The organism is Microbacterium sp. NPDC055599 (genome assembly GCF_053618975.1).
Map to the genome: position 1 here is coordinate 56,502 of NZ_JBSHIM010000009.1, position 53,793 is coordinate 110,294.

At 71.9% G+C, this 53,793-nt stretch carries 59 protein-coding genes (2 of these 59 running past the window's edge); 23 read left to right on the forward strand and 36 right to left on the reverse strand.

The genetic code is table 11. The annotated features are described in order from the left end of the window. The 9 genes from hemB to hemE all read right to left on the reverse strand — a co-directional run. Positions 1–42: the beginning of a porphobilinogen synthase gene (hemB, locus tag ACWGQ1_RS10395; protein ID WP_136045113.1), read on the reverse strand. Its footprint begins 936 nt before the window's first position; only the first 42 of its 978 coding nucleotides appear in the window; the start codon lies at positions 40–42; the stop codon falls past the left edge of the window. Further along, a complete protein-coding gene (locus ACWGQ1_RS10400; protein WP_136030727.1) occupies positions 39–836 on the reverse strand; it encodes a uroporphyrinogen-III synthase in 798 nt (265 codons plus the stop codon). The genes hemB and ACWGQ1_RS10400 overlap by 4 nt, the downstream gene beginning before the upstream one ends. Beyond that, complete coding sequence (gene hemC, locus ACWGQ1_RS10405; protein WP_452312917.1) at positions 833–1,834, reverse strand: hydroxymethylbilane synthase; 1,002 nt, start codon at positions 1,832–1,834, stop codon at positions 833–835. Before hemC ends, ACWGQ1_RS10400 begins: the two co-directional genes overlap by 4 nt. Positions 1,835–1,841: 7 nt before the next feature. After that, the gene (gene hemQ, locus ACWGQ1_RS10410; protein ID WP_206252488.1) at positions 1,842–2,519 is read right to left on the reverse strand and encodes a hydrogen peroxide-dependent heme synthase; all 678 of its coding nucleotides are present in this window, start codon (positions 2,517–2,519) and stop codon (positions 1,842–1,844) included. 67 nt (positions 2,520–2,586) lie between these two features. Beyond that, positions 2,587–2,859 (reverse strand): hypothetical protein, encoded by a 273-nt coding sequence (locus ACWGQ1_RS10415; protein WP_136036607.1) that lies wholly within the window; start codon positions 2,857–2,859, stop codon positions 2,587–2,589. Next, the gene (locus ACWGQ1_RS10420; RefSeq protein WP_136030735.1) at positions 2,846–3,253 is read right to left on the reverse strand and encodes a phage holin family protein; all 408 of its coding nucleotides are present in this window, start codon (positions 3,251–3,253) and stop codon (positions 2,846–2,848) included. Before ACWGQ1_RS10420 ends, ACWGQ1_RS10415 begins: the two co-directional genes overlap by 14 nt. Before the next feature lies 1 nt (position 3,254). Beyond that, the gene (locus ACWGQ1_RS10425) at positions 3,255–3,665 is read right to left on the reverse strand and encodes a hypothetical protein (RefSeq protein WP_136036608.1); all 411 of its coding nucleotides are present in this window, start codon (positions 3,663–3,665) and stop codon (positions 3,255–3,257) included. Between the two features lie 185 nt (positions 3,666–3,850). Beyond that, positions 3,851–5,419: a protoporphyrinogen/coproporphyrinogen oxidase gene (locus ACWGQ1_RS10430; RefSeq protein ID WP_136045111.1), complete on the reverse strand. Its 1,569-nt coding sequence runs from the start codon at positions 5,417–5,419 to the stop codon at positions 3,851–3,853. A gap of 39 nt (positions 5,420–5,458) precedes the next feature. Further along, positions 5,459–6,481, reverse strand: a complete 1,023-nt coding sequence (gene hemE / locus ACWGQ1_RS10435) for a uroporphyrinogen decarboxylase (protein WP_247637870.1) — start codon at positions 6,479–6,481, stop codon at positions 5,459–5,461. A 73-nt stretch (positions 6,482–6,554) separates the two neighbouring features. On the opposite strand from hemE, the gene ACWGQ1_RS10440 reads away from it, so the two are divergent. Beyond that, positions 6,555–7,850: a glutamyl-tRNA reductase gene (locus ACWGQ1_RS10440; protein ID WP_452312918.1), complete on the forward strand. Its 1,296-nt coding sequence runs from the start codon at positions 6,555–6,557 to the stop codon at positions 7,848–7,850. A gap of 70 nt (positions 7,851–7,920) precedes the next feature. Here the strand turns inward: ACWGQ1_RS10440 and ACWGQ1_RS10445 are convergent, their stop codons facing one another. Further along, positions 7,921–8,304, reverse strand: coding sequence for a PIN domain-containing protein (locus ACWGQ1_RS10445; protein ID WP_452312919.1), 384 nt, complete (start codon positions 8,302–8,304; stop codon positions 7,921–7,923). Further along, complete coding sequence (locus ACWGQ1_RS10450; protein ID WP_205812683.1) at positions 8,301–8,525, reverse strand: FitA-like ribbon-helix-helix domain-containing protein; 225 nt, start codon at positions 8,523–8,525, stop codon at positions 8,301–8,303. The genes ACWGQ1_RS10445 and ACWGQ1_RS10450 overlap by 4 nt, the downstream gene beginning before the upstream one ends. 96 nt (positions 8,526–8,621) lie before the next feature. Here ACWGQ1_RS10450 and ACWGQ1_RS10455 point away from each other — a divergent pair, with 96 nt between their 5' ends. Further along, entirely contained in the window at positions 8,622–9,194 is a 573-nt protein-coding gene (locus tag ACWGQ1_RS10455) for an HhH-GPD-type base excision DNA repair protein (protein WP_452312920.1), read from the forward strand. Continuing rightward, a complete protein-coding gene (locus ACWGQ1_RS10460; protein ID WP_452312921.1) occupies positions 9,191–9,616 on the forward strand; it encodes a DUF1801 domain-containing protein in 426 nt (141 codons plus the stop codon). Before ACWGQ1_RS10455 ends, ACWGQ1_RS10460 begins: the two co-directional genes overlap by 4 nt. Positions 9,617–9,639: 23 nt before the next feature. Here the strand turns inward: ACWGQ1_RS10460 and ACWGQ1_RS10465 are convergent, their stop codons facing one another. Next, positions 9,640–11,355 carry an ATP-binding cassette domain-containing protein gene (locus ACWGQ1_RS10465; RefSeq protein WP_452312922.1) on the reverse strand — a complete coding sequence of 572 codons (1,716 nt, stop codon included), beginning with the start codon at positions 11,353–11,355 and terminating at the stop codon, positions 9,640–9,642. A gap of 254 nt (positions 11,356–11,609) precedes the next feature. After that, on the reverse strand, positions 11,610–12,743 hold the full coding sequence (locus ACWGQ1_RS10470; protein ID WP_452312923.1) for an alpha/beta fold hydrolase: 1,134 nt from the start codon (positions 12,741–12,743) through the stop codon (positions 11,610–11,612). A 67-nt stretch (positions 12,744–12,810) separates the two neighbouring features. On the opposite strand from ACWGQ1_RS10470, the gene ACWGQ1_RS10475 reads away from it, so the two are divergent. Next, the gene (locus ACWGQ1_RS10475) at positions 12,811–13,767 is read left to right on the forward strand and encodes an HTH domain-containing protein (RefSeq protein ID WP_452312924.1); all 957 of its coding nucleotides are present in this window, start codon (positions 12,811–12,813) and stop codon (positions 13,765–13,767) included. 8 nt (positions 13,768–13,775) lie between these two features. Here the strand turns inward: ACWGQ1_RS10475 and ACWGQ1_RS10480 are convergent, their stop codons facing one another. After that, positions 13,776–15,161 (reverse strand): glycine--tRNA ligase, encoded by a 1,386-nt coding sequence (locus ACWGQ1_RS10480; RefSeq protein ID WP_136030756.1) that lies wholly within the window; start codon positions 15,159–15,161, stop codon positions 13,776–13,778. Between the two features lie 115 nt (positions 15,162–15,276). On the opposite strand from ACWGQ1_RS10480, the gene ACWGQ1_RS10485 reads away from it, so the two are divergent. Further along, positions 15,277–16,746 (forward strand): peptide MFS transporter, encoded by a 1,470-nt coding sequence (locus ACWGQ1_RS10485; protein WP_136030758.1) that lies wholly within the window; start codon positions 15,277–15,279, stop codon positions 16,744–16,746. Between the two features lie 25 nt (positions 16,747–16,771). Here ACWGQ1_RS10485 and ACWGQ1_RS10490 read toward each other — a convergent pair whose 3' ends face one another. From ACWGQ1_RS10490 to ACWGQ1_RS10500, 3 genes are read right to left on the reverse strand one after another with little or no spacing between them, the layout of a single operon-like run. After that, positions 16,772–17,461, reverse strand: coding sequence for a GNAT family N-acetyltransferase (locus tag ACWGQ1_RS10490; protein ID WP_136030761.1), 690 nt, complete (start codon positions 17,459–17,461; stop codon positions 16,772–16,774). 49 nt (positions 17,462–17,510) lie between these two features. Continuing rightward, positions 17,511–18,131 (reverse strand): hypothetical protein, encoded by a 621-nt coding sequence (locus ACWGQ1_RS10495; RefSeq protein ID WP_136030764.1) that lies wholly within the window; start codon positions 18,129–18,131, stop codon positions 17,511–17,513. 32 nt (positions 18,132–18,163) lie between these two features. Continuing rightward, positions 18,164–19,489 (reverse strand): alpha-hydroxy-acid oxidizing protein, encoded by a 1,326-nt coding sequence (locus ACWGQ1_RS10500; protein WP_452312925.1) that lies wholly within the window; start codon positions 19,487–19,489, stop codon positions 18,164–18,166. A gap of 61 nt (positions 19,490–19,550) precedes the next feature. Here ACWGQ1_RS10500 and ACWGQ1_RS10505 point away from each other — a divergent pair, with 61 nt between their 5' ends. Further along, positions 19,551–20,990: an MFS transporter gene (locus ACWGQ1_RS10505; protein ID WP_136030769.1), complete on the forward strand. Its 1,440-nt coding sequence runs from the start codon at positions 19,551–19,553 to the stop codon at positions 20,988–20,990. 299 nt (positions 20,991–21,289) lie between these two features. Here ACWGQ1_RS10505 and ACWGQ1_RS10510 read toward each other — a convergent pair whose 3' ends face one another. The 4 genes from ACWGQ1_RS10510 to ACWGQ1_RS10525 all read right to left on the reverse strand — a co-directional run bounded on the left by ACWGQ1_RS10510 (position 21,290) and on the right by ACWGQ1_RS10525 (position 25,935). Then, the gene (locus tag ACWGQ1_RS10510) at positions 21,290–22,048 is read right to left on the reverse strand and encodes a hypothetical protein (RefSeq protein WP_247637878.1); all 759 of its coding nucleotides are present in this window, start codon (positions 22,046–22,048) and stop codon (positions 21,290–21,292) included. Positions 22,049–22,269: 221 nt separating this feature from the next. Then, a complete protein-coding gene (locus ACWGQ1_RS10515; protein WP_136045959.1) occupies positions 22,270–23,235 on the reverse strand; it encodes a serine hydrolase in 966 nt (321 codons plus the stop codon). A gap of 110 nt (positions 23,236–23,345) precedes the next feature. Then, positions 23,346–25,310: a M13 family metallopeptidase gene (locus ACWGQ1_RS10520; RefSeq protein ID WP_136030777.1), complete on the reverse strand. Its 1,965-nt coding sequence runs from the start codon at positions 25,308–25,310 to the stop codon at positions 23,346–23,348. Between the two features lie 61 nt (positions 25,311–25,371). Further along, positions 25,372–25,935, reverse strand: coding sequence for a DnaJ family domain-containing protein (locus ACWGQ1_RS10525; protein WP_452312926.1), 564 nt, complete (start codon positions 25,933–25,935; stop codon positions 25,372–25,374). A gap of 91 nt (positions 25,936–26,026) precedes the next feature. Between ACWGQ1_RS10525 and ACWGQ1_RS10530 the strand changes: the two genes are divergently transcribed. Next, the gene (locus ACWGQ1_RS10530) at positions 26,027–27,349 is read left to right on the forward strand and encodes an MATE family efflux transporter (RefSeq protein WP_136045133.1); all 1,323 of its coding nucleotides are present in this window, start codon (positions 26,027–26,029) and stop codon (positions 27,347–27,349) included. A 33-nt stretch (positions 27,350–27,382) separates the two neighbouring features. Here ACWGQ1_RS10530 and ACWGQ1_RS10535 read toward each other — a convergent pair whose 3' ends face one another. Beyond that, positions 27,383–28,075 (reverse strand): RNA methyltransferase, encoded by a 693-nt coding sequence (locus tag ACWGQ1_RS10535; RefSeq protein WP_136030783.1) that lies wholly within the window; start codon positions 28,073–28,075, stop codon positions 27,383–27,385. A gap of 114 nt (positions 28,076–28,189) precedes the next feature. Between ACWGQ1_RS10535 and ACWGQ1_RS10540 the strand changes: the two genes are divergently transcribed. Together ACWGQ1_RS10540 and ACWGQ1_RS10545 are read left to right on the forward strand one after the other, a co-directional pair. Next, positions 28,190–29,470: an Nramp family divalent metal transporter gene (locus tag ACWGQ1_RS10540; RefSeq protein ID WP_452312927.1), complete on the forward strand. Its 1,281-nt coding sequence runs from the start codon at positions 28,190–28,192 to the stop codon at positions 29,468–29,470. Between the two features lie 20 nt (positions 29,471–29,490). Next, complete coding sequence (locus ACWGQ1_RS10545; RefSeq protein ID WP_136030785.1) at positions 29,491–29,793, forward strand: hypothetical protein; 303 nt, start codon at positions 29,491–29,493, stop codon at positions 29,791–29,793. Between the two features lies 1 nt (position 29,794). Here the strand turns inward: ACWGQ1_RS10545 and ACWGQ1_RS10550 are convergent, their stop codons facing one another. Then, positions 29,795–31,240: a Na+/H+ antiporter NhaC family protein gene (locus ACWGQ1_RS10550; RefSeq protein ID WP_452312928.1), complete on the reverse strand. Its 1,446-nt coding sequence runs from the start codon at positions 31,238–31,240 to the stop codon at positions 29,795–29,797. Between the two features lie 50 nt (positions 31,241–31,290). Next, the gene (locus ACWGQ1_RS10555) at positions 31,291–32,904 is read right to left on the reverse strand and encodes an amidohydrolase family protein (protein ID WP_452312929.1); all 1,614 of its coding nucleotides are present in this window, start codon (positions 32,902–32,904) and stop codon (positions 31,291–31,293) included. A 69-nt stretch (positions 32,905–32,973) separates the two neighbouring features. Between ACWGQ1_RS10555 and ACWGQ1_RS10560 the strand changes: the two genes are divergently transcribed. The 5 genes from ACWGQ1_RS10560 to ACWGQ1_RS10580 are packed head-to-tail and all read left to right on the forward strand — an operon-like array spanning position 32,974 to position 35,865. After that, a complete protein-coding gene (locus ACWGQ1_RS10560; protein WP_136030791.1) occupies positions 32,974–33,645 on the forward strand; it encodes a TetR/AcrR family transcriptional regulator in 672 nt (223 codons plus the stop codon). Between the two features lie 9 nt (positions 33,646–33,654). Next, entirely contained in the window at positions 33,655–34,287 is a 633-nt protein-coding gene (locus tag ACWGQ1_RS10565) for a metal-dependent transcriptional regulator (RefSeq protein ID WP_206252459.1), read from the forward strand. 36 nt (positions 34,288–34,323) lie between these two features. Further along, positions 34,324–35,133, forward strand: a complete 810-nt coding sequence (locus ACWGQ1_RS10570; protein ID WP_136036235.1) for an HAD-IIA family hydrolase — start codon at positions 34,324–34,326, stop codon at positions 35,131–35,133. A 1-nt stretch (position 35,134) separates the two neighbouring features. Then, entirely contained in the window at positions 35,135–35,704 is a 570-nt protein-coding gene (locus ACWGQ1_RS10575) for a YdeI/OmpD-associated family protein (RefSeq protein WP_136044664.1), read from the forward strand. Further along, positions 35,701–35,865 carry a hypothetical protein gene (locus ACWGQ1_RS10580; RefSeq protein WP_168387172.1) on the forward strand — a complete coding sequence of 55 codons (165 nt, stop codon included), beginning with the start codon at positions 35,701–35,703 and terminating at the stop codon, positions 35,863–35,865. Before ACWGQ1_RS10575 ends, ACWGQ1_RS10580 begins: the two co-directional genes overlap by 4 nt. Before the next feature lie 27 nt (positions 35,866–35,892). Here ACWGQ1_RS10580 and ACWGQ1_RS10585 read toward each other — a convergent pair whose 3' ends face one another. From ACWGQ1_RS10585 to ACWGQ1_RS10615, 7 genes are all read right to left on the reverse strand, one after another. Continuing rightward, on the reverse strand, positions 35,893–37,524 hold the full coding sequence (locus ACWGQ1_RS10585) for an ABC transporter ATP-binding protein (protein ID WP_206252455.1): 1,632 nt from the start codon (positions 37,522–37,524) through the stop codon (positions 35,893–35,895). Beyond that, positions 37,521–38,627 (reverse strand): serine hydrolase, encoded by a 1,107-nt coding sequence (locus ACWGQ1_RS10590; protein ID WP_206252453.1) that lies wholly within the window; start codon positions 38,625–38,627, stop codon positions 37,521–37,523. The genes ACWGQ1_RS10585 and ACWGQ1_RS10590 overlap by 4 nt, the downstream gene beginning before the upstream one ends. Beyond that, positions 38,624–39,814 carry an anhydro-N-acetylmuramic acid kinase gene (locus ACWGQ1_RS10595; protein ID WP_206252451.1) on the reverse strand — a complete coding sequence of 397 codons (1,191 nt, stop codon included), beginning with the start codon at positions 39,812–39,814 and terminating at the stop codon, positions 38,624–38,626. Before ACWGQ1_RS10595 ends, ACWGQ1_RS10590 begins: the two co-directional genes overlap by 4 nt. Continuing rightward, positions 39,814–40,719 carry an N-acetylmuramic acid 6-phosphate etherase gene (murQ, locus tag ACWGQ1_RS10600; RefSeq protein WP_247637888.1) on the reverse strand — a complete coding sequence of 302 codons (906 nt, stop codon included), beginning with the start codon at positions 40,717–40,719 and terminating at the stop codon, positions 39,814–39,816. Before murQ ends, ACWGQ1_RS10595 begins: the two co-directional genes overlap by 1 nt. Beyond that, positions 40,716–41,603 carry an ABC transporter permease gene (locus ACWGQ1_RS10605; RefSeq protein WP_136030808.1) on the reverse strand — a complete coding sequence of 296 codons (888 nt, stop codon included), beginning with the start codon at positions 41,601–41,603 and terminating at the stop codon, positions 40,716–40,718. Before ACWGQ1_RS10605 ends, murQ begins: the two co-directional genes overlap by 4 nt. After that, positions 41,600–42,571, reverse strand: a complete 972-nt coding sequence (locus tag ACWGQ1_RS10610; RefSeq protein WP_136030810.1) for an ABC transporter permease — start codon at positions 42,569–42,571, stop codon at positions 41,600–41,602. The genes ACWGQ1_RS10605 and ACWGQ1_RS10610 overlap by 4 nt, the downstream gene beginning before the upstream one ends. A gap of 70 nt (positions 42,572–42,641) precedes the next feature. Then, positions 42,642–44,192: an ABC transporter substrate-binding protein gene (locus tag ACWGQ1_RS10615; RefSeq protein WP_136035409.1), complete on the reverse strand. Its 1,551-nt coding sequence runs from the start codon at positions 44,190–44,192 to the stop codon at positions 42,642–42,644. Between the two features lie 163 nt (positions 44,193–44,355). Here ACWGQ1_RS10615 and ACWGQ1_RS10620 point away from each other — a divergent pair, with 163 nt between their 5' ends. The 4 genes from ACWGQ1_RS10620 (at position 44,356) to ACWGQ1_RS10635 (ending at position 47,098) form a co-directional block, all read left to right on the forward strand. Further along, complete coding sequence (locus tag ACWGQ1_RS10620; protein WP_136030814.1) at positions 44,356–45,258, forward strand: MurR/RpiR family transcriptional regulator; 903 nt, start codon at positions 44,356–44,358, stop codon at positions 45,256–45,258. Next, positions 45,255–46,400: an MFS transporter gene (locus tag ACWGQ1_RS10625; RefSeq protein ID WP_452312930.1), complete on the forward strand. Its 1,146-nt coding sequence runs from the start codon at positions 45,255–45,257 to the stop codon at positions 46,398–46,400. Before ACWGQ1_RS10620 ends, ACWGQ1_RS10625 begins: the two co-directional genes overlap by 4 nt. A 120-nt stretch (positions 46,401–46,520) precedes the next feature. Then, on the forward strand, positions 46,521–46,811 hold the full coding sequence (locus ACWGQ1_RS10630; protein WP_366626482.1) for a hypothetical protein: 291 nt from the start codon (positions 46,521–46,523) through the stop codon (positions 46,809–46,811). A 29-nt stretch (positions 46,812–46,840) separates the two neighbouring features. Next, the gene (locus ACWGQ1_RS10635; protein WP_452312931.1) at positions 46,841–47,098 is read left to right on the forward strand and encodes a hypothetical protein; all 258 of its coding nucleotides are present in this window, start codon (positions 46,841–46,843) and stop codon (positions 47,096–47,098) included. An 18-nt stretch (positions 47,099–47,116) separates the two neighbouring features. Here ACWGQ1_RS10635 and ACWGQ1_RS10640 read toward each other — a convergent pair whose 3' ends face one another. Both ACWGQ1_RS10640 and pyrE read right to left on the reverse strand, forming a co-directional pair. After that, entirely contained in the window at positions 47,117–48,019 is a 903-nt protein-coding gene (locus tag ACWGQ1_RS10640; protein WP_452312932.1) for an ROK family protein, read from the reverse strand. Next, positions 48,016–48,576 carry an orotate phosphoribosyltransferase gene (gene pyrE / locus ACWGQ1_RS10645; RefSeq protein ID WP_136036467.1) on the reverse strand — a complete coding sequence of 187 codons (561 nt, stop codon included), beginning with the start codon at positions 48,574–48,576 and terminating at the stop codon, positions 48,016–48,018. The genes ACWGQ1_RS10640 and pyrE overlap by 4 nt, the downstream gene beginning before the upstream one ends. 37 nt (positions 48,577–48,613) lie before the next feature. Between pyrE and ACWGQ1_RS10650 the strand changes: the two genes are divergently transcribed. Both ACWGQ1_RS10650 and ACWGQ1_RS10655 read left to right on the forward strand, forming a co-directional pair. After that, a complete protein-coding gene (locus ACWGQ1_RS10650; RefSeq protein ID WP_136036466.1) occupies positions 48,614–49,459 on the forward strand; it encodes an exodeoxyribonuclease III in 846 nt (281 codons plus the stop codon). Between the two features lie 14 nt (positions 49,460–49,473). Beyond that, positions 49,474–50,277: a Cof-type HAD-IIB family hydrolase gene (locus ACWGQ1_RS10655; RefSeq protein WP_452312933.1), complete on the forward strand. Its 804-nt coding sequence runs from the start codon at positions 49,474–49,476 to the stop codon at positions 50,275–50,277. A 6-nt stretch (positions 50,278–50,283) separates the two neighbouring features. On the opposite strand, the gene ACWGQ1_RS10660 is transcribed toward ACWGQ1_RS10655, so the two are convergent. Genes ACWGQ1_RS10660 through ACWGQ1_RS10670 form a run of 3 tightly spaced genes read right to left on the reverse strand, consistent with a single transcriptional unit; the run spans position 50,284 to position 51,636 of the window. Continuing rightward, positions 50,284–50,922 (reverse strand): dihydrofolate reductase family protein, encoded by a 639-nt coding sequence (locus ACWGQ1_RS10660; protein ID WP_136036464.1) that lies wholly within the window; start codon positions 50,920–50,922, stop codon positions 50,284–50,286. 1 nt (position 50,923) lies between these two features. Next, the gene (locus ACWGQ1_RS10665) at positions 50,924–51,235 is read right to left on the reverse strand and encodes a winged helix-turn-helix transcriptional regulator (RefSeq protein ID WP_136036463.1); all 312 of its coding nucleotides are present in this window, start codon (positions 51,233–51,235) and stop codon (positions 50,924–50,926) included. Beyond that, positions 51,232–51,636 carry a VOC family protein gene (locus ACWGQ1_RS10670; protein ID WP_136036462.1) on the reverse strand — a complete coding sequence of 135 codons (405 nt, stop codon included), beginning with the start codon at positions 51,634–51,636 and terminating at the stop codon, positions 51,232–51,234. The genes ACWGQ1_RS10665 and ACWGQ1_RS10670 overlap by 4 nt, the downstream gene beginning before the upstream one ends. 103 nt (positions 51,637–51,739) lie before the next feature. Between ACWGQ1_RS10670 and ACWGQ1_RS10675 the strand changes: the two genes are divergently transcribed. The 3 genes in view from ACWGQ1_RS10675 to ACWGQ1_RS10685 are tightly spaced (at most 38 nt apart) and all read left to right on the forward strand, a layout consistent with a single transcriptional unit that may run on beyond the window. Beyond that, positions 51,740–52,993, forward strand: coding sequence for a histidine kinase (locus ACWGQ1_RS10675; protein ID WP_452312934.1), 1,254 nt, complete (start codon positions 51,740–51,742; stop codon positions 52,991–52,993). Then, the gene (locus ACWGQ1_RS10680) at positions 52,990–53,670 is read left to right on the forward strand and encodes a response regulator (RefSeq protein ID WP_452312935.1); all 681 of its coding nucleotides are present in this window, start codon (positions 52,990–52,992) and stop codon (positions 53,668–53,670) included. The genes ACWGQ1_RS10675 and ACWGQ1_RS10680 overlap by 4 nt, the downstream gene beginning before the upstream one ends. 38 nt (positions 53,671–53,708) lie before the next feature. Then, positions 53,709–53,793 carry the start of a benzoate/H(+) symporter BenE family transporter gene (locus ACWGQ1_RS10685; protein ID WP_452312936.1) on the forward strand. The gene runs 1,088 nt beyond the window's last position, so the window shows 85 of its 1,173 coding nt (coding positions 1–85); it begins with the start codon at positions 53,709–53,711; the stop codon falls past the right edge of the window.

Consider the following 53,793-nt stretch of genomic DNA (forward strand, 5'->3'; position numbering starts at 1 on the left):
GGACTGGCGCAGCCGACGGAGGCGGATGTCGGGGAAGCTCACGGCGCGAACTCGTCTGCCGCGTGCGGAAGCGTGAACTGGGACACGGCATCGATCAACGCGTCGATGGTCTGCCGATCGGCCACCACCGACACCGGCAGACCGGCACGCTCGGCATCCTTCGCCGTGCGCGGGCCGATCGCGGCGAGCAGGGTCTCGTCCGGGATGTCGGGGAACTGCTCGCGCACCTGCTCCGCCACCGAACCGCTCGTGATGAGGATGGCGTTGATGCGGCCGTTCTCCACATCGCGACGGATGCGCTCCGTGACCGGCACGCCCACCGTGCGGTAGGCGACCACACCGTGCACGTCGTGTCCGGCCTCGGACAGCATGATGCTCAGCACCGGCTTCGCGATCTCGCTGCGCAGCGCCAGGATGCGCCGGGGCTCCTGCTCGAGCGCGATCAGCTGCTGAGCCATGCCCTGCGCCGAGTTGTCCTGCTCGGGGACCAGCGCCACCTCGTAGCCCACGGCCTGGAGCGCTGCGGCCGTGGTCTCGCCCACCGCCGCGATCTTCGTGGACTTGGGCACGACCGCGCGATGCGCGAACAGCACGTCGACCGTGGTCGCACTCGTCACCGTCAGCCAGTCGAACTCACCGGCGGCCAGCTGCTCCAGCGCGCGGTCGAGCGTGTCCTGATCGGTCGTGGGGGCGAAGTTGATGAGCGGGGCGACGACCGGCACGGCGCCCAGGGCACGCAGGCTCGCGGCGACACTGTCGCCCCAGGGCCCGCCACGGGGCACGAGGATGCGCCAGCCGTCCAGCGGTCGGTCCTGCTTGGTTTCGGATGTGGTCATGAGAAATCGGGGTGCTCTCGGGGGACGAGGTCGGCCGCCCCTTGATCGAGCAGCCGACGGGCAACAGCGAGCCCGAGCTCGCGCGCTGCGTGCATCGGGCCTGCACCATCGGCAGCATCCGCTCCATTGCCACTGCCGTTCCGATGAATATACTCCCCGTTCAGGGCTTCCGTGACGTCGAGCCCGATCCGCCGACCCCCGTCCGGGGCGTACACGACCGTCCTGATGCGGATCTCGGCGCCCTCGACGCGTGCGTGCGCCGCCATGGGGGCTTGACACCCGGCATCGAGTCCCTCCAGAATGGCGCGCTCGACCGTGACGGCCAGTCGGGTGTCGTGATCGTCGAGGGCGGAGAGCGCCTCCCGCAGCTCCTCCGGGGCGTCCGCCCTGGTCTCCACCGCGAGCGACCCCTGTCCCGGCGCGGTCGGCCACTCCGCGAGCCCGAGCTCTTCGCGCTTCAGCGGCGAGTCGGTCCCCAGACGCGACAGGCCGGCGGCCGCGAGGATCACGGCGTCGAGCTCGCCCGAGGCCACCCGCGCGAGCCGGGAGTCGACGTTGCCGCGGATGTCCACGACGTCCGCCTGCGGTGCCCGGCGCCGGACCTGGGCGATGCGTCGCGGCGAGCCCGTGCCGACGGTGCTGCCCGAGCCGAGCTCGTGCAGGGGCGCGCCGTGACGCGTGAGCACCACGTCCCTGGCATCCTCGCGCGGCGGAGTCGCAGCGATCACGAGTCCCTCGGGGACGGCCGTCGGGAGGTCTTTGAGGGAGTGCACGAGGAAGTCGCAACGGCCGGCGAGCAGAGCCTCGCGCAGCCGGGTCGCGAAGACGCCCAGACCGCCGATCTCCGACAGCGACGCCCGATTGGTGTCGCCCTCGCTGGTGATCGGGACGAGCTCGACGGCACGCCCCGTGACCTTCTCGAGGGCGGCGGCGACATGGCCCGACTGCGCCTGCGCGAGCGCGCTGCGTCGGGTGCCGAGACGGATGGGGGTGCTCATGGTGCGGTTACTGCAGCACGTCGGCGATCTCGTCGAAGCGCAGACGGCGCCCCGTGTAGAAGGGCACCTCCTCCTTCACGAACATCCGCGCCTCGGTGTAACGGAGGTCGCGCATCATGTCGACCAGGTCGGTCACGTCGTCGGCCTCCATCGGCAGCAGCCACTCGTAGTCACCCAGCGCGAACGCGGCGACGGTGTTCGCGATGACGCCCGTGAACGCAGCGCCCTTGCGCCCGTGGTCGGCGAGCATCGCGCGGCGGTCAGCCTCCGGCGCCAGGTACCACTCCGGGGTGCGGACGAACGGGTACAGGCAGAGCCAGTCCTTCGGTGCGACGCCGCGGAGGAACCCCGGCACGTGCGAGCGGTTGAACTCCGCGTCGCGGTGCACGCCCATCACGTTCCACACCGGCAGCAGCGAGCGCAGCAGCTCCGTGCGACGGAGGCGGCGCAGCGCCTTCTGCAGCTCTTCGGCGGTGTCACCGTGCAGCCACACCATCAGATCGGCGTCAGCCTTCAGCCCGGAGACGTCGTAGAAGCCACGGACGGTGACGCCGGAGTCCTCGATGTGCGAGACGATCGACTCGAGCTCCGTGGCGTCGTTCTCGGTGACGGGAGCATCGGGATTGCGTCGCCACACGGCCCAGAGGGTGAAGCCGGACGGGTTCTCTTCGCGCACTTCGGACATGATCCCAGTCTGCCCCTTTCACGGAGAAGCCCCTAATCAGGGGAATACCGCGAGGAACGGCCGACCGTCAGCGTGCGATGGCCCGAGCGATCGCCCACACGGCGCCGCCGACGACGGCGGCGATCCCGACGGCCGCGGCGACCGCGCCCACCGGGTTCCGATCGGCGAACGCGCGTGCCTTGACCGCGGCACGCGCCGACGCCTTCTCCACCCGGCGCGGGATGTTGCCCTTGATCTCGATCGCGGCGAGCGCCGCCTTCAGCTCGGCGCGAGCCGACGTCACGGGATCGACGATGCCCGCGGGGACGGCGGTGCGCGGCAGCGACTCAGGGGTGCTCATCGCCGGCCTCCTTCACGATTCGGATGTCCTCGGCCACGGCCTGCGCCGGGTTCTGGCGCTTGAGCACCTTGCGGAACTTGAGGATGCCGAGCAGCGCGAACAGCAGCACGGCGAGGATCAGGATGCCGAACACGGCGATCGCCGACAGCCACACGGGCCACCACGACGACAGGCCGGCGATCGCGAACACGAGGATCACCGGCACGGCCCAGAACAGGAAGAACAGGGCGACGAGGAACCAGACCGAGCCGATCCCCGCATCCTTCGCCGTGCGCGAGACCCACGCCTTGGCGGCGTCGATCTCCGCCTTCACGAGGTTGGTGACCAGCTCGGGCAGATCCCCGAGCAGGGTCAGCAGACTGTCGTCGGCGCGATCCCGGTATCCGCGGGGCATGTCAGTCGCCGGACTTCTGCGCTGCCGGCTTCGTCGCGGGCTTCTTCGCAGCGGGCTTGTCAGCCGCAGCGGCACGCTCCTTGACCTCGTCGACCGCGTCCTCCGCCGCCTCCGAGACCTCCTCGGCGGCCTCCTTGCCCGACGCGATCACGGCGTCGAGCTTCTGGCCGGGCGTGCCGTTGCCCGTGACCGACTTCACGATCTTCACCGCGCCCGTCCACACGGCACCCGGGACGGCCGCGGCCTTGTCGCCGACGAAGTCCTTGACCTTCTCCACCTGGTCCTGGACGGGATCCGTGTTCCAGACCTTGAGCCACTGCGTCCGGATCTGCTCGTAACGCTCGCGTCCGGCACGGGTGCCCAGCACATAGCCGACGCCGAGTCCGACGACGAGTCCGATCTTCCCCTTCATGGGGTCTCCTCACGTTGTTCCGGCGGTGGTCGTCCGGTTCGGACGCCGATCGCCGACGTCTCCGCCGCGATCAGGTACCCAGCGTAACCCCGTATGCCGATTTCGGCATCAATCCCGGAGAGGGTTGACAGCGGGTCCTTCGTCACTCACGCTTGTGCGCTTCGTGGTGCGCGGAGGTCGCCCGATCAGTCCCACAGGAGCGCGCGACGCAGGCGATCGGACGCCTCCGTGGCATCCGGGACCACCTGTGCGAGGCCGGTCCCGGCCACCCAGGCACCGACCACCGCCAGGCCGGGGATCGCCTGGATCGCATCGCGCGCGGCCTGGCGCCGCGCCCCCGATCCGAGGAGCGACGCGGGCTGCGACTGCACGAACCGTCCGCGGTGCCCTGCGATCACCTGGGTCGGCTCCAGCGGTACGCCGAGCAGCGCGGCCGCCTCCCGCCGCGCGAGGTCGATCGCCGCCGCGTCGTCGAGGGCGGCGGTGGCCGCGGGCTCCCCCTGCGCGCCGAACGACACCCGCACGACCTCCCTGTCGCCCGCGGCCTCCCGCACCCACTCCCACTTCGCCGTCGAGTGGGTGAGCGCCTTGGCCGTGTGGCTCCCGGGCACCGTGAGCACGCCGGTTCCACGCGGCACGCTGCGCAGAGCCGGCGCATCCAGCAGCAGTGTGACGATCTCGATCTCCGGGGACGCAGCCGCTTCGGCCAGAGCGAGCGCCGGCACCGCGTCGGCGAGCAGCTCCCGCGCCACGGACTCCGCGGTCGCGACGATCACGGCGTCCGCACGGAGAAGCTCCTCCACCGGCTCGTCTGTCACCGCGACGACGTCGGCCAGAGGCTCCGACTCGGCAACCCACGGCTCCGGCGTCTGCGTCGGGGTGTCGAGCTGCGTCGCGGCCGTGACCCGCCAACCGCCGTCCTCCGACACGACCGAGAGCACCCGCACTCCCGTGCGCACGGTCGCCCCGAGCTGGGCGAGGTCGTCGGCGATCGCGTCCACAAGCACGGTCATGCCGCCACGGAGGCCTTCCACCGCGGCACCCGGAGCCTTCGCCCCACCGGAGCCGCCGTTCCCGCGCAGCGCCAGCACCGCGCCGGACAGCGAGCCGACGCGGGTCAGGGCGGCGTTCAGCCCCGGGGCGGCCACGTCGATGTCCACGTCGTCGGGCGACGCGGAGTACACGCCCGTCGTGACCGGGGCGACCAGGCGGTCGCGCACCTTCGGGCCCATGCGGGAGGCGACGAGCCGCCCGAGGCTCAGCTCGTGGCCGATGGTCAGCGGCGGCCGTACGCGGTCGAGGTAGGCGCGCCATGCGCCCGACCATCCGATGATGCGCCGCACGTCGTCCTGGAACGGGTTGCCGGGAATGCCGAGGACCCCGCCCACCGGGAGCGGAGCCGCACCCGTGCCGGGGATGCCGGAGAGCCAGGCGCCGCCCGCGCGAGGGGGCACGACCCGATCCGCGAGTCCGAGCTCGTCGACGAGGGCGCGGACGAGGCCGCCCCTGGTCGCGTAGCTCTCGGCGCCCGCATCGAGCGTCACACCGTCGAGCTCCACGCGACGCAGGGCACCGCCCAGCGCCTCGGCAGCCTCCAGCACCGTGACCCGCATGCCGACCTTGGCGCACTCGCGGGCGGCGACGAGACCACCCATGCCCCCGCCGATCACGACGACGTGCTTCTCCGCGGCGCGTGCGGCCAGGTCGGCCGGCTCGGCCGCGGACGGGTGTGCACCGGAGGGGTCAGGGCTCATGCCGTCCATCCTTCCACCGCGCCCGGGGGCGACGCGTGCTCAGGCGCCGTGCACCAGCTCGACGATGCGCGTCAGCTGGTCGGGGTCGGTCTCGGGCGGCACCCCGTGACCGAGGTTGACGATGTGCCCGCGGGCCGCACGACCGCGCTCCAGGACGTCGCGCACGTGCGCCTCCAGCACGGGCCACGGCGCCCCGAGCAGCGCGGGGTCGATGTTGCCCTGCACGCTCGTGTCCGGTCCGAGGATCGCCGCGGCCTCGTCGAGCGGAAGACGCCAGTCCACGCCGACCCCGTCGGCGATGCCGCCCAGGCGCATGTCGGCGAGGAACGGGCCGGTGCCGACGCCGAAGTGGATGGTGGGGACACCGATGCCGTCGAGCGCGGCGGTCGAATGCGGCGCCACGAACGTGCGGTAGTCGGCGGGGCTGAGCGAGCCGGCCCAGCTGTCGAAGAGCTGCACGACCGCGGCACCCGCGTCGCGCTGCGTCTCCAGGAATCGTCGGGAGACGCGGGCGAGCCACCCCGCCAGACGGTGCCAGGCGTCGGGGTCCGCGTGCATCATGCCGCGTGCCCGCAGGTGCTCCTTCGACGGGCCGCCCTCGACGAGGTAGGCCGCGAGCGTGAAGGGCGCGCCGGCGAAGCCGATCACCGGGGTGTCGCCGAGCTCCGCCGCGACGATGCCCACCGCCTCCGCGATCGCCGTGCCGTCGAGCGACTCCGGGTCGATCGCGGTGATCCGCTCGACATCGGCCCTCGTGCGCACGGGGTTCGCGAACACCGGCCCGCGCCCCGGCTCGATCTCCACCTCGACGCCGGCGAGGCGCAGCGGGATCACGATGTCGCTGAAGAACACCGCCGCGTCCACACCGTGCCGCCGCACCGGCTGCAGGGTGATCTCCGCCGCGAGGTCGGGCGTGAGGCAGGCGTCGAGCATCCGTGTGCCCACCCGCAGCTCCCGGTACTCGGGCAGCGAGCGGCCGGCCTGCCGCATGAACCAGACGGGCGTCGTGTCGGGGCGGTCGCCCGTGAGGGCGCGCAGCAGCGGAGCGTCGGAAAGGGCCATTCCCCCATCCTCCCATTGCCCGGTTATGGGGCCGCCGAGTCCGCCTGTCCGAACGCTCCGGTACAATCGAGGGGTGCTGCTGTGTGTGACGGCGAGTCACAAGACCGCCTCCTTCGAACTGCTCGAACGCCTGAGCCGCACCCCCGACGATGTCGCCCCCACCCTGGTGGGCATGACGCCGTGCGTGCAGGGTGCCGTGGTGCTGGCGACGTGCAACCGGTTCGAGGCGTACGTCGAGATGGACGAGCCGATGACCGCCGCGGGCGCGATCGGCGTCGAGGCCGTGCTCGAAGCCGTCGAGTCCGCCACGGGCATCCCGGCCGCCGACCTCGACGGCGCCTACACCGTCCACGCCGGGCGCCGGGTGGCCGAGCACCTGTTCTCCGTCGCCTCCGGCCTCGAGTCGGTCGTGTCGGGTGAGGGCGAGATCGCCGGCCAGGTGCGCCGGGCCCTGAAGTCGGCCCGCAAGGACGGCACCACTTCCCCCGAGCTCGAGCGCCTCTTCCAGCGCGCGAGCCAGGCGCAGCGCAAGGTCAAGAACGTCACCGCGCTCGGGCGCGCCGGTCGCTCGCTCGTGCGCCTGGCACTCGAACTGGCCGACAGCCGCATCGCCGACTGGTCCGCCGAGCGCGTGCTCCTGGTGGGCACCGGCGCCTACGCGGCCGTGACCCTCGCGACGCTGCGCGAGCGCGGCGCGGTCGACATCTCCGTGTACTCGCCCTCCGGTCGGGCCGAGGTCTTCGCGGCGAAGCACGGCATCCGCGCGGTCGCAGCCGCGGACTACGCCCGCACAGCCGCACACTCCAGCCTGCTCATCACCTGCACGTCCGCCACCGAACCGGTGCTGGGACCGGAACACCTGCAGCTCCCCGTCGGTCTTGCCGCGGCCGGATGCCCGGTGGGCTCGCACAGTCAGCTGGTCGTCGACCTCGGGATGCCGCGCAACGTCGACCCCGCGGTCGCGACCCTGGAGGGCGTGGCGCTGCTCGACCTCGAAACCATCCGCCTGCACGCGCCGCTCGAGGAGCTGCAGGCGACCGACGCCGCCCGCACCGTCGTGCGTGAGGCCGCGGATACCTTCCACGTCGTGGGTGCCCGCCAGAGCGTGACCCCCTCCGTCGTGGCCCTGCGGTCGCACATCTTCTCGCTGCTCGACACCGAGATCGACCGGGCCCGTGCGCGCGGCGACGAGGACGGCAAGGTCGAGCAGGCGCTGCGGCACCTCGTCGGCGTGCTGCTGCACACCCCGACCGTCCGCGCCCACGAGCTCGCCGCAGAAGGCAGGGCCGACGAGTTCGCCGCCGCGCTGTCCGCCCTGTACGGCCTCAGCCCCGAGGCCCCCGCCGCCGAGGACGCCGCCTCCGCCTGACGGCGCGGTCGCCCGGGATCAGCGCGTAGCCGCTCAGCCGGAGGCGGCGACGCCAGTCATGCGCGAAGAACTACGGCAGCAGTGCGCAATCCGCAGCGGATGAGGCGAGACGAGCATCGAGAGTCAGCAACGAGCACTGCGCCGCGCGCGCGAGCACGACGTACATCGCGTCATACGCGCTGACGTTGTGGCGCAGCGCGTAGACAGCCGGAAGCATCGACATCATCGGCATCTGCTCGATGCCGAGCGCGTCGAACTCACCGAACGCGCGCAGCGCCTGCTCATCTGTGATCTGTTCGCTGAGAGACCATCCCCGGATGACGGAGGCGACCTCGGCCGTGAGGTGCTGCGGCGCCAGTAGCTCATGCCCGTCGATCAACGCGGCTGCCCTTCGGCCTGCCTCCGTGCCGAACAGGATCTCGGCGACCGCGGATGCGTCGATGACGAGTGTCATCGACCGGGCCGCTGCTCGGCGAGCACCTGTGCTGCAGGTTCGAGCGTGGTGACACCACGACTCGCGATCCGTTCCAGCAGTTCAGCCCGACTCGGACGCGTCGCGAGGCGGTCGAGCTCGCGCAGCAGGTAGTCACTCAGCGAGCGGCCCTCGAGTGCAGCCTTCGCCTTGAGCGCACGACTCGTCTCGTCGGACACGTTTCGAACCTGGATCGTCGTCATGCATCAAGCATACGGCACATGCATAATGCATGTGCCGGCACTGCACGGTCCTGCCACCGCCCCCGCGGCATCCGCCCGGGATGGGACACTGGGGGCATGGCCCTTCACATCACCGGAGACACCGCCGCCGACACCCTGCTGACCGAGAACCCGCTCGCGCTGCTCGTGGGAATGCTGCTCGACCAGCAGGTGCCCGTGGAGACCGCTTTCGCCGGTCCGCTCAAGATCGAACAGCGCACCGGTGCGGCCGATGCCGCGGCCATCGCGGGGATGGCACCCGAGGAGTTCCTCGAGGCGTTCCGCCAGACGCCCGCCGTGCACCGGTTCCCCGGGTCGATGGCCGCCCGCGTGCAGACGCTGTGCCAGGCGATCGTCGACGAGTGGGGCGGCGACGCCTCAGCGCTGTGGACCGCGGGCGACCCGGACGGTGCGGAGGTGCTGAAGCGCCTGAAGGCACTGCCCGGCTTCGGTGAGCAGAAGGCCAAGATTTTCCTGGCGCTGCTCGGCAAGCAGTACGGCTTCACGGGCGAGGGCTGGCGCGAGGCATCGGCGCCCTACGGCGAGGACGGCTCGTACCGCAGCGTCGCCGACATCGTCTCCCCCGAGTCGCTCACGAAGGTGCGCGAGTACAAGAAGGCGATGAAGGCCGCTGCCAAGGCGGCGAAGTGAAGCCGACGGGGAACGACGTCGCCGGGCTCATCGCCCGCTCCTCCCCCGCCGCTCGGCGCCGAGACGCGGAGACGCTCACCGCGCTCATGCAGGAGATCACCGGCCGCGAGCCGCAGACCTGGGGCACCATCATCGGCTTCGGCTCCTGCCACTACCGCTACCCGACCGGTACCGAGGGCGACAGCCCGCTCCTCGGCTTCGCGCCGCGCCGAGCCGCCACCACGATCTACCTCTTCGAGGGGACGGATGCGCACGCGGACCACCTGGCACGGCTCGGGCCGCACACCACCGGCGTCGGCTGCCTCTACCTCCCCGACCTGGAGCAGGTGGACCTGACGGTGCTGCGCGGGATCCTGGAGCACTCGCTCGCCTGGGCCGAAGCGGGCGGCGACGAGGGCGCGGCGCTCACCGTCACCGGCTGACGCACGCCCCCACGGCCGCCGGGTCACGACGCCACCACGGCCGCACCCTCCGTCACACGGACCGCGGCGGCACCGTGCTGGCGCGCCCGCCGCAGCCACCGCCGGTCGTGCGAGACCGTGACGACCGCGGCCGGGTGGTCGTCGAGCGCCCGCTCCAGCTGCTCGACCAGCTCCGGGTCGAGGTGGTTGGTCGGCTCGTCGAGCAGCAGCACGTCGAACGTGGAGGCCAGCGCGACCGCGAGGTCGAGCCGCCGCCGCTGCCCGACCGACAGGGCCCGCGCCGGGCGCTCGATCTCGTCCTCGCGGAACAGGCCGTGGGCGAGCAGAGCCGCACGGGCATCGCTCGGGGGCACCGACGCCCGTCGCGCGAACAGCTCCACCGCGGAGCCGCGTGCGGCCGCCCCCACGTCTTGCCGCAGCCGGGCGACACGGAGTCCCGGGCGCCGGTCGATCGAACCCGATGCGGCACTCAGCTCGCCCGCGAGGAGGTCGAGCAGCGTGGTCTTGCCTGCCCCGTTCGGACCGGTCACGAGCCAGCGGTCACCCGGCGCCACGGTCCACGCGGTCACGGTGAGCCGGCGGCACGGCTCCTGGAACACGACATCGTGCAGCGTGACGAGGGCGTCGTCCTCGCCGGACGATTCCGCCTCCGGAGCCGGGCCGTCCGGCAGCACGAACCGCAGCGGCTCGGGTGGGGGTGGCGCCGGATCCTCCCGCAGCCGAGACAGTCGCTCCTTCGCCATGCGGATGCGCCCGACCGCGCCGTGGTCGCGACTGCGGGCGCGGAAGGCGCCGTGACCGAAGCCGTCGAGCTCGAGCTTGCGCGGGATCGCGTCCAGGCGGAACGCGTTCGTCGCGAGCAGCTCCTCGGTGCGGGCGACCTCGGCCTTCCACGCCTCGTGTCGCTCCGCGAGTCGTCGTCGCTCGGTCTCCCGCGCCCGCAGGAACCCCGGGTAGCCGTCGCCGTAGCGGCGGATGCCGCCGTCGCTCACGTGCACGACCGCGGTCGCGAAGCGGTCGAGGAAGTCGCGGTCGTGGGTCACCACGACCAGGGCCCCGCGGTGCGCGGCGATCCGATCCTCGACCCAGGCGAGCGCGTGCTCGTCGAGATCGTTGGTCGGCTCGTCGAGCAGCAGCAGCTCGGCGCGGGAGGACAGTGCCACCGCGAGCGCGAGCCGGGCACGTTCCCCGCCGGACAGCGCGGCCACGGGACGCGCGCGGTCCAGGGTTCCGACGCCGAGCTGGTCAAGCGCGACGTCGATGCGGTGGTCGACGTCATAGCCGGCCCTGGTCTCGAAACGGTCCTGCAGGTCGGATACGGCTGCCAGGCGCTGCGCCTGCTCGGCGGGAAGGGCCGAGGCGAGCTGCTCGTAGGCCCGCGCGAGCTCGCGTTCCAGCGCGCGCAGGTCGCCCAGCAGGTCGTCGATCGCCGCGGAGACCGTCGCCCCCGGCGGGAACTCCGGATTCTGGAGGGCGTGGGCCACACCGCCCGGGAGGTGCAGCCGCGCCTCCCCGGCGGTCGGTGCGAGCGTTCCGGCAAGCAGCTCGAGCAGCGTGGACTTGCCGGCGCCGTTGTCGCCGATGATCGCCAGACGATCCGCGGGACCGACGACGAGATCGATCCCGTCGAGCACCCGGTGCGCGGCGAAGCGCACGCCGGCCGCGCGCAGTTCGCACACGCGGTGCGGACGGATCGCCGGGACGGTGGAGGGAGAAGGGGAAGGGAGTACAGGGAACATGAGGGGTCCTCGCTGCGGTGCGGACGGCACCGCGGAAACGCGTCGGACGACGCAGGGGAAACGGACCTCGATCGCGTCACAAGAGGACGCGTTCGCTCAGGACCCACCGCGGAGAAGACGTCTCGACGCAGTGTCCCGATCTAGCGAATCAGAGTACCCACGGAGAGAGACCGTAGCAGCCTCGGGCTCCCGGCGCCAGGGTCGGCACGCGATCGCCCCCGCGCGTGGGGGCGCGGGGGCGATCGTGGCAGGGGTCAGCGCGGGTCGGCGAAGAAGGCCCGGAGGTCGGCGGCGAGCAGATCGGGGCGCTCCAGCGCGGCGAAGTGCCCGCCCTCGTCGAAACGGCTCCAGTGCACGATGTTGTCGTTGTCGCGCTCGGCGAAGACCCGGATGGTCTGGAAGTCGTCCGCGAACACCGCGACCCCGGTCCGCGCGTGGTTGACCTGCGGCTCGGCCTCGGCGCGCGCGTTCTCCAGGTAACTGCGGCTCATGCCCGAGGCGGCGTTCGCGAACCAGTTCACGCTCACCTCCAGCAGGATGCTCTCGAGCGGCACGAGCGAGGTGCCGTTGCCGAAGGAGGTGAACAGCTCACTGTAGGCGAGGAGCCCGACCGGGGAATCGCTGAGGCCCACCGCGACGGTCTGCGGACGGGAGGCGTTCATCGCGTTGTAGCCGCCCACCGACTGGAACCACTGCATGTGCTCCAGTCCCGCGTAGTCCTGCGGCTCGAGCTTCTCGAACTCCGCGGGGTCGCCCGAAGGGAACGAGAACAGCTGCAGCACGTGCAACCCGAGGAAGCCCTCCGGCGCCAGCAGCCCGAGCTCGCGCGCGACCATCGCGCCGTTGTCGGAGCCGTGGATGCCGTAGCTGTCGTACCCGAGGCCGCGCATGAGCCGGTCGTACGCGGCGGCGACCTTCCCCACCGTCCACCCGGCGGAGGCGAGCGGCTGCGAGAAACCGTAGCCGGGGGCATCCGGGATCACGAGGTGGAACGCCTCCTCCGCGCGACCGCCGTGCGCCTCGGGGTCGGTGAGCCGGTCGATGAGGTCGAGGTAGTCGACGGAGGAACCGGGGTAGGTGTGTGCGAGCAGCAGCGGGGTCGCGTTCTCGTGCCGCGAGCGGATGTGGAGGAAGCGGATCGTCTGGCCGTCGATCTCGGTGGTGAACTGCGGGTGGGCGTTGAGCCGCTCCTGCGCGGCAGCCCAGTCGAACTCCTGCCACGCGGTCAGCGCCTTGCGCAGGAAGTGGTTCGGGGTGCCGGCGTCCCAGTCGTCGACGGGCGCGGTGCGGGGCAGGCGCGTGCGGGCGAGGCGGTCGCGGAGGTCGACGACCTCGGCGTCGGAGACGTCGACGGAGAAGGGGCGGAAGGCGAGGGTCGTGGTGTTCATGTCTCCGACGATAGAAGCCCATTAGGCTGGATACGTTCCTAATTATTCGGCGACTTTCGGAGGCCTCATGGCGGACCCGACCGCACGGCTCCTGGCGCTGCTCGCCCTGCTGCAGACGGGTTCGGAGCGATCCGGCAGCGAGCTCGCGCAGCGGCTCGGCGTCTCACCCCGCACCGTGCGCCACGACGTCGAGCGCCTCCGCGAACTCGGATACCCGGTCGACGCCCGTCGCGGCTCCACCGGCGGCTACCGGCTCGGGGCGGGCGGCAAGCTCCCCCCGCTGCTGCTCGACGACGAGGAGGCGGTGGCGGTGACCGTCGGCCTGCGCGCCGCCGCCGGCATCGCGGGCATCGCCGACTCCGGCGCGAGAGCGCTCGCCAAGCTCGAACAGGTCCTCCCCTCGCACCTGCGCCGCACCGTCGACGCACTGCGCACGAGCGTCGACCGCGCGCCGGAGAACAACGACACCGACGCGCCAGACCCGGAGGTCGACGCCGCCGTGCTGCGGGCCGTCGCGGGAGCGATCCGCGACCAGGAGTGGCTGCGCTTCGACTACGACGGCCGCCCCGTGCTGGTCGAGCCGTACCGCCTGCTCACCTGGGTGCGACGCTGGTACCTCGTGGCCCGCGACCCGCAGACGAGCGAATGGGGCACGTACCGCGTGGACTGGATGGAGCCGCGGATGCCGACGCGCCGCCGCTTCGACCCGCAGCCGTTGCCCGGGGGCGACTACACCGCGTTCGCCATGCGCACCATCGCCGTGAGCGGCTGGCAGGTGCACGCGCGACTGCGCATCGACGCGCCCGCCGAGGCCGTGCTCGACCGCATCCACGCCGCGGTCGGCGTGGTCGAGCCAGTCGACGAGGAACACTGCATCCTCGTCACCGGCGCCGACAGCCTCGACACGATCGCGGCCTACATCGGGATGCTGATGATGGACTTCACGGTCGAGTCGCCCCCCGAACTGCTGCCCCGACTCCAGCTGCTGTCGGAGCGGTATGCCAGGGCCGTCGCGGGCTCCTGACCCGGGACTCAGGCCCCGCGCAGGCGCTCCGCGAGGTACGCGTGCAGGCCGTCGATCGGCACCCGCTCCTGCGCCATCGTGTCGCGGTCGCGCACCGTGACAGCCCGGTCGTCGAGCGAGTCGAAGTCGACCGTCACGCAGAACGGGGTGCCGATCTCGTCCTGACGACGGTAGCGGCGACCGATCGCGCCGGCGTCGTCGAAGTCCACGGCCCACGAGCCGCGCAGGGTGTCGGCCACCTCGCGCGCGAGCGGTGACAGGTTCTCGTTGCGGCTGAGCGGCAGCACCGCGGCCTTGACGGGAGCCAGACGCGGGTCGAGCTTGAGCACCGTGCGGGTGTCGGTGCCGCCCTTGGCGTTGGGCACCTGCTCCTCCACATACGCGTCGACGAGGAACGCCATCATGGCTCGCGTGAGGCCGAACGACGGCTCGATCACGTATGGCGTGTAGCGCTCGCCCGTCGCCTGGTCGAAGTAGGTCAGGCTCTGGCCGGACGCCTCGCTGTGACTGGAGAGGTCGTAGTCGGTGCGGTTGGCGACGCCCATGAGCTCGCCCCACTCCTTGCCCGCGAAACCGAAGCGGTACTCCACGTCGATCGTGCCGGCGGAGTAGTGCGCGCGGTCCTCCTCGGGCACGTCGAACTGCCGCATGTTCTCCGGGTCGATGCCGAGGTCGATGAACCAGTTCCAGCACGCCTCGACCCAGTGGTCGAACCACTGCGGGGCCTCGGCGGGCGGCGTGAAGAACTCGATCTCCATCTGCTCGAACTCGCGCGTGCGGAAGATGAAGTTGCCGGGGGTGATCTCGTTGCGGAACGCCTTGCCGACCTGGCCGATGCCGAACGGCGGCTTCTTGCGGCTCGCGGTGAGCACGTTGGAGAAGTTGACGAAGATGCCCTGCGCGGTCTCGGGACGCAGGTAGTACAGGCCGGACTCGTCATCGACCACGCCGAGGTACGTCTTCACCAGACCGGAGAACGCCTTGGGCTCGGTGTACTGGCCCTTGGTGCCGCAGTTCGGGCACGGGATGTCGGCGAGACCGTTCTCGGCCTTGCGGCCCTTGCGCGCCTCGAAGTCCTCGATCAGGTTGTCGGCGCGGAAGCGCTTGTGGCACTGCAGGCACTCCACCAGCGGGTCGGTGAAGGTGGCGACGTGACCCGACGCCTCCCACACGCGCTTGGGCAGGATGATGCTGGAGTCGAGGCCGACCATGTCGCCACGGCCGCGCACGAACGTCTGCCACCACTGGCGACGGATGTTCTCCTTGAGCTCGGTGCCGAGGGGTCCGTAGTCCCAGGCCGACCGGGAACCGCCGTAGATCTCACCCGCCTGGAACACGAACCCGCGGTGGCGGGCGAGGGCGATGACCTTGTCAAGACGGGACTGTTCGGCCACGGTGGCTCCAATGGTCGGATGCGGAGAACGCCCGTGAGCACGGGCATCCCCATTCTATCGGTGGTCGCAGCGCGCCCCCTGGCCGCGGTCGCCGCCGGAGAGTACCGTCCCACGCATGAGCACCACCGAGCGACAGCCCGCTTCCCGCGACGAGGACACCCGCTTCTTCGGGCAGCCCTGGCCCCTCGTGCACGTCTTCGGCGTCGAGATGTGGGAGCGCTTCAGCTTCTACGGCATGCAGGGCATCCTGCTCATCTACCTCTACCACTCGGCCACGCAGGGCGGTCTCGGTCTGCCCGAGGCCACGGCCGGCGGGATCCTCGGCGCGTACGGCGGCTCGGTCTACCTCGCGACGATCCTCGGCGCCTGGCTCGCCGACCGGCTGTTCGGCTCGGAGCGCGTGCTGTTCGTGAGCGCGATGGTGATCGTCGCCGGGCACCTCGCGCTCGCCCTGCTGCCGGGCTTCGTGGGCGTCGGGGTCGGACTCGTGCTCGTGGCGCTCGGCTCCGGCGGCCTCAAGGCCAACGCGACCGCCGTCGTCGGCACCCTCTACACCCCGGACGACGTGCGCCGCGACGCCGGGTTCTCGCTGTTCTATCTGGGCATCAACCTCGGCGCCTTCCTCGGGCCGATCCTCACCGGTCTGCTCCAGTCCACGCTCGGGTTCCACTGGGGCTTCGGACTCGCCGCGCTCGGGATGACGCTCGGCCTCGTGCAGTACGCGTTCGGACGGCGCGGGCTCCCGGACACGGCGCGCGAGGTGCCCAACCCGCTGCCCCGCTCGCGCTACCCGCTGGTGGGGATCATCGCGGGCGGCGCCGTGCTCGTCATCGCCGTGTGCGTGCTCACCGGGCTGATCCACGCCGACAACCTCGCACTCATCGTGATCGTCGGCACGATCGTCGCGGCGATCGCCTACTTCGCGGTCATCCTGTCCAGCCACCGCATCGACGCCACCGAGCGCTCGCGCGTCTGGAGCTTCGTCCCGCTGTTCCTCACCAGCGTGGCGTTCTGGTCGCTGTACCAGCAGCAGTTCACCGTGCTGACCGTCTACTCCGACAAGCGCCTGGACCGGAACCTGTTCGGGTGGGAGATGCCGGTGTCGTGGGTGCAGTCCATCAACCCGGTGTTCATCATCATCCTGTCGGGCGTCTTCGCCGCGATCTGGACCAAGCTCGGCACCCGGCAGCCGTCGACGCCGGTGAAGTTCGGGCTCGCCGCCATCATCATGGGCGCGGCGTTCCTGCTGTTCCTGCCGTTCTCCGGGGGCGGCGAGAACTCCACGCCGCTGCTGGCGATCGTCGGCATCCTCTTCGTGTTCACGGTCGCCGAGCTGCTGCTGTCCCCCGTCGGGCTCTCCGCCTCGACCAAGCTCGCCCCCGCGGTGTTCCACACGCAGATGGTGGCGCTGTTCTTCCTGTCGGTGGCGCTGGGCACGGCGATCGCCGGGTGGCTCGTGCAGTTCTACGACCCCGAGAACGAGGTGCCGTTCTTCTCGATCCTCGGCGGGATCGCGATCCTCGTCGGCGTCGGGATGCTGCTGAGCGTGAAGCCGGTGCTGCGCCTCATGCGCGGCGTGCGCTGAGCCGCGCCGTCACCCGGCGAGGGGCTCAGGCGGTGAACAGGTAGCCGCGCCCCGACTCGAAACCGGCGATCCGCAGCCCGCTGCCGAGCAGACCCTCCATCTGCGCGCGCAGCCGCAGCCGCCACTCGTGCGCGGCCGCCGGGTCGGAGACCCGCATCGCCTCGATGTCGTCCGGGATCTCCAGGGTCTCCACGACGTCGCCGTCGGCCGGGGGCTTGGCGATGTCGGCCAGCGCCCACTCGACATCGAGCCGGTCGCTCTCATCGCCCGCGTCACCGCCGCCGAAGATGCCGTAGCGGTTCACGGAGTAGCCGGTGGCGCGGGCCCCGAGCACCGAGAAGAAGAAGTGCGCGTTGCGGGCCACGAGCGGGTCGAACACCCACGTGATGCGGCCGACGTCGCGTGAGAACGCCCACTGCCGCTGGTGCTCCTTCAGCTCGCGACCCCAGCCGCGGCCGCGGTACTCCGGCAGCAGCGCCGTGATGTGCGAGTGCATCGCCCGGCGGGCCGGTTCGCCGAAGAACGCGATGGACGCACCGACCATGCGCTCCTCATCGCCCTCGCCGTCGAAGAACCCGACGACGTAGTTGCCCGACTGCTGCAGGGCGCGGAGGGTGCCGGCATCGACCACGCGCTGCGGACCCCGGATGGAGTCGAGCAGGCCCTGCGCGTCGAGGATGAGTTCAACGGTGTCGAGGTCACGGATGGTACGCACGGCTCCAGTCTGCCCCTCCACGGCGGGTTCGCGGAAACCCGGGCGGGCCTCAGCGGTGCGGGAACGCCTCTCCCCCGCCCGCGGCGAGCGCATCGGCGACGATGCGGAGGTGCTCCGACGCCATCTCGGGCGGCAGCGGGGGCAGGATCTCGTCCCAGAACGCGAGCACCGCGCCGCGCCCCTGCATCATGCCGGCGGGGCGCCCCATCGCCCACATGTGGAAGTGCGCGGAACCATCGTTCCAGCGTCCGAAGTGACAGCGGGCGACCCCGGGGACGCTCTTCACCGCCTGCGACACCCGCTGCAGCAGCGGGCCCAGCGCCGCGAGAACGTCATGCGGGGCGTCCTCGAGCAGCCAGTGCTCGCGCGGGGCGACGCCGCCGATGAACGGCAGGCCGCCGACGTCCCAGCCGGCGCGCACCTGCCAGAGGTCGTCGTGCCAGATCGTGTGCGGGCTCGGACCGCAGTGCCCGCACTCGCGCGGGTCGAGCTCCCCCGCCCTCGGCTCCTCCGGCACCAGCATCGGCTCGAGCGGTCGCATCGTCACCGTCTCGAAGGCCCACGGCAGACCGTCGGCGATCGCCGAGGCGTCGAGCACCTCTCCGATCGGCAGTCGGCGGTGGAACGGGGAATCGGCCGGGTGCTGCGTGGGTGGGGCGTCGTCGCTCATCCGTTCATGCAACCACGGCGCGGTCCACCCGGTCACACGGCGCGCAGGGCGTCGCGGTCGAGCTGCGCGACCGCGGTCAGCCCGGCGAGGCCGAGGGTGATGTCGAGCTCGGCGAGCACGTTCCGCACCACCTCGCGCACCCCCTGCTCGCCCGCGATGCCGAGGCCGTACGCGTAGGGCCGGCCGAGCGCGACCACCGTGGCGCCGAGCGCGAGGGCGATCGCGACATCGGCGCCGCCGCGCACCCCGGAGTCGAACACGATCGGCACCCGCCCGGCCACCTGCTCCGCGATCGTCGGCAGCACGTCGAGGGTGGGCACGGACCGGTCGATCTGGCGTCCGCCGTGGTTGGAGATCCAGATGCCGTCCATGCCCGCGTCCAGCGCGCGCTGCGCATCGTCCGGGTGCACGATGCCCTTGAGGATGATCGGCAGCGTGGTCCACTCGCGCGCCTTCGCGAGGTCGTCCCACGTGAGCGCGGGGGTGGAGAACACGTCGAGGAACGTCTCGACGGCCGCCCGCGGCAACGGCGAGCGCAGGTTGTCGCGCAGGCGTCCGCCCTCGGTGAGGGCCGCGCCCTTCCTGGCGATGCTGAGCGCGGCGGCGACTGCTGTCGGGGTGACCTTCACCGCGGAGGCGTCGCTCTTCGGGGCGGCCGCCCGCTGTCGCACGAGCTCGCGGAACATGGGATCGCTGGTGTACTGCGCGATGCCCAGGCCGCGGGTGAACGGCAGGTAGGCGAGGTCGAGGTCCCGCGTGCGCCACCCCAGCAGGTGCGTGTCGAGCGTGACGACGATCGCCTCGCAGCCGGACGCCGCGGCGCGGGCGAGCAGGGAACGGTTCAGGTCGTCCGACGACGACCAGTACAGCTGGAACAGGCGTGATCCGGATGGCGCGGCGGCGGCCACGTGCTCCATCGGGAGCGACGCCTGGTTCGACAGCGTGTACGGGACGCCGAGGGAGGCGGCGGCGCGGGCGACCGCGCGGTCGGCGTCGGGGTGCGCGAGCTCCATGACCCCGAGCGGCGCGAGGATCAGCGGGCTCGTCCGTCGTGTCCCGAGGAACTCGACGCCGAGGTCGCGTTCGCTGACGTCGCGCAGCGGCCGCGGCCAGACCTGCCATCGATCGAACGCCGCCCGGTTCGCCGTCACCGTGTGCTCCGCTCCCGCACCCCCGGCGATGTACGCGAAGGCCTCGGCGCTCAGCGTCTTCCGCGCCGCCTCCTCCAGCGCGGCCGGGGCGACCGGGACGGCCGGTCGGGTGCCGCTGATCCCGGCGCGATAGATGTCGGACTGGGTACGCCGGGAGATGCCGCGGTGCGCGGCGGGATCGTCCGGAGCGACGCTGCTCGTGACCATGACCACATGCTAGCCACGGCCGAACGGCCCCGCACCGCGCACGGGCCGATAGCCTGGGCCGGTGGGTGCGAGCGACGACAGAGCCAGGAAGCGCCTCTCCCGCACCCCGCCCCGGTGGGCGATCATCGCGGTGCTGGCCTTCGCGGGCCTGTGTTCGTCGTTCATGTTCACGCTCGTCGTGCCGCTGCAGGCCGAGTTGCCGCAGCTGCTGAACGCCTCGCGCGAAGACACCACGTGGGTCGTCACGATCACGCTGCTCGTCGCCGCCGTCGCCACCCCGATCTCGGGCCGCCTCGGCGACATGTACGGCAAGCGCCGCGTGGTCATCGTGCTGCTCGCGATCCTGATCCTCGGCTCCGTGATCGCCGCCGTGTCCGGCTCGATCGTCGGCGTGATCATCGGCCGCGCCCTGCAGGGTGCCGTGACGGGCGTGGTGCCGCTGGGCATCGCGATCATGCGCGACGTGCTCCCGCCCGAGCGCCTGGGCACCGCGGTCGCCCTCATGAGCGCGACCATGGGCGTGGGCGGCGCGATCGGCATGCCCGTGGCTGCCCTGCTCGCCGAGAATGCTGACTGGCACATGCTCTTCTGGCTCGCCGCAGCGCTCGGCGTCGCCGGACTCGCGCTCGTGCTCGCGGTCGTGCCGGAAGACGTGCTCCGCTCCCCCGGTCGCCTCGACGTGCTCGGCGCCGTAGGCCTCGCGATCGGCCTCACCGGGCTGCTTCTCTTCGTGTCGCGCGGCGCCGAGTGGGGCTGGACGTCGCCCGTGACCCTCGCGTGCGTGATCGGCGGCGTCGCCGTGCTGCTGGTGTGGGGCTGGTACCAGCTCCGGACGAGGGATCCGCTGCTCGACCTGCGCGTGGCCGCGCGGCCCGCCGTGCTGTTCACCAACATCGCCGCGATCGGGATGGGCTTCGCCCTGTTCGCGTCGAACGTCACGTTCCCGCAGATGCTGGAGATGCCGGTGGTCGGCGGCGGCTTCGGGCTCGACATGGTCGCGGCCTCGCTCGTGATCATGCCGGCCGGCCTGGTGATGATGGTGATCTCCCCGCTGTCCGGCTGGCTGGAGCGCACCGTCGGACCGCGCCCCCTGTTCACCGTGGGCGCGATCGCGATCGTGCTCGCCTACGTGTTCGTGCTGCTGTGGTCCACGGCCGTGTGGCACGTGTTCGTCGCGAACATCTTCATCGGCATCGGCATCGGGTTCACGTTCGCCGCGATGCCGATGATCATCATGCGCTCGGTGCCGGCGAACGAGACCGGCGCCTCGAACGGGCTCAACGCGCTGTTCCGCTCAGTGGGCACCTCGACCGCCTCGGCCGTGATGGGCGGGGTCCTCGCCGCCATGAGCATCGACGTCGACGGGGTGGCCGTCCCCACGCGCAGCGCGTTCGAGGTGTGCTTCTGGCTCGCGATCGCGGCCGGGGTGCTCGCGGTCGTGCTGTCGCTGTTCATCCCGCGGCGCCGCGCCGCCGAGCAGCATCCGTCGCTGCCCGAGTGACGCCCTCGGCGCGACGCGTCAGTGGGTGTACTCCATGAGCTCGACGCCCAGCACACGGAACGCGTCGTGCGCGAGCCTCTCCAGTCTGTGCGCTGCGGGCGGGCCGGATCAATGGCGAATGCGACCCGATTGAGACCAGAGGACGTAGGTCACAACCCAGAATCCGGCATCGATTGCGAGCACGGACAGCAACTCGATCGATGCAGCCCAGAGCCCTACCGCAACGAAGAATCCCTGAAGGACGACGATCGGTGCGATGACAAGTGTCGCGAACAGCGCCGGCCTCATTCGTCTCCGTTTCATCGCTGGCAACTGAATCCAGTCGGCCCGACCAGCGGATAGATCCTCATCTGTCGGTTGTACGGGCATACCCCATTGGCGACGATGATTCCCACGATCATTGCGATCACAGCGGCACCGACGCCGCAACCGACACCGGCGGTGGTCGGCGCGAGCAGCGCACAGATCGCTGCGACCAACGCACCAGATGCGCCGGTCACCATTGCCTGTTGCTCGGCATTCGTGAGCTGAATGTACGGCCAGGGGTCAGCACCGCCAACCACCGCCGCCCTCATGAGGCCGCGGACCGCACTTCCCGCGGCCAGAGCCGTCGGAAAGACGATGGTCATCCCGGGCGCGAGCTCATAGGTGGAGACGACGCCATTGCGATCGATCTCCACCGACGAGGGTGCGTTCGTTTCTCGGAGTCCGTCGCGCAACTCTGCAAATGCCTCACTCAGTTCGGCGGGGCTTGCGCCAGCCTCTCCCAGAGACACAACCGCGAGGAACGCCTGCCCTTCGTCGCTGTTCAAGACCTCGCTCGGCACTGCAGCGAGATCAAACCGGTGCGCGTCGTGGTCGTAGGCGGCCACGAGTTGATTGATCCGCGATACAAGCGCATTGATCGATGCGTCCCCGCCCACCGCTCCTGCGGGAGGGGCACCTGCGACGCTACCGCTCGTTTTCGGCGTCGCCGCCACGTCTTCTCGCGCGCTGGCGGGCGACACCGTCGCGAGTGCCGTGCAAAGTACGACGGCAGCGCCGAGGAACATCTGCAAACCCCGCCTCATTGGTCGACCTTCCCGCTCGATCCCGGGACCCCGAAATCCGTTGAGCGCATGCTGATCTCCTTGAACTCTTCGGGCGCACCCGCATCGAGTTTGGACGAAGGGTGAGCGCATGTGGACCTGTAGAGTGTTACATGTCATGCGTCACATGTCTGTCCACCTTTCGGAGGACATGAGTGGCTGGTTCGTCGAGAGCTGCCCTGCCGGTCGCGTCAGTGGGTGTACTCCATGAGCTCGACGCCCAGCACGCGGAACGCGTCGTGCGCACGCAGGCGGTGCGTGATCGACAGGTCGTCGAAGCACACGATGAGCGCGTAGCCGACGCCCGCGCGCGGTCCCGCCAGCACGCCCGCCTCGGCGCGGACACCGCGGTCGCGGCCGGTCTTGTTCACGAACAGCAGCCCGTGCGCGTCGTGGTCGTGCGCGAACGGGTCGAGCCCGGTCGCGGAGGCCACCAGACTCAGGTCCTGGTTGAGGCTCAGCCACTCGGCCACCTGCGCGCTCACCGCGGCGTCGACCACCTGGGAGTTGACGAGCGCGGAGAACAGCCCGGCGAACTCGCGCGCCGACCCCACCGCCACCTGCGGCGCGTCGTCGGGGCCACGGCGGTCGCGGAACCGGTCGAGCAGCGCGGTGCGGCGCAGGCCGAGCCCCTCGATGCGCTCGCGCACCCGGTCGTGCCCGACCTTCTCCAACAGGATGTTGACCGCGATGGGGTCGCCCGCGGTCGCGGCCAGCACCGCCAGATCTTCCAGCGGCAGCGCGGGAGCCCGCAGGTGCCGCCACAACCCGGACGACTCGACCGCGTCGACGCTCGCGCGCTCCACGATCTCGAGCGGGTCGAGCGCTCCGGACTCGAACGCCGCCGCGACCTCGATCAGCAGCGGGACGACCCCGAGGCCGCCGACGGGCATGGTGACGTGGTCGTCGCCCGCCAGGACATGCACGTGCGAGTCGAGGTCGACCACGTGCACCGACACCTGGGCGCCCGCATCGGCCAGGCCCTCGAGAGCCTTGAGCGTGGCCGTGAACGATCGGCGGCCGAGGGCGGCCCGACGGGGCAGACGACGGCTCGTGCGCTGCTGCGAACGGCGCCCGCTCGATGACGCGGACGCGCCTCCCATCGACTCGGGGACCGGGGAGTTCCGGAACCCGTCGCCAGGCTCGAGTGCGGCCACGCGTGATCCTTCGGGAGGGGGCTGATCGGCATGCCAAGGGAGTCGCTCCCCAGCGGCAGGGCTATCGTAACCCCACCGCCGGGGGACACCTCACAGCCTGAGGAGAATGGTCACCAGATGGTCACCCGCGACGCCTCGGGCAGCCACAGGGCATCGTCCGGCGTCACGTCGAAGGCCTCGTAGAACGCGTCGATGTTGCGCACGATCTGGTTGCAACGGAACTCGTTGGGCGAGTGCGGGTCGATCGTGAGCAGCCGCAGCGTCTCCGCCTCCCGGCTCTTCTGCTGCCAGACCTGCGCCCACGACAGCAGCAGCCGCTGCACGCCCGTGTAGCCGTCGATGACCGGCGCCTCCTGCCCGCCCAGCGACAGCTCGTACGCCTGGAGCGCGATGCCGAGACCGCCGAGGTCGCCGATGTTCTCGCCGATCGTGAGAGCGCCGTTCACGTGATGCTCCGCGTCCAGCCCCTCCGGGACGAGCTCGTCGTACTGGGCGATCAGCGCCTTGGTGCGCTCCTCGAACGCGGCGCGGTCGGCGTCGGTCCACCAGTCCTGCAGGCGTCCGTCGCCGTCGTAGCGGCTGCCCTGGTCGTCGAAGCCGTGACCGATCTCGTGTCCGATGACCGCGCCGATGCCGCCGTAGTTCGCGGCCGCGTCGCGACCCGCGTCGAAGAACGGATACTGCAGGATCGCGGCGGGGAAGACGATCTCGTTCATCGACGGGTTGTAGTACGCGTTGACCATCTGCGGCGGCATGTGCCACTCGGTGCGGTCGATGGGCCTGCCGACCTTGTCGATGTTGCGGTCGTGCTCGAAGGTCGCCGCGCGACGCACGTTGCCGAGCAGATCCTCGCGGTCGATCACGAGGCTGGAGTAGTCGCGCCACACCTCGGGGTGGCCGATCTTGGGCGTGAACGCGTCGAGCTTGGCGAGCGCACGCTGCCGGGTCTCCGCCGTCATCCACTCCAGCGTCTCGATGCTCTGCCGGTACGCCTCGATGAGGTTGCCGACGAGCTCGTCCATCGCGGCCTTCGCCGTCGGCGGGTAGTGCCGCTCGACGTACACCTTGCCGATCGCCTCGCCGAGCGCGCCCTCGGTGACCGAGACGCCGCGCTTCCAGCGCTCCCGGATCGTGGGGACGCCGGTGAGCTCGGTGCCGTAGAACGAGAAGTTCTCCAGCACCAGGTCGTCGGTCAGGTAGGGCGCGGCGGCGTGCACGACCTTGGCGCGCAGCCAGGCCTTCCAGTCGTCGAGGCGCTCGGCGGTGAGCAGCGCACCCAGCCCCTCGAAGAAGCTGGGCTGCGACACGACCACCTCGTCGAACGCGGAGGGGTTCGACGGCGTGACGGCCTCGCGCCACGGTGCGAGGTCGACGCCCGCGAGCTCCTGCAGCTCGTCCCAGGTCTTGAGGTTGTAGGTGGCGACCGCGTCGCGGCTGCGCACGTTGTCCCAGTGGTGGCCCGCGAGCTCGGTCTCCAGGGCGATGGAGCGTTCGGCCTGGTCCGCGGCGTCGGCGATGCCCGCCAGGGACAGCAGGCGCTCGAGGTGGGCGCGGTACGCGGCGCGCGTGTCGGCGAACGTGTCGAGGCGGAAGTAGCTCTCGTCCGGCAGCGACAGCCCGGCCTGCACGAGCACCGGGATGTAGCGCTCCGGGTCTCCCGGGTCGCCGTCGACGTAGAGGCCGATCACCGCGGCGCGCCCGTCACGGTCGTACGCCCCCACGGTGCGCAGGAAGCCGGGGATGTCGGCGATCGCGTCGATCTCGGCGAGGGTCTCCGCGAGCGGCGCGACCCCGGCGGCCGCGATGCGGTCGGTGTCCATGAAGCTCGCGAACAGGTCGCCGATCTTGCGGGCGAGCGTGCCCTCCTCGGCGTCCTGCGACTCCTCGATGATCGTGCGGACGTCTTTCTCCGCCTGCTCGGCCAGCAGGTGGAAGGAGCCCCAGCGCGCCTTGTCGCCGGGGATCTCGGTGCGGGAGATCCAGGCGCCGTTCACGTGACGGTACAGGTCGTCCTGCGGGCGGATGTCGGGGCTGAACTCGTCGAGGGCGAGGCCCACGGGAAGCGCGTCGGTCATGCGCTCCAGCCTATGACGGGGGTCCCCCACGGTGTCGAGGGCGGACACGCCCCGACACGGATCAGCGCGGCCGTCGCCCGAACAGCCGGCGACGCGGACGCGCGGGGGCGGCCTCTGCCGACGATGCGACCCCTCGGGCGGAGCGGCGCTCGCGCCACGCGGCGACCTCGGCCTCCACGTCCCGCGGCGCCGTGACCACGGGCGGGCCGCCCTGCAGCTGCCGCCTGGCCTCGATCACGCGGCGGTTGAAGTCCTCGAGCACCGCCCGCACGTCGGACTCTCGTCCGAGGAGGTCGAGCTGTCCGTCGAGCTCGCGGTCCTCCGTGCGCAGCAGCAGCGCGGGCGGCCCGAGCCCGGTGAGATTCTCGGTCTCGATCTTGCGCCGGATCCACCAGTCAGGGTCGTGGTGGGTGCCGAGCCCCTCGATGGGCTTGCCGGCACCGGGGAGGTCGTCGAAGTCGCCGCGGCGGATCGCCACCTGGATCGCGCTCTCGATGAACGCCGCCCGATCCACGGCCGCCGCCGCACCAGGCGTCGAGGAGACGGTCGTCTCGTCGTCGGCCCCGTCGCCCTGCGACCGACGGCGCGCGAGGTACCGCGCCGCCTCGTCTCGGGGATCGGACATGATGCACCTCCGCCGCATCCTGCTCTCCTCCAGCCTACGTGCGGTCCGGGGGCACGGCACGGGTGTCGGCGCGAGGTCATAGGCTCGGAGGATGGCCGCGCGCACCTCCCTCAACCGAGAGATCCTGCGACTGGCGGTTCCGGCACTCGGTGCGCTGATCGCCGAGCCGGCGTTCCTCATCGTCGACGCCGCGCTCGTCGGCCACCTCGGCACCACGCCGCTCGCGGGGCTCGGCATCGCCGGCGCCGTGCTGCAGACCATCGTGGGCCTGATGGTGTTCCTCGCGTACTCGACCACCCCGGCGGTCGCGCGGCGCTTCGGCGCCGGGCAGCCGGGCGAGGCCGTGTCGGTCGGGATCAACGGCATGTGGCTGGCCCTGGGCCTCGGGGCCGTGCTGGCCGTGATCGGTGCGGTGTCGTCACCGTGGCTCGTGTCGCTGTTCGGCGCGAGCGAGGCCGTGGCCGCCCAGGCCGACGAGTACCTGGTGATCTCGATGTGGGGGCTGCCGGCGATGCTCATCGTCTTCGCGGCGACCGGGCTGCTGCGCGGCATGCAGGACACGATGACCCCGCTCTGGATCGCCGGCCTCGGCTTCGGTGCCAACGCGCTGCTCAACTGGCTCTTCATCTACGGCTTCGGCTGGGGCATCGCCGGATCCGCGGCCGGCACGGTCGCCGCGCAGTGGGGCATGGTCGCCGCGTACGTGCTGGTGGTGCAGCGGCTCGCTTCCCGCCACAGCGCCTCGCTCCGGGCGCAGCGCGACGGCCTGCGCAACACCGCCACCTCGGGCGGATGGCTGTTCCTGCGCACGGTCAGCCTCCGCGTGGCGCTGCTGGCGACCGTGGCGGTCGCGACCGGGGTCGGCACCGACGAGCTCGCCGGGTGGCAGATCGTGTTCACCATCTTCTCCGCGGCCGCCTTCGCCCTCGACGCCCTGGCCATCGCCGCGCAGGCGCTGATCGGCAAGGAGCTGGGCGCCGGAGACGAGCAGCAGGTGCAGCGCGTCCTCGGCCGGACGGTCGCCTGGGGCGCGTGGTTCGGCGTGGCGGTCGGCGCTGTGATCGCCGCACTGTCGGGCGTGCTCGGGATCGTGTTCACGGGCGACCCGCACGTCGCGGCACTCGTGCAGCCGGCGCTGCTGGTGCTCGCGGTCGCCCAGCCGATCGCCGGTGTCGTGTTCGTGCTCGACGGTGTGCTGATGGGCGCGAACGATGCGCGCTACCTCGCGATCGCGGGCGGCCTGAACCTGGTGCCGTTCCTGCCCGTGCTGTGGATCATCGCGGCGACGGGAGTGGATGGCGCGGCGGGCCTGATCTGGCTCGCGGTGGCCTTCTTCGGCGTATACCTGCTCGCGCGGCTCGGCACGCTCGGCTGGCGGGTGCGGTCGGGACGCTGGCTCTCCGCCGCCGCCTGACCGTCGCGGCGGGGCGGGCCGAACACGCGCGCCTCAGTCCGCGGCGTGGCGGCGACACCACTCGTACATGATCACGGCGGCCGCGGCGCTGGCGTTGATGGAGCGGGTCGAGCCGTACTGCGTGATCTCCACGTGCGCGGAGGCCGCGGCGAGCGCCTCGTCCGAGAGCCCCGGACCCTCCTGCCCGAACAGCAGCACGCACGCACGCGGCAGGTCCGCCCGGTCGACGGGGACGGCGCCCTCGACGTTGTCGACCGCGATCACGGGCAGCCCCTCCGCCGCGGCCCAGGCGGCGAACGACGCCACGTCCTCGTGATGCACGACGTGCTGGTAGCGGTCGGTGACCATGGCACCACGCTTGTTCCAGCGGCGGCGCCCGATGATGTGCACGGTGTCGGCCAGGAACGCGTTGGCGCTGCGCACGATCGAACCGATGTTCATGTCGTGCTGCCAGTTCTCGATCGCGACGTGGAACGGGTGCCGCCGCGTGTCCAGGTCGGCCACGATCCGCTCCATCCGCCAGTAGCGGTAGCGGTCGATCACGTTGCGGGTGTCGCCGTTGGCGAGCAGCTCCGGGTCGTACTGCTCCCCCTCGGGCCAGGCGTCCCGTCCTCCCGGCCACGGGCCTACGCCGTAGCCGGGCTGGGCGAGGGACCCGCCCGCGCCGTCCGGGACCGGGGCCGCGGAGTCGTCCGTCGCCGGGCTCTCGGGCGTGCGTGCATCCATCCCGCCAGGCTATCGCCGCCCCACTGCCGCCTGTCTCGGCGGAGCGATCGTCGTCACCGAGGTGGCCCAGATCCGAATATTTAGGCAAGCCGAAAAATACGCTACGGTTTCGGTGTGCCGAAAAATCTCGTCGCCCCCGTGACACCGTCCGCCGCCACCGCCCCGCGCAGCCTGTGGCTGCTCGGCCCCGCCCTCGTGGCCGGTGTCGCATATCTCGACCCGGGCAACGTCGCCAGCAACATGACCGCCGGCGCGCAGTACGGCTACCTCCTGGTGTGGGTGGTCATCGCGGGAAACGTCATGGCCTGGCTCATCCAGTACCTCTCCGCCAAGCTCGGCGTGGTCACGGGGCAGAGCCTGCCGGAGGTGCTCGGTGCACGCCTGAAGCGCCCGTGGGCGCGACGCGCGTACTGGCTCCAGGCCGAACTGGTGGCCATGGCGACCGACCTCGCCGAGGTGATCGGCGGCGCCGTCGCGCTGTACCTGCTGTTCGACGTGCCGCTGCTCCTCGGCGGCCTGATCACCGGGGCCGTGTCGATGATCCTGCTCGCCGTGCAGAGCCGCCGCGGCGCCCGCCCCTTCGAGTTCGTGATCATCGGACTGATGCTCGTCATCACGGTCGGCTTCCTGGCCGGCCTGTTCCTCGCCCCGCCCGAGCCCGCGGGTGTCGTCGCCGGACTCGTGCCCCGCTTCGAGGGCACCGGGTCGGTGCTGCTCGCGGCCTCCATCCTCGGCGCCACGATCATGCCGCACGCCATCTATGCGCACTCCTCGCTCGCCCGCGACCGCTTCGGGAGCGCGGGTCTGCCCCACGAGGAGGCCACGCGGACCGAGGCCTCCCGCATCCGCCGCCTGCTCACCGCCACGCGCTGGGACGTGTCGATCGCGATGGTCATCGCGGGGTCGGTCAACCTCGGCATCCTCCTGCTGGCCGCGGCGAACCTCGCAGGGGTCGAGGGCACCGACTCCCTGGAGGGCGCGCACGCCGCCCTGGCCGCCGGTCTCGGTCCCGTCGTCGCCACGTTCTTCGCGGTGGGGCTGCTCGCCTCCGGCCTGGCGTCCACCTCGGTCGGCGCCTACGCGGGCGCCGAGATCATGCACGGGCTGCTGCACGTGCGCATCCCGCTGCTCGCGCGGCGGCTGGTGACCCTGATCCCCGCCCTCGCGATCCTCGGACTCGGCGTCGACCCCACCCTCGCGCTCGTGCTGAGCCAGGTCGTGCTGTCGTTCGGCATCCCGTTCGCGCTCATCCCGCTGGTGGCGCTGACCGCGCAGCGGCGCACGCTCGGGGTGTGGGCCAACCGCGCGTGGACCACCATCGCCGGCGTCGTCGCCTCGGTGCTGCTCATCGCCCTCAACGCCGCGCTGCTCTGGCTGGTCCTGACGGGGGCATGAGCCCGGATAGGCTCGACACCATGCCCGCCGAGAACGCCCGCCGCACCGTCCGCATCCTCACCTGGATCGGAATCGCGACCGGGGTGATCGGGGCCGTGCTGATCGCGTTCCCGAAGGTCGTCGGCCCGCTCGGACCGTGGCTGCAGCTCGCCCTCGGCATCGCCACGCTCGTGCTCGCCTTCCGCGCGCGCAAGGTCGGGATCGCCGAGGTGGAGGGCTTCGACGGGCGCCTGTCGCTCGCCGCCGCCCTCCTCGGCTTCCTCGTGGTGTTCTTCGCGGGGCAGGTGGCCTTCGGCCTGCTGGTCGCCGTCGCGAATCCGTGACTCAGGCCGCGACGAACCCCGTCACCAGATAGAGCACGAGCGAGAGCCCGGCCGCGATCCCCGCGTAGGGCAGGATCGCCAGCATGAGGTTGATCGGCTTGATGCCGATCGAACGCGAGGCCAGGATGATGCCGTCGCCGTACAGGCACGTGGTGCTGCCGAGCGCGGCGCCTGAGAACACCGCGGCACCGGCCAGGATCGGGTCGGCACCGAGAGCGAGCGCCAGCGGCAGCACGACCGGGGTGATGACGGCCGCGAGGTCCCAGAACGACCCGGTCGCGTAGGCGTAGACGCCGCACACGGCGAACACGATCGCCGGCAGCAGAGCGGGGGTGAGCACGGGCTCGGTCACCTGGATCACGAACTCGGCGAGCTGCAGGGCGATGTTCATCTCCTGCACCATGAACGCGAGCACGGTGAGCACCATCACGAAGAGCATGCTCTCGATGCCCTCGAGCGCCGCGTCCAGCACGCCGCGCACCGAGAGCCGACGCTGCACGAGCACCAGCACGACCGTGACCGCGAGGGCCGCCGCGGTACCGGCGACCACGTTGGCGTCGGTCGCGATCGTGACGCCGACCAGCACGGCCATCGCGATCAGGAACGACCACGGCTGCGGCTTGCGCGCGGTGTCCGTGGTCGTCTCGAGCGCCACGGCGACGCGCTGCGCGGTCGAACCGTCCGCGTCGTCCGCGCGGAGCTCGGAGAGCAGCGCCGCGCCCTCGGCCCGGCGTTCGGCGTCTGTCGTGCCGAGCGGGAAGACGTCGCCGTCGCGCTCGGCGCGCAGCGCGTCCTTCTTGATCAGGCCGAGCTTCGGCAGCCAGCCGATGCTCATCAGCAGCGCCACCGCGATGGCCGCCCAGCCGAAGAAGATGAACGGGATGGACTGCAGGTAGGCCCCGAAGCCGCTGCCGCCGACGGTGACCCCCTGCGCCTCGAACAGGCCCGAGAAGAACAGTGCCCACGTCGACACGGGGACGAGCACGGCGATCGGGGCAGCGGTCATCTTCATGATCGCGCCGAGCTGGGTGCGCGGAACCTGGTAACGGTCGGTCACCTGCTTCATCGACGTGCCGGTGGTGAGCACGTTGAGGTAGTCGTCGACGAACAGCACGATCGAGAGCAGGAACGTGAGCAGGGTCGACTTCCGCCGCGAGGTCACGAACCGCTCGACCCAGCGGGCGAAGTCGGTGACGATGCCCGACTTCTCGAACAGCATCATCAGGATGCCGAACAGGGCGACGATCAGCAGCAGCCACTGCGCCGTCTCGTTCGACAGGGCCTTGCCGGTGTACTCGACCCAGACGTCGAAGCCGCCCCAGCCGCCGAGGATCAGAGCTCCGGCGACGGTGCCGCAGAGGAGCGCGAAGAGGGTGCGGCGGGTGGCGACGGCGACCACGAGGATCACCGCGATGGGCAGGAGCGCGAGGGCGCCGAATTCGGGCATGGGGTTCACCTCGGTGTGAAAGGAAAGGGAGGGGGTGGTCGAGCCGGGGGTCAGGGCTCGACGCCGCCGACGACCGTCCGCTGTACGGGCAGGTCGGGGAGGTCGTCGGGTGCGACGTGCAGCGGGTTCTCCGCCCACACGGCGTAGTCGGCGCGGTAGCCGGGGGCGATGCGACCGAGGTCGCCGTCGCCCTGCGCCCGCGCAGCGCCCACGGTGTAGCCGTGCAGCGCCTGGTAGGGGGTGAGCACCTGGTGGGGCTCGAACACCGGGGCGTCGCGGTCGCCGGGGCGGCGGCGCAGCATGGCCCACGCGAGGCCGATCCGGGCGTCGTTCTGCGCGATGGGCCAGTCCGACCCGAGGGCGACCGGGGCACCCGCATCCCAGTAGTCGCGCACGCGCCAGGCCCGGGCGGCCCGGGCGGGGCCGAGGCGCCGCGACCAGTCGTCGGAGGCGTCGGCCTTGCGCCACTGCAGGTGCAGCGGCTGCATCGATGCGGTGATGCCGGCGGCGGCGATGCGGGCGACGTCGCGGTCGGTCGTGGTCTCCAGGTGCTCGATGCGGTGCGGGGCTCCGGTGGCGCAGCGCGCGCCCGCGGCGAGGTAGGCGTCGACGACCTCGCCGACCGCGCGGTCGCCGATCGCGTGGGTCGCGACCTGGAAGCCGGCGTCGGCGTAACGCCGCACGGTGCGGGCGTAGGCGGCGGCGTCCTTCCAGAAGGGCTCCGTGCCGCCGCCGGCCGTATCGGGTTCGTACAGCCACGCGGTGCCCGTCTCGACGACCCCGTCGGCGTACAGCTTCACGACGCCGCCGCGCCACCGCTCGCCGCGGCGGTCGCGCATCCGCAGGTTCTCCGCCGTGCGGTCGGCGTCGAACCCGGGCTCGTGGTCGATCGCGGACACGATGCGGAGGGGCAGACCCGGGCCGTGCTCGAGACCGTCGAGCAGGTCGAGCGTGGCGAAGCCGCCGTCCATGATGGTGCCGCCCGTGAGGCCTGAGTCCCGCAGTCCGCGCAGCAGCTCGTGGCCCGCCGCGAGGGTCTGCGTGCGGTCGAGGGCGGGGGCGGCGAGGCGCACGGGCTCGTACGCCGCGAGCTCGCGCAGCTCCCCGGTCGGCCGCCCGTCGCCGTCGACGACGATGCACGAGGAGTCGTCGGTCTCGCGGGCCCCGGTGATGCCAGCGCGGCGGAGACCCTCGTGACTGGCGAGGGCGGTGTGCCCGTCGAACACGATGAACAGGGCGGGGAGCCCGCGCACGGCGTCGTCGATCGCATCGGCGGTCATGGGGAGCTCGTGGAAGACGTCGTAGTCGAGGTTCCAGCCGCGCACCCAGGGGTCGCGGTCGTCGCGCAGCGCGCGGTCGGCCTCGGCGCGCAGAGCCGCCAGGAAGCCGGTGCCGGTGGTGATGCCGCCGAGGTCGACCCCGGCGGTGAGCTCGAGCCCCTGCAGCGGGTGGAGGTGGGCGTCGATGAGCCCCGGGGTGACCGCGGCTCCCGCGAGGTCGTGGACGACGGTGCGCGGGCCGCGCAGTTCCCGCACGAGCGCGTCGTCGCCCACCGCGAGGAAGCGGCCGTCGCGCACGGCGAACGCCGAGGCCTCCGGGCGGCGGGGGTCCATGGTCACGACGCGCGCGCCGGTGACGATAGTGTCGGCGTCGAAACCCGTCATGGCGTTCTTCCTCGAGCGAATTGAAAGAGTTTCAATAAAGTAGCAGACACCGAGCAGGAGTGAGCCACGATGACGACATCCCCGCGCAGCGTGGGCCGCCCGTCGACCAGGGTGCTCACCGAGGAGCGGATCCTCACGGCGGCGTTCCGGCTCAGCGCCGAGCGCACACCACGGCAGTTCACGATGACGGCGCTCGCGGAGTCCCTGGGCGTGCGCACCTCGGCGCTCTACCACCACTTCGAGAGCCGCGACGCCGTGATCCGGGCGATGCGCGGGCGGATCAGCCGCGACCTCGCCACCCCCGAGCCCGGGGCCCTGCCACTGGAGGATGCGCTCCTCGCCTGGGCGCACAGCTACCGCGACGCCACGATCGCCGCGCCCCAGGCGATGGTCATGCTCGCCACCTCCCCCATCGACGCCGACGAGGGCTCGTTCGCCGACTACGAGCAGATCGCCCGCCTGCTCGCCGACGACGGCTGGCCCACCGACACCATCGTCGACGCGATCGTCGCCCTGGAGTCCTTCATCATCGGATCCGCCCTCGACGCCCTCGCCCCGGCGGACAACATGTCGCCCGGCGACCTCGCCCCCGCCTACCCGACCTTCGCCGAGGCCGAGCGCGCTCGCGCCCGCCTCAGCTCCGACCCCGCCCGCCGCACGTTCGAGATCGGCGTGCGCGCCCTCATCCACGGCCTCACCGCGTGGGCGCGCGCCGAAAGAGCCTCCGACGCCACCGCGTAGGCTGGACGGGTGGCCTCCCCCGCAGCTGACGACTACCTCAAGACCGTCTACGCCCACACCGAATGGCAGGACGCCCCGATCACCCCGTCGGTGCTGGCGGCCAAGCTCGGCATCGCCCCGTCGTCGGTCACCGAGATGGTGAAGAAGCTCGCCGCCGCGGGGCTCGTGTCGCACGTGCCCTACGGTGCCGTGCGGCTGACCGAAGCCGGGACGACCAGAGCCCTCGCGATGGTGCGGCGCCACCGCCTCATCGAGACCTGGCTCGTGCAGGAGTTCGGCTACGGGTGGGACGAGGTGCACGACGAGGCCGAGGTGCTGGAGCACACCATCAGCGACCGGCTGCTCGAGGGCATCGACGCCCGCCTGGGCCGCCCGCGCTTCGACCCGCACGGCGACGCGATCCCCGACGCCGACGGGCACATCGAGCGGGAGCCGTTCGTGCTGCTCGCCGACGCCACAGAGGGGCACAGCGGTCGCGTGCTGCGGGTCGACGACCGCGACTCCGACCTGCTGCGGGCCCTGGAGGCCGAGGGGCTCACGGTCGGCAGCACCGTCGAGGTCCTCGCCGACGGCGTGCGCCTGGACGGCGTCGAGCGAGCCCTTCCCGACGGAAGCGCCGGCGTCGTGTGGATCACCGCCTGAGACCTGCCGGAAACACGCGGCCTCTAGGCTGAGCACATGGCACACCGTGACGACATCGAATGCTGGCTCACCGACATGGACGGCGTGCTCGTCCATGAGAACGACGCCATCCCCGGGGCCTCCGAACTGCTCGCCGGGTGGGAGCGCAACGACATCCCCTACCTGGTGCTGACGAACAACTCGATCTTCACCGCCCGCGACCTCTCCGCCCGCCTGCGGCAGAGCGGCCTGGTCGTGCCGGAGGAGCGCATCTGGACCTCGGCGCTCGCGACGGCCGACTTCCTGGCCCAGCAGCTGCCCGGCGGCTCCGCCTTCGTGATCGGCGAGGCCGGCATCCTCACGGCCCTGCACGAGGCGGGCTTCATCATGACCGAGACGAACCCCGACTTCGTGGTGGTCGGCGAGACCCGCAACTACTCGTTCGAGGCGATCACCAAGGCCATCCGTCACATCATCAACGGCTCGCGGTTCATCGTCACCAACCCCGACGCGACGGGCCCGAGCATCGACGGCGTGCTGCCGGCCACCGGCGCGATCGCCGCGCTCATCACGAAGGCGACCGGCAAGGAGCCCTACGTGGTCGGCAAGCCCAACCCGATGATGTTCCGCTCGGCGCTGAACAAGATCGGTGCGCACTCCAAGAAGACGGGCATGATCGGCGACCGCATGGACACCGACATCGTCGCCGGCATCGAGGCGGGCCTGCACACCGTGCTCGTGATGACCGGCATCAGCGACCGGCGCAGCATCGAGCAGTACCCGTTCCGTCCCGACGAGATCGTCGACTCCGTCGCCGACCTGCTGCCGACCATCACCGCATCGATCCCCACGCTGGACGAGGACTGACGTGGGCGCCCTCGACGACGGCGAGCGGATCGCGGCGGCCGACGCCGCGGCCTGGCGCGCCTGGCTCGAGGAGCACCACGAGCGCACCGCGGGCGTATGGCTGCTGAGCGTGCGCGGCCGCTCCGCCGTCGGCGTCGGCTATGAGGACGCGGTGCGGCAGGCGCTGTGCTTCGGGTGGATCGACGGCCCGGTGCGCAGCTTCGACGACCAGACGAACGGCCAGTGGTTCTCGCCGCGGCGGCCCGGCAGCGGGTGGGCGGCGACGAACAAGGCGCGCATCGCCGAGCTGGAGGCCGCCGGGCTGCTGGCCCCCGCGGGCGTCCGGGCCCTGGAGGTCGCGAAGGCCAACGGCTCGTGGACCCTGCTCGACGGACCGGAGGCGGGCATCGAGCCGCCCGAGCTCACGGCCGCACTCGACGCGGACCCCGCCGCCCGTGAGAACTGGGACGCGTTCCCGAAGTCGGTGAAGAAGTTCGGGCTCACGCACATCGCGATGGCCAAGCGACCGGAGACGAAGGCCGCCCGCATCGCGAAGATCGTGGCGGACGCCGCGGAGGGGAAACGCCCATGACCCAGAACGACCTGCTGTTCCTCGTGCTGATCCTGATCGGGCTCACGTCGCTCACCGTGATCATCGTGCAGTTCGTGCGCTCCCGTCGCGGCCGCGGCTCGGACGACGGGCGTGCCGGCTGGTGGGAAGGCCCCTGGGACGACGACGACCGCCAGCGCTGAGCCCGCGGCCGTCGCCTCCGGCCGCGGTCAGGACGCCAGCGAGGCCCCGGGGATCGCGGCCAGCAGCTCCCGCGTGTACGGGTGCTGCGGGTCGTCGAAGATGCGCTCCGGTGTGCCGCTCTCGACCACGACCCCGCGCTGCATCACGTGCACCTCGTCGGAGATCATCCGCACGACCGCGAGGTCGTGGCTGATGAAGAGGTAGCTGAGGCCGAGGCGCGTCTGCAGCTCCGCCAGCAGATCGAGGATCTGCGCCTGCACCAGCACGTCGAGCGCCGACACGGCTTCGTCGAGCACCACCAGCTCGGGTTCGAGCGCCAGCGCCCGCGCGATCGCCACGCGCTGCCGTTGTCCGCCGGAGAGCTCGTGCGGCAGCCGCTCGGCCATCGCGGCCGGGAGCGCCACCTGCTCCAGCAGCTCCAGGACGCGGGCGTGACGCGAGGCCGCGGTGCCGATGCGGTGCACGCGCAGCGGTTCCGCGATCGACTGCTCCACGGTGAACCGCGGGTCGAGCGAGGCGTAGGGGTTCTGGAACACCGGCTGCACGCGGCGGCGCAGCGCGAACAGCTCCTTGCGGCGCAGCGTGGTGAGGTCGAGCCCGTCGAACAGGATCGATCCGGAGGTGGCGTCCTCCAGCTCCAGCACCATGTTCGCGGTCGTGGACTTGCCCGACCCGGACTCCCCCACGATCGACACGGTCGTGCCGCGGCGGATCGTGAGGCTCACACCGTCGACCGCCGTGAAGGTCTGGGGCTCCCCGGCCTTGGCGCCGCGCACCGGGAACTCCTTGCGCAGGTCGCGGATCTCCACGAACGGCACGGCGTCGGTCGCGGCCGTGCGCGCGGGCAGGGCGTCGCGCCGGGAGGAGAGGCTCGGCGCCGCGGCCAGCAGCTGCCTGGTGTACTCGTGCTGCGGGTTGCCCAGCACCTGGGCGGACGTGCCCTCCTCGACCACGCGGCCCCGGAACATGACCACGATGCGGTCGGCGCGCTCGGCCGCGAGCGCCAGGTCGTGCGTGATGAGGAAGACCGCGGTCCCGAGCTCGTCGGTGAGCTGGTCGAGCTGGTCGAGGATGCGGCGCTGCACCGTGACGTCGAGGGCCGAGGTGGGCTCGTCGGCGATCAGCAGCCGGGGCTTGCACGCGAGCCCCATCGCGATCAGCACGCGCTGGCGCATCCCGCCGGAGAACTCGTGCGGGTACTGCCGTGCGCGCCGGGCGGCGTCGGCGATGCCCACCATCTCCAGCAGCTCGACCACGCGGACCTTCGTCGCCTCGCCGCTGGTGTGACCGTGCACCTCCAGCGCCTCGCCGATCTGCTCCCCCACGCGCATGAGCGGGTTGAGGTTCGACATCGGGTCCTGCGGCACGAGGCCGATCCCGGCGCCGCGCAGCGAGATCATCGCGCTCTCGGGCAGCTCGGTCAGCTCGCGCCCGTCGAAGCGGATGCTGCCCGCCGTGATCACGCCGTTCTCGGGGAGCAGGCGGTTGACGGCGGCGGCGGTCGTGGACTTCCCCGAGCCGGACTCGCCGACCACCGCGACGGTCTCGCCCGCGGCGATGTCGATGTTCACGTCGCTGATCGCGGTGATCAGCTCGGAACCGGTCCGGAAGGCGACGGCGAGGCCGTCGATGCTCAGCACGGGCGGGGTGGTGCTCATGGGGTACTCGTTCCTTCGGGGTCCAGGAGGGCGGGCAGCGCCGCACGCCACAGGGTCTCGGTCGGGGCGATCTCGGCTGCGAGGAGACGGGTGCTCAGCAGCACGGCCGCGGTCCCCGTCGCCGGCACGAGGCCGAGCGCGCAGCCGGTGTAGCCCGGGTGCCACAGCAGGCGCGTGGGGCGGCCGGCGACCGGCACGGTGTCGCTGCGCCAGCCCAGGGCTTGTCCGGCGTCCGGGCCGTCGCGGAAGAAGTCGGCGACCGCGTCGGGGTGCCAGAGGTCGGTGTGCCGGTCGGCGTCGGCGAGCGCGGCGCCGAGCGTGAGCAGATCGTCGACCGTGCCGAACAGGCCCGCGTGCCCGGAGACGCCGCCGAGCGCGTGGAAGCAGTTGCCGTCGTTGACGCTGCCGGCGATCTCGTCCTCCCGCCACGGGAAGTGCCGGCGCGACGTGAGGATCGGGTAGGGGTCGCCCGTGGCCACCATGCGGCGCTCGGCGGCGTCGCCGATGCCGGAAGACGCGACGGGAGGGCCGACGGGGCCGTAGCCCGTGTGCGCGAGTCCCAGCGGCGCGGTGACGAGCTCCCGCACGGCGGCGTCGAGCGGAAGGCCGGTCACCGCGGTGATGAGGCGCCCGAGCAGGATGAAGCCCAGGTCGGAGTAGTGCCGCCCCTCGTCGAGGCCGTAGCGCAACGGCAGGGCGTCCACGACCGCGTCGGCGGGGGCGGGGTCGAGGTACAGCGGCTGCCACTCCCACAGTCCGGCGCGGTGCTGCAGCAGGTGGCGCACCGTGGTGCCGGGAGCGCACGCGGTGCCCGGGAGCAAGCGGTCGACCGGGTCGTCGACGCCGAGGTCGCCCGTGCTCACCAGGCGCAGCAGAGCCGTGGTGGTCGCCGCGACCTTCGACACCGAGGCGAGGTCGAAGGCGGTGTCGCGCGTGACCGGGGTTCCCGCAAGGTCCGCGAGGCCACCCACCGCGACGTCACGCGAGGTGCGCGTGACCACCCCGGCGACCACCGCGCGGGGGGCGGTGTCGCCGCGCATCACCGCCGCGACGGCCCCCGCAGCGCTCGCGCCGCGCACCTGGCCTGCTCCGTGGCCGCTCACGACGCCGTCGCCTCCCCGAGCGTGAGCGAATCGATCGCCGCGACCGGCTCCGGCATGTGCAGCGGGCCGGCGCCGGGCGTGATCGTGCCGAGGATGCGGGGCTCGCGGGCGCCCGTGCCGCCGGGGACGATGGCGGGGACGCCGTGCATCGTGGACCAGCCGATGAGCGCGAGCAGGATCGCCTCCTTGCTGTCGGCGGGAGCCCCCAGCTCGTCGGCCAGCACGACCTCGGTCTCCGGCAGCGCGGCGCGCAGACCCTCGAGGATCAGCGGGTTGCGGCACCCGCCGCCCGAGACCGCGAGGAAGCCGATGCCCGCCGCGGCGACGTCGCGGGCGACCGTGCGGACCGTGAGCTCGGTGAGCGTGCGCACGACATCGGCGACCGGGATGTCGCGGCCCTGCGCGGCCAGGTGCTCGTGCACGTAGCCGAGGTGGAAGTGCTCCTTGCCGGTGCTCTTCGGCGGCGTCAGCGCATAGTACGGGTCGTCGAGGAGGGCCGACAGCAGCGCCTCGTCCACGCGGCCGGTGCGCGCCACGGCCGCATCGTCGTCGTAGCCGAGCGGGTTGAGCCCGTGCTCCACGATGACCGCGTCGACCAGCGCGTTCGCGGGACCGATGTCGTAGGCGACCAGGCCGTCCTGGCGCACGACCGTCATGTTCGAGATGCCGCCGAGGTTGAGGGCCGCCGTGACCCCGGCTCGTCCGCGCAGCAGCAGCTCGTCGAGGAACGACACCAGCGGGGCGCCGTGGCCGCCCGCGGTGATGTCGCGGATGCGGATGTCCGACACCACGGGCACCCCGACCCTCTCCGCGATCCAGGCGGGCTGCCCGATCTGCAGGGTCCCCAGGGCGTGGGCGCCGTCGACCCAGTGGTACACGGTCTGCCCGTGGGAGCAGATCGCGTCGACCCCGCCGACCTGCGCGGCGATGTCGGCCGCGACGTCGGCGAACGCCTGGCCGATGAGGGTGTCGAGCTCCGCGACCTCGGCGAGCGTGGTCGGCGCGGGCGGGAGGGCGGCGATCAGCCGGGCGCGCAGCTCCGGCGCGTACGGCACGCTCGTGGCCGCGAGCACGGTGCCGGTCAGGTCGACGCCGTGGTCGGTGAAGCCCCCGCTGGTCGCGAAGTCGACGACGGCGGCATCGATCCCGTCGTGCGAGGTGCCGGAGATCAGTCCGAGGACGCGCATCAGTTCTCCTCCAGTGCCGTGCGCAGGCGTCCGCCTGCCGCGGTGAGTCGGGTGGTGGCCGCGGCGAGGTCCTCGCCGCGGCGGATCATGATCGACGCGAGCTTCACGTCCCAGGCGGCGGTCTCCAGCGCCGCGACCGCGGTGTCGCGATCGACCTCGGCGATCGTGCGCACCATGCGGATCGCGCGCTCGCGGAGCTTGTGGTTCGTGGCCTTCACGTCGACCATCAGGTTGCCGTAGGCCTTGCCGCCTCGCACCATCGAGATGGTCGAGAACATGTTGAGCACGAGCTTCTGCGCCGTGCCCGACTTGAGGCGGGTGGAACCCGACAGCACCTCGGGGCCGACCTCGACCTCGATGCCGTGCTCGGCGACGGCGCTCAGCGGGGTGTCCGCGTTGCACGACAGCCCGATACCCAGCGCCCCGCGCTCGCGCGCCCGGCGGACGGCCGCGACCACGTACGGGGTGCGGCCGCTCGAGGCGATGCCGATCACGGTGTCGAGCGGGCCGATGCCGGCGGCGTCGATCGCGGCGGCTCCGGCCTCGGCGTCGTCCTCCGCGCCCTCGACCGGGTTCACGATCGCGCCGGGCCCGCCGGCCATGATGGCGAACACCAGCTCGGGCGGCGTGCTGAACGTGGGCGGGCACTCCGAGGCGTCGAGCACCCCGATGCGACCGGGCGTCCCTGCCCCGACGTAGACCAGCCGTCCGCCCCGCGCCATGCGCTCCGCGGTGGCCTCGATGGCCGGGACGATCTGCGGCAGTGCGCGCCGCACGGCCGCGGGCACCGTGGCGTCGGCGTCGTTCATGGTCTGGGCGAGCTCCGCCACGCTCATCTGGTCGAGTCGCGCGTAGCGGGGGTCGCTGGCCTCGGTGGCGAGGGCGCCGAGATCCTCCAGGGTCATCGCTTCCCCCGGTTCCGCGGGTCGAGGCTGTCGCGCAGCCCGTCGCCCAGCAGGTTGAGCCCGACCACGAGCAGCACCACGACCACGCCGGGCGCGATCATGGTCCACGGCGCGATGGTGACGAGCGTGCGCGCCTCGAAGATCATCGAGCCGAGCGACGGCGCGGGCGGCGGCGTGCCGAGGCCGAGGAAGCTCAGCGACGCCTCCGTCAGCACGGCCCACGACAGCGACAGCGTGACCTGCACGATGATGATCGACGTGATGTTGGGCAGCACGTGCCGGAACATCGTGGCCATGCGGCCCTGCCCCGTGCTCTTGGCGGCCTTGACGTACTCGACCTCGCGCAGCGACAGCACCGGGCCGCGCGTGACGCGGATGAAGATCGGCACGTAGACGATCGCGATGGCGACCGCGATCGTGAACCAGTTGCGGTCGAACACCGAGGCGAGCGACAGCGCCAGCAGCAGCGGCGGGAACGCGAACAGGACGTTGGTGACCGCGGTGATCGCACCGTCGGAGATGCCGCGGTAGAAGCCGGCGATGAGGCCGCAGACCGTGCCGACCACGGTCGCGAACGCCACCGCGACGACCGAGATCAGCGCCGAGTTCGCGACGCCGGCGGCCACGCGCGAGAACACGTCGCGGCCGAACTGGTCGGTGCCGAACCAGTGCACGGCCGACGGCGGCTGCAGGCGCGAGGGCGGATCCTGCGCCAGCGGGTCGAAGGGCAGCAGGCCGAACGCCGACACGACGCTGAGCACCGCCAGCAGGAACACGATGATGAGGCCGGCGAGCCCGCTGCGGCTGCGCAGCAGGAGACGCACGCGCTCCATGGTGCGCCCTCCGCCGGGGGCGAGGGCCGGGGTCTGAGAGATGTCGGTCATGCGGCACGCACCCGGGGATCGATGACCCGGTACAGCAGGTCGGTGAGCAGGTTGACGATGACGAAGGCGAGCGCGATCACCAGCACGGTGCTCTGCACGAGCGCGTACTCCTTCTGCTGGATGCCGAGCAGCACCTGACGGCCGATGCCGGGGAGCGAGAAGATCTGCTCCACCACGACGGCGCCGCCGAGCAGGTAGCCGAACTGCAGGCCGGTCATGGTGACGATCGGGACCAGCGCGTTGCCAAGCACGTGGCGCACCTGGAGGCGGCGCGGCGGCACGCCCTTCGCCCGGGCCGTGCGGATGAAGTCGTTCGCGCGGATCTCCAGCACGGCGGTGCGGGTCGTGCGCATGATGGGCGCCGCGATGCCGAAGCCGAGCACGATCGACGGGAGCAGCATCTGCTGCAGGTTCAGCAGCGGGTCGTCGAACAGCCGCGCGTAGCCCTGGCCGTTGGGGTTGAAGCCGAGCGACTGCGCCAGGATCGCCAGCAGTGCCGTGCCGAGCAGGAACGCCGGGATGGAGAGGCCCGCAAGTCCCACGACCTGACCGACGCCGTCGCGGAGCGAGTCCGGCTTGGAGGCCGACAGCATGCCGAGCGGGATGCCGATCGCGAGGGCGATCACGATCGAGAGGATCGCGAGCTCGAACGTGACGGGCAGGGCGGCCGCGGTGAGGTCGAGCACGCTCGTCTGCGCCCGCGACGAGAAGCCGAGGTTGCCGGTGAAGATGTTGCCCAGCCAGGAGAAGAACTGCACGAACAGCGGCTGGTCCAGGCCGTAGTAGGCCTCGAGAGCCTCACGCTGCGCCGGGGTGAGCGCGGCGGCCTCGGTGCCGAGTCCCGAGCTGATCTGGTCGCCGGGGATGGCGCGCAGCATCAGGAAGACGAACACGGCGACCCCGAAGAGGGTGCCGAGGGCTGCGAGGATGCGTCGCAGCACGCTGTTGCGGAGGAGCTGTCTGAACATGCGCGTGTGAGGGTGCCTGTCGTCGGAGGGGGACGGAGGGGGCGCGGGCGGCCGCGCCCCCTCCGGTCCGCTACTGGATGGAGGTGGTCCGCAGGTACTGCAGCGAGCCGTTCGCCATCGGGGTGAAGCCGTCCACGCTGGTGGCGGTGGCCGTGTAGGTGTAGCTGGTGAACAGCCAGATCCAGGCGGCGTTGTCCTCGAGGTTCTCGGAGACCTCGGCGTAGATCTCCTTGCGCTTCTCGGTGTCGGCGGTCTGGCGGCCCTCGGCGAACAGCGCGTCGAGCTCGGGCGAGGAGTACCCCGCGACCTTGTTCAGGTTGCCGGTGCTGGTGAAGTAGCGCCCGTACATGCCGTCGGGGTCGGGGCGTCCGCCGTTGAGGGCGACCGCGGCGTCGAAGTCGGCGGCGATCCAGCGGTCGACGAACGCGCCGGACTCGAGCACCTCGAGGTCGAGCGTGATGTCGGCGTCGGCGAGCTGCGCCTTCAGGTTCTGCGCCTCGTTGACGGAGGTGGCGTACTCGCCCTGCGACACGATCGTCTTGATCGTGACGCCGTCCTCCTTGCCGGCCTTCTTCAGGTACTCGGCCGCCTTGTCGAGGTCGCGCTCGGGGCACGGGCGCGCGTCGGGGTCGGACTTGAACGCCGGCGACGTGATGGGCCCGGTGACCTCGCCCTCGCCGAGCGCGGCGGTCTCCAGCACCTCCTCGCGGTCGATCGCGCACTGGATCGCGAGCCGCACGTTCACGTCGGCCAGGTCGCCGCGCGTGGCGTTGAGCTGAAGGGCGTGGTAGCTGAGCTGCGGGGTCGTGGCGACCTCGACGTTCGCGCCCTCGGCGGTCTGGGCGACCAGCGGGTCGTCGAACACCGCGAGCTGCACGTTGCCGGACTGCATGGCCGACACGATCGACGACTCGTCGGGGATCACGCGGAACTCGACCGTGTCGAGCAGCGCCTTGTCGCCCCAGTAGTCGTCGTTCTTGGCGAGCGTGAGCGACTGGCTGGCGGTGCGGTCCTCGAGCACGAACGGGCCGGTGCCGTTCGGGGTGGTGTTGAGCGCTTCCTCGGTGTCGTCGGAGGAGAGCATGGCCATGTTGATCACGGCGAGGTTGGCGGGCAGGGCCGCGTCGGGGGCGCTGAGGGTGAGGGTGACGGTGGTCTCGTCGGTCGCCTCGACCGCGGTGACGGACGCGAGCGAGCTGCGCGCGACGGCCGCGGTGGCCTCGGCGGCGATCGCGTCGAGGGAGTACTTCACGTCTTCGGAGCCGAACGTGCTGCCGTCGGCGAAGGTGACGCCCTCGCGGAGGTGGAAGGTGACGGTGAGGCCGTCTTCCGAGACGTCCCACGACTCGGCGAGGCCGGGCACCACGTTCAGGTCCTCGTCGAACTCGGTGAGCGTGCCGTACAGGTTCTGCAGGACGTTGACCGCCTGGAACTGCGTGGCCTTCCACGGGAAGAGGGTGTCCGGGTCGCTGGTGACGCCGATGACAAGGTCGCCGCCCGCGGTGCCGCCCTCGGAGGGCGAGGGGTTCGACGCCGGCGCGGAACACCCGGTGATGACGAGCGCCATCGCGACGCCCGCGGCGGAGAGAGCGCCGAATGACGCCCGCCGTACTGTGCTCATGCTGTTTCCTCCTGGCTGGGACCGCGTCGCCCTGGCTGGGTTCAGGCGATGCTGCCTGACGTCCCGTGAACATCGTCGGTCTGGGTGGTACCAAAAGTACACGAAGGTCGCTGTCGGTGTAACAGAAGTTCCTCTACTGTTATGAACACCGATCGGAGAACACATGTCCCACGACGCCGCCCGCGACGACGCCGGCGCTCCCCCCGTGCTGGTGCGCATGCGGGCGATCCGCCCCGAGCTCCGCCCGAGCGAGCAGCGCATCGCCGATCTCTTCCTCGCCGACCCGGCCGCCACCGCCGGCCTCTCGGTCGCCGAGCTCGCCCACCGCTGCGACACCTCCACCACCTCCGTCGTCCGCTTCTGCAAGCGCCTGGGATACGAGCACGTGCGCGAGCTGCGCAACCACGTGCTGCGCGAGGTCGAGCGCGAGACGTACGACACCGCCGCGCTCCCCGCCGTGTCGGGCGACATCGACCGCAACGACACGCTCGCCGACATCGTGGCGAAGGTCTCCCTCGCCGAGACGCTGTCGCTCGCCGACACCGCCAAGGTGCTCGACACCGAGTCGCTGCGCGCCGCGGTCGAGGCGATCACGTCGTCGAGCCGCGTCGACATCTTCGGTGTCGGGGCCAGCTCGATCGTCGGCCTCGACCTCCAGCGCAAGCTCACCCGGATCGGGCGGACGGCCCTGGAGTGGTCCGATCCGCACGCCGCGTGGACCTCCGCCGCCACCCTCGGCCCCGGCAACGTCGCCATCGCGGTGTCGCACAGCGGCGCGACCACCGACACCATCGAGTTCCTCCTCCTCGCCCGCAAGGCGGGGGCCACCACGATCGCGATCACCAACCACGCGGGCGCGCCGCTGGCCGGGCAGGCCGACATCGTGCTGACGACCGCCGCGCGCGAGACTGGCTTCCGCTCCGGCGCGCTCGGCAGCCGCATCGCGCAGCTCATGGTCGTCGACTGCATCTTCATCGGGGTCGCCCAGTCGAACTACGACCGCTCGATGGAGGCGCTGCGCGACACGTTCGCGGCCGTGCACCACGTGCGCGCCAACGGCGCATGACGGGCGCGGACGGCCGGATCCGCCTCGGCCTGTTCAGCGCGTTCGCGGGACTCGGCGTGACCGCGGCGTTCGTCCCCGCCGTGCTGCCCTCGGCGCAGCGGGACATCGGCGCCGACCTCAGCGCCGCGGTGCCCGTGCTCTTCGCCGGGCTGCTGGTGGGCGTGCTGGCCTCGGGTCCGCTGCTGACGCGCAAGCCCCCGCGCACGACACTGCTGCTCGGCAGCGCCCTGCAGGCCGTGGCACTCGTCGCCGCCGCGTGGGCGGGCGATGCGGTCGTGTTCATCGCCGCCGCCGCCGTCGCCGGGTTCGGCTTCGGGCTCGTGGAGGCCTCGGGCTCGGTGGCCGCGAAGGCCGCGAGCACGGGCAGCGCGACCGGGCTGCTGAGTGCGCTGATGGGCACGGTCGCCGTGTGCGCCGCGGCCACCCCGCTCGCGGTGGTGCTGGGAGCGCACACCCGTCCGCTGCTGGCTCTTCTCGCCGCGGTGCCGCTGGTGACCGTGTCGGTGCTCATCGCGCCCGTGCCGACGGTCGCCGCGAAAGCCCCGGCGCCGCGTGACGTGCGGTCGCTCGCGGTGCTGCTGCCGTTCGCGCTCGCCCTGCCGCTCTACGTGGGGGTCGAGACCGTGCTCTCCGGCTGGTCGGCCGTGATCCCGGAGCGCGTGCTCACGCTCGAACCGGCCGCAGCCGCGCTCGGCACCTCCGCGTTCTGGGTCCTGATGGCGGTGGGCCGATTCGGCGCAGCGGCCCTGCGCCGCGCGTCGGTGCCTCCGCTCGCGATCCTGGTCGCGGCCACGGCGGGCGCGGCCGTGCTGATGGGCGTGGCCGGCGCGCTCGTGGGCCCTCAGCCGGTGGGAGCGCTCGTGGCCCTGGCGGCGGTGGTCGTGCTGCTCGCGCCGAGCTACGGCCTGATCCTCGGCCTCGCCCTCGACCGCCTCGACCCCGCACGGAGCGCCGCCGTGACCGGGGCTCTGGTCGCCTGCGGCGCGGTGGGCGGCACCTTCGTGCCCACGCTGATCCTGCTCATCGGTCGGGATCCGGCGGCTCCTGCGACCTTCGTCGTCTCGGCCGTGCTGTGCGCTGTCGTCCCGGTCCTGATGCTCGTGACGTCGCGCTCCGGACGGCACATGTCGGCGACCGGCTGAGGCGCTCCTCCTCCCCCATCCGCGCCTCTCTCCCCTTCCTCACAGATGCCGGGATTCCGGGAGTCGCCACACCCGCAGCGACGTATCGTCGAAGACACACCGCACCCGAGGAGAGCATCCGTGTCCACCGACAGCCTGACGGTCGTCATCAGCGCGATCGGCATCGTGCTCACCCTCGGCACCGGCATGTTCGCCGCCATGGCCTGGGTCGTGCGCCGCATCGATGCCGTCGACGCGAAGCTCACCACCCGCATCGACGCCGTCGACGAGAAGCTCACCACCCGTATCGACAGCGTCGAGGAGAAGCTCACCACCCGCCTCGACGCCGTCGCATCCGACGTCACCGACCTCAAGATCGCCGTCGCCCGCCTCGAGGGACCACCCCGCCACCTGCTGACCGCCACCCGCTGACCCACCCGCACCGCTCGAAGGATCACCGCATGACCACGGACACCCTCGCCATCATCGTGAGTGCGATCGGCATCGTGCTCACCCTCGGCACCGGCATGTTCGCCGCCATGGCCTGGGTCGTGCGCCGCATCGACGCCGTCGACGAGAAGCTCACCACCCGCATCGACACGGTCGAGGACCGCCTCACCACCCGCCTCGACGCCGTCGGCGCCGACGTCACCGACCTCAAGATCGCGGTCGCGCGACTCGAGGGACCGCCCCGCCACCTGCTGACCGCCGCCCGCTGAGGGCGTGCGCGTGAGGGTTCAACGGAGCGCGAGGGCGGCGGCGCCGATGAGGGGCCCTTCGTCGCCGAGGCCCGAGCGCACGGCCCGGGTACGCCGAGAGTACGGGTGCACGGCGTGCGCGGTGAGCGCCTGCTGCACGAGGTCGATGTAGTCGGACGACACCCGGGAGAATCCGCCGCCGATGGCCACCACGTCGAGGTCGACCAGGGTCGCGGCGTCCGCGAGCGCTTCGCCGACCGCGCGGGCCGAGCGCTCGATGGCCGCGCGGGCGATCGCGTCTCCGGCTGCCGCGTCGCGCGCGAGGTCCTCCCCCGTCGCGCCGGTCCACCCCTGCTCCTGCGCCCAGGCGGCGCTCGCGGGGCCGGAGGCGATCTCCTCGAGCGTGAGCCCTCCCTCGCGGCGCACCTGACCGAGGTGACCCGCGTTGCCGGTGGCTCCCGGGATGTAGGCGCCGTTCACCACGAAGCCGCCGCCGACGCCCGTCGACACCACGATCGACAGCGAGGCCCCCGCGTCACGGGTCGCCCCGAGCCACGACTCCGCCAGGGCGAGGGCGCCCCCGTCGTGGCCGAGCGTCGTGGGAAGGTCGCGGCCGAGCACCGCCGTCGCCGCGTCCCGCACCGCCGCCGCGAGGGCGAAGCCGTGCGCGAGCGGCATGTTCACCGGCTCGATGGTGCCCGCGACGCGATCCACCGGACCGGCGCTGCCGATCCCCGCCCCGACGAGTTCCGCATCGGCCGGCAGCGCGGCCAGGGCGTGCCGCACGATCGCGTCGACCGCGGCGGCGAGGGCCGGGGGCGTGGCCTCGCGCCCGGTGGGCTGCCGGCTGCGGCTGCCTTCGACGAGCACGCCGTCCGCCGAGACGAGGGCGGCCTCCATCTTGGTGCCGCCGACGTCGACGGCCAGGGCGTAGCGGGTCACTGCGGGTCGAGCCCGAGGTCGTCGAGGTCGAACGCGGCGCGCCACTCCAGCCCCTCGGCTTCGATGGCCGCCTGCGCTCCGGTCTTGCGGTCGACGATCACGGCGACGGCCACGACCTCGGCGCCCTCCGTGCGCAGCGCCTCGACGGCCTTGAGCGCCGACTGCCCGGTGGTCGACGTGTCCTCCAGCACGACCACGCGCTTGCCCTTCACGTCGGCACCCTCGATCTGACGGCCGCGGCCGTGGTCCTTGGGCTCCTTGCGCACGACGAACGCGTCGAGCGGACGGTCGGTGCCGACCGAGGCGTGCAGCACGGAGTTCGCGATCGGGTCGGCGCCGAGCGTGAGACCGCCGACCGCGACGACGTCGAGGTCGGCGATCAGGTCGAGCATGATCCGGCCGATGGCGGGAGCGGCGCGGTGGTCGAGCGTGAGCTTGCGCATGTCGACGTAGTAGGTGGCCTTCTTGCCGCTGGAGAGGGTGAAGTCGCCGTGGAACACCGCCTCGTCGGTGATGAGGTCGAGGAGGGTCTGGCGGTCTGCGTCGAGTGCGGTCACGGCATCCAGTGTAGGAGGCCGCAACTAGGCTGGACGCATGCGCTTGGCCACCTGGAACGTCAACTCCATCCGCACCCGTGTCGCCCGCACCGTCGAGTTCGCCGTCCGTGAAGACATCGACGTGCTCGCGATGCAGGAGGTGAAGTGCAAGCCGGAGCAGTTCCCCTTCGCCCCCTTCGAGGAGGCGGGCTACCACGTCGAGGTGCACGGCCTGAACCAGTGGAACGGCGTCGCGATCGCCAGCCGCCTGCCCATCACCGACGTGCGCACCGCGTTCGACGGGATGCCCGGTTTCGCCAAGGGTCACGAGGGCCCCGACGCTCCGCAGGAGGCGCGCGCGCTCGGGGTGATGGTCGACGGCGTGCGCGTATGGAGCCTGTACGTGCCGAACGGGCGCTCCCTCGACGACCCGCACTACGCGTACAAGCTGCACTGGCTCGAGCAGCTGAGGCAGTCCACCGCGGCCGAGCTGTCGGCGAACCCCGACCTGCCGCTCGCCCTCGTCGGCGACTTCAACATCATCCCGTTCGACCACGACAACGGCGACCCCGACATCGTGGTGGGCCGCTCGACGCACGTCTCGCCCGCCGAGCGTGAGGCGTTCTTCGCCCTGGCCGACGCCGGTGTCACCGATGTGGTGCGCCCGCTGCTGCCCGAGGGCTACACCTACTGGGACTACCAGCGGCTCAAGTTCCCGCGCAACGAGGGCATCCGCATCGACTTCATCCTCGGTTCGAAGACGCTGGCCGACGCGGTCACCGGCGCCTCGATCCATCGCAACGAGCGCAAAGGCGAGCAGCCCAGCGACCACGTGCCCGTGGTGGTGGACCTCGACTTCGGCGGAGCAGACGCCGACGACGACCTGCCGATGATCTTCTCCTGACGGAGCGCGACGACGTGCGACTGATCGCGACCGATCTCGACGGCACGCTGCTCGACCCCTCCTCCTCCGTGACACGGCGCACCCGCGCGGCGCTCGACGCGGCACGGGAACGGGGCATCCCCGTGGTGCCCGTCACCGCGCGCCAGCCGATCGGACTGCGCGCGATCGCCGCCGACGCCGGATTCGACGGGTGGGCGCTGTGCAGCAACGGCGCCTACGCGGTGCACCTCGGCGACGGACGGATGCTGTTCGCCGAGGAGCTGCCGTCCGACACGATCCGCACGCTCGCCGATGCCCTCCGCGCGAGCATCCCCGGGCTGCTGTTCGCGAGCGTGCGCGAGGGCGGCGAGACCTTCGTCGCGCAGGACGGCTACGCGGCGATAGCGAGCCTGTCCGACCACAAGCGCGATCCGGCGACGATGGGCGGCGTGCCGCTGGAGCAGGTGCTCGCGGCGCCGAGCCTGAAGCTCGTGATCCGCCACCCGGAGCTCGCACCCGCCGCACTGTTCGACACGCTGCGCTCGCTCGGGCTCACCGGCTTCGAAGCCACCCTGTCCGGTGCGCCGTTCGTGGAGGTGATGGCCGAGGGCGTGACGAAGGCGACCGGGCTCGCGCGGCTGTGCGCGCACCTGGACATCGACCGCGCCGAGGTCGTCGCGTTCGGCGACGCGCTGAACGACGTCGAGATGCTCCGCTGGGCGGGGCGCGGGGTGGCGATGGCGCACGCGGAGCCCGTGGTGCGGGACGCCGCCGACGAGGTCACCGCGACCAACGACGAGGACGGCGTGGCGCGCGTGATCGAGCGACTGCTGGGCTGACCCGCCTCAGGCGCCGAACGTGCCGACCTCCGGGGTGCGATCGGTGCGGCCGTAGCGGAGGAGCATCACGCCCGCGTCGTCGACGACCGGCGGTTCGAGCAGTCGCAGCACCGACGGGAGCGCTGCGTCGTCGAACACCTTCTTCCCCGTGCCGAGCAGCAGCGGGTACACCCACAGGTTGAGCTGATCGAACAGCCCCTCGGCGAGCAGGGTGTGCACGAAGTCGATGCTGCCGATCACGTGCACCTCGCGGTGGGTCGCGCGCAGGCGGGCGATCTCGGCGGCCAGGTCGTCGCCCACGCGCGAGCTGCCCTGCCAGTCGAGCGCGAGGTCGGGGTTCCGCGACGCCACGTACTTCGGCACCGCGTCGAAGAGCCGGCCGATGTGGCCCTCCTCGCCGTCGGTGTGCTGCGGCCAGTACGAGGCGAAGATGTCGTAGGTGCGGCGGCCGAGCAGCAGCGCGTCGAGGCCCCGCATGCCCGCGTCGACCTCGGCGCCCATGCCGGGTGAGGGGTAGCCGGCCTGCCATCCGCTGAACCGGAATCCGCCCGAGGTGTCCTCCCCCACGCCGCCGGGGCCCTGGGCCACGCCGTCGAGGGTGCTGAACAGGTCGATCAGGATGCGACCGGGTGCGTCTTCGCTCATGTCACTTCTCCGTTCTCGTCGAGGGATCTTCATCCTCCTCCGCGGCACCCCACGCCCGCAGCGCCTCGATCGCCTCCCGCAGTGCGAGCCCGCGGTCGGTGAGCGCGTACGCCCGGGTGTTGTGCCGGAGCGGCAGTCGCGCGAGCAGCCCGGCGGCCTCCAGCTCGCGCAGGCGCGTGGCGAGGATGTTCGTCGGGACCCCGAGGTCGCGCTGCAGATCGCCGTAGCGCTGGGGTCCGTCGAGCAGCCGCTCCACGATCAGCAGCGCCCAGCGCGCCCCGACCACGCCGAGCGCGGCACCGAGGTCGCTCACGCGTCGACGTCGGCGTCCGGCTTCATCCAGAACGGCGAGTAGTGGTAGCCGTCGGGGTCGTCGAACTGGCGCTGGTACATGAAGGGGTAGTCGTCGGTGTCGCCGATGCGGCCGCCCGCCGCTCTCGCGCGCTCGACCAGCTCGTCGACCGCCTCGCGGCTGCCGAGGTCGAACGAGACGGTGACCTTGGACGGGGTGTCGGGGCCGCCGACGAGCTCATCGACGCCGCCGACGCTGGCGTACATCTCGCGGCTGCCGAGCATGACGTACTGCCCGGGCGCGATGGCGAAGCACGACACGTTGTGATCGGACATCTCCTCGTTGAGGGTCCAGCCGATGGCCGTGTAGAAGGCGGTCGCGCGTTCGACGCTCTCGACCGGGCAGGTGAGGAAGAGGCTCATGCGGTGATACTTGCAAAAAACAAGTGCACGGTCAAGACCCCTCCGCGCCGCCTCCGCCGTCCGGGGGATGCGGCCCCGCCGAACGCCGCCCTACGGTGGAGGGATGCCCTTCACCCGCACGCCGACCGAGCGCGACCGCCGCGGCGACCTGCTGCTCGCCGGGGTGCTGTTCGTCGGCGCGATCCTGAGCGCCGCGCTCTCCTCCATCGCCCAGGTGTACGGCGACGAGCAGGCCCCGCTGTGGACCGCCCTCCTCTACGCCGTCGTGGTGTCCGGTCCGCTCGCGTTCCGTCGACGCTGGCCCGGCACCGTGGCCGTGGTCGTATCCGTCGCCTACTTCGCGGCCGTCACGATCCGGGTACCGGAGATCTACGTCGGCAACATCGCGATGTTCATCGGCCTCTACACCGTCGGCGCGTGGATGAACGACCGGCGCCGCGCCCTCATCGTGCGCGTGGCGATCATCGTCGGCATGTTCGTGTGGCTGCTCCTCACGATGTACCGCGACGCGATCAGCGAGGCGGACAAGGCCGAGGTGGTCGCCGGGGCGATGTCGCCCTACGTCGCCTTCATGCTGATCCAGATCCTGCTCAACGGGCTCTACTTCGGCGGGGCGTACTACTTCGGCGAACGGTCCTGGGCCGCCGCCGAGCAGCGGTCGGTGCTGGAGCAGCGCACGACCGAGCTGGAGCGCGAGCGCGAGGTGACGGCGGCGCAGGCCGTCGCCCTCGACCGGGTGCGCATCGCCCGCGAGCTGCACGACGTGGTCGCCCACCACGTCTCGGTCATGGGCGTGCAGGCCGGCGCGGCGCGCCTGGTGCTGGCCCAGGACCCCGCGCGGGCCGCCGAGATCCTCTCGGGCGTCGAGGGCTCGGCGCGCGACGCGATCCACGAGCTGCGGCAGCTGCTGGAGACGCTGCGCACGCCCGGCGGCGAGACCGCGGACGGCGCCTCGACGCTCGGGCTCGACGACATCGCCGAACTCGCGGAGGCCTCGACGGCCGCGGGACTCCCCACCGCGTACACGGTCGTCGGCACTCCGACCGCGGTGCCCTCGGTGGTCGCCGTGAACCTCTACCGCATCGCCCAGGAGTCGCTCACGAACGCCCGCCGTCACGCAGGACCGGGAGCCACGGCCGATGTGCGGGTGCGCTACGACGACGACGGCGTCGAGGTGGAGGTCGTGAACACCGGCCGCGCGATCGCCCAGTTGCGACCGGGCCTCGGGCAGCTCGGGATGCGGGAGCGCGCGACGGCCTCGGGGGGCACGCTGGAGGTGGCGCCGCGGCCGCCCGGCGGGCTGCGCGTGCGGGCCCGGGTGCCCCTCGCCCCGGTCGCGGCGGGAGCGAGCCGATGAGCGCCGACGCCATCCGCGTGCTGCTCGTGGACGACCATGCGCTGCTGCGCACCGGGTTCCGCACGATCCTGGAGACGCAGCCCGACATCACGGTGGTGGGCGAGGCCTCGACCGGAGCGGAGGCCGTGGCCCAGGCGTCCGCCCTGCTCCCCGACGTCATCACGATGGACGTGCAGATGCCCGACATGGACGGCATCGAGGCCACCGAGCGGATCGTCGCGGATCCGGCGGTCCGCGCGGCCATCGCGATCATCACGACGTTCGACCGCGACGACTACCTGTACCGCGCGCTGGATGCCGGGGCCAGCGGCTTCCTGCTGAAGAACGCCGGGGCGGAGGACCTGATCGCCGCGGTCCGCGCCCTCGCCGCGGGTGACGGCATGCTGGCGCCCGAGGTGACGCGGCGCGTGCTCGCCCGGTTCTCCGCGGGGCCCGCGTCGCCCGCGCCGGTGCCGAGCTCCGCACGCACGACCCCCGCGCTCGCCGAGCCGCTCACCGAGCGGGAGGCCGAGGTGCTCGCGCTGCTCGCGGATGCCCGCAGCAACGGCGAGATCGCGCGGGCGCTGTACATCGGCGAGGCGACCGTGAAGACGCACGTGTCGCGCATCCTGCAGAAGCTCGGCGCGCGCGACCGGGTGCAGGCCGTGGTGCTCGCGCACCGGCTCGGGCTCGCCTGACGCGGCCGGGGACCGGGCTCCGCGATAGCCTCTGAGCCATGCCGGAAACCGCTCCCCTGTCGCGCCCGATCCTGGCCGGGGTGGTCACGGCACTGGTCGGTTTCACGAGTTCGTTCGCCGTGG

Excerpts from the sequence above, each read along its gene's own strand:
- hemQ (WP_206252488.1), bottom strand. The coding sequence starts at position 2,519 with ATGTCCGAAGTGCGCGAAGAGAACCCGTCCGGCTTCACCCTCTGGGCC.
- ACWGQ1_RS10585 (WP_206252455.1), bottom strand. The coding sequence starts at position 37,524 with ATGAGCACCACCCCGCCCGTGCTGAGCATCGACGGCCTCGCCGTCGCC.
- ACWGQ1_RS10560 (WP_136030791.1), top strand. The coding sequence starts at position 32,974 with ATGACGACATCCCCGCGCAGCGTGGGCCGCCCGTCGACCAGGGTGCTC.
- ACWGQ1_RS10430 (WP_136045111.1), bottom strand. The coding sequence starts at position 5,419 with ATGAGCCCTGACCCCTCCGGTGCACACCCGTCCGCGGCCGAGCCGGCC.
- ACWGQ1_RS10595 (WP_206252451.1), bottom strand. The coding sequence starts at position 39,814 with ATGCGCGTCCTCGGACTGATCTCCGGCACCTCGCACGACGGGATCGAT.
- ACWGQ1_RS10400 (WP_136030727.1), bottom strand. The coding sequence starts at position 836 with ATGACCACATCCGAAACCAAGCAGGACCGACCGCTGGACGGCTGGCGC.
- ACWGQ1_RS10450 (WP_205812683.1), bottom strand. The coding sequence starts at position 8,525 with ATGACGACGATCCAGGTTCGAAACGTGTCCGACGAGACGAGTCGTGCG.
- ACWGQ1_RS10660 (WP_136036464.1), bottom strand. The coding sequence starts at position 50,922 with ATGAGCGAAGACGCACCCGGTCGCATCCTGATCGACCTGTTCAGCACC.
- ACWGQ1_RS10520 (WP_136030777.1), bottom strand. The coding sequence starts at position 25,310 with ATGACCGACGCGCTTCCCGTGGGCCTCGCCCTCGACGAGTTCAGCCCC.
- ACWGQ1_RS10620 (WP_136030814.1), top strand. The coding sequence starts at position 44,356 with ATGTCCCACGACGCCGCCCGCGACGACGCCGGCGCTCCCCCCGTGCTG.
- murQ (WP_247637888.1), bottom strand. The coding sequence starts at position 40,719 with ATGACCCTGGAGGATCTCGGCGCCCTCGCCACCGAGGCCAGCGACCCC.
- ACWGQ1_RS10570 (WP_136036235.1), top strand. The coding sequence starts at position 34,324 with ATGGCACACCGTGACGACATCGAATGCTGGCTCACCGACATGGACGGC.
- ACWGQ1_RS10555 (WP_452312929.1), bottom strand. The coding sequence starts at position 32,904 with ATGACGGGTTTCGACGCCGACACTATCGTCACCGGCGCGCGCGTCGTG.
- ACWGQ1_RS10610 (WP_136030810.1), bottom strand. The coding sequence starts at position 42,571 with ATGTTCAGACAGCTCCTCCGCAACAGCGTGCTGCGACGCATCCTCGCA.
- ACWGQ1_RS10425 (WP_136036608.1), bottom strand. The coding sequence starts at position 3,665 with ATGAAGGGGAAGATCGGACTCGTCGTCGGACTCGGCGTCGGCTATGTG.
- ACWGQ1_RS10455 (WP_452312920.1), top strand. The coding sequence starts at position 8,622 with ATGGCCCTTCACATCACCGGAGACACCGCCGCCGACACCCTGCTGACC.
- hemC (WP_452312917.1), bottom strand. The coding sequence starts at position 1,834 with ATGAGCACCCCCATCCGTCTCGGCACCCGACGCAGCGCGCTCGCGCAG.
- ACWGQ1_RS10475 (WP_452312924.1), top strand. The coding sequence starts at position 12,811 with ATGGCGGACCCGACCGCACGGCTCCTGGCGCTGCTCGCCCTGCTGCAG.
- ACWGQ1_RS10605 (WP_136030808.1), bottom strand. The coding sequence starts at position 41,603 with ATGACCGACATCTCTCAGACCCCGGCCCTCGCCCCCGGCGGAGGGCGC.
- ACWGQ1_RS10530 (WP_136045133.1), top strand. The coding sequence starts at position 26,027 with ATGGCCGCGCGCACCTCCCTCAACCGAGAGATCCTGCGACTGGCGGTT.
- ACWGQ1_RS10445 (WP_452312919.1), bottom strand. The coding sequence starts at position 8,304 with ATGACACTCGTCATCGACGCATCCGCGGTCGCCGAGATCCTGTTCGGC.
- ACWGQ1_RS10470 (WP_452312923.1), bottom strand. The coding sequence starts at position 12,743 with ATGAACACCACGACCCTCGCCTTCCGCCCCTTCTCCGTCGACGTCTCC.
- ACWGQ1_RS10670 (WP_136036462.1), bottom strand. The coding sequence starts at position 51,636 with ATGAGCCTCTTCCTCACCTGCCCGGTCGAGAGCGTCGAACGCGCGACC.
- ACWGQ1_RS10550 (WP_452312928.1), bottom strand. The coding sequence starts at position 31,240 with ATGCCCGAATTCGGCGCCCTCGCGCTCCTGCCCATCGCGGTGATCCTC.
- ACWGQ1_RS10415 (WP_136036607.1), bottom strand. The coding sequence starts at position 2,859 with ATGAGCACCCCTGAGTCGCTGCCGCGCACCGCCGTCCCCGCGGGCATC.
- ACWGQ1_RS10525 (WP_452312926.1), bottom strand. The coding sequence starts at position 25,935 with ATGTCCGATCCCCGAGACGAGGCGGCGCGGTACCTCGCGCGCCGTCGG.
- ACWGQ1_RS10680 (WP_452312935.1), top strand. The coding sequence starts at position 52,990 with ATGAGCGCCGACGCCATCCGCGTGCTGCTCGTGGACGACCATGCGCTG.
- ACWGQ1_RS10545 (WP_136030785.1), top strand. The coding sequence starts at position 29,491 with ATGCCCGCCGAGAACGCCCGCCGCACCGTCCGCATCCTCACCTGGATC.
- ACWGQ1_RS10615 (WP_136035409.1), bottom strand. The coding sequence starts at position 44,192 with ATGAGCACAGTACGGCGGGCGTCATTCGGCGCTCTCTCCGCCGCGGGC.
- ACWGQ1_RS10635 (WP_452312931.1), top strand. The coding sequence starts at position 46,841 with ATGACCACGGACACCCTCGCCATCATCGTGAGTGCGATCGGCATCGTG.
- ACWGQ1_RS10500 (WP_452312925.1), bottom strand. The coding sequence starts at position 19,489 with ATGGTCACGAGCAGCGTCGCTCCGGACGATCCCGCCGCGCACCGCGGC.
- hemE (WP_247637870.1), bottom strand. The coding sequence starts at position 6,481 with ATGGCCCTTTCCGACGCTCCGCTGCTGCGCGCCCTCACGGGCGACCGC.
- ACWGQ1_RS10675 (WP_452312934.1), top strand. The coding sequence starts at position 51,740 with ATGCCCTTCACCCGCACGCCGACCGAGCGCGACCGCCGCGGCGACCTG.
- ACWGQ1_RS10580 (WP_168387172.1), top strand. The coding sequence starts at position 35,701 with ATGACCCAGAACGACCTGCTGTTCCTCGTGCTGATCCTGATCGGGCTC.
- ACWGQ1_RS10625 (WP_452312930.1), top strand. The coding sequence starts at position 45,255 with ATGACGGGCGCGGACGGCCGGATCCGCCTCGGCCTGTTCAGCGCGTTC.
- ACWGQ1_RS10535 (WP_136030783.1), bottom strand. The coding sequence starts at position 28,075 with ATGGATGCACGCACGCCCGAGAGCCCGGCGACGGACGACTCCGCGGCC.
- ACWGQ1_RS10465 (WP_452312922.1), bottom strand. The coding sequence starts at position 11,355 with ATGTTCCCTGTACTCCCTTCCCCTTCTCCCTCCACCGTCCCGGCGATC.
- ACWGQ1_RS10650 (WP_136036466.1), top strand. The coding sequence starts at position 48,614 with ATGCGCTTGGCCACCTGGAACGTCAACTCCATCCGCACCCGTGTCGCC.
- ACWGQ1_RS10495 (WP_136030764.1), bottom strand. The coding sequence starts at position 18,131 with ATGAGCGACGACGCCCCACCCACGCAGCACCCGGCCGATTCCCCGTTC.
- ACWGQ1_RS10420 (WP_136030735.1), bottom strand. The coding sequence starts at position 3,253 with ATGCCCCGCGGATACCGGGATCGCGCCGACGACAGTCTGCTGACCCTG.
- ACWGQ1_RS10485 (WP_136030758.1), top strand. The coding sequence starts at position 15,277 with ATGAGCACCACCGAGCGACAGCCCGCTTCCCGCGACGAGGACACCCGC.